We start from the raw sequence: 57671 nt of genomic DNA, 5'->3' as shown, positions 1-57671 counted from the left end.
ACAGGTCACTGTGCTGCGTGGAGAAGGTCTCGCCGTAGACAGCGTTTTCGCCGTCTGCGTCATAAAGGGGGATAAACTCTGTCGTATCCTTGCCCACGGGGATCTCGTCACTGCCCGTGTAGGCAAGGCTGTCCCGAAGATTCACCGTGTGGCCGCCGGGGATCGTATCCTGATTGCTCCAGGCGCTGACCTTACCGTCTACATAGGTCACGGAGAATTCCCGACCGCCCATAGCGGGCTCCACCAGGGCCACGTCTTCGTTCTCCTTGCCGATGGGATGGTTGTTCATATAGAAAGGAATCAGGAGCAGATAGCCGTCCTTCAAGCTCTGGGCCGGGGCGTCCGGCTTGCGCTGAAGCGCGAAGGTATAGGTCGCCAGGGAGGTCTCGCCGCCGGACAATGTGGGCTGTGCCAGCTCAGGATAGGTAACGTAAACCGTGCTAAGTCCGTTGGGAAGTGCGGTGCCACTGTTGCCCACCAAGGTGTAGGCGCTCTGCCACGGCGTTGCGCAGCCCGTAGACAGATTGGCTGTTTCAATGGTTTTGGCCCAATCGGTGTCGCCCTTCAAAAGGCCGGGACGCAAGGCATTTGAGTTGTAGACAAGAGTAAACTCAAAGGCTTCCACCCCAGTACCGGCCGCGGGCAGAGCTCCGGCGTTTTCCAGCTTTACGCCGACCCAGAAGGTGTTCCCGATCTCTACGGGATCCGAGGTGGTTGCCTCTGTAGGCACACCGTCTAGGTTGTTCCCCAAATACTCTATGGAAATGACAGCTCTGTCAGCGGATGTAGACTCAACCACGAGCGGCGTTCTGCCCGGTTTGCCATTGTCGCCAGAATTGAGATAGAAGTAGTCAGTGGAAATATTTTCCACAGTGTGAGAGACATATCCATTTTTCAAAGTGACTACATCATTTCCGTCAACTTGGCCATTTCCGTCTACATCGCACACCCGATATTTGAACAGGCGCTGCACTTGATCATTGTTGTCGTCATCGAGAAGGACATTTCCTTCGGAAATGAATTTTTCCAAAGCGACGGCGTCGGCAAGTGTAACCATGCCATCCATATCGATGTCGCCCGGCTGGGGAAGGACGATGAGGGGACGGGAAAAATGATCCGCCTTTGTCTCGTCCATGTAGACACTTTTGTTCATGCTGTCATAGGTCACGCCGCTGACCGGATCGGTATAGCTGTACTCGATGGAGTAGATGCCGGGGACAACGTTCATCCCCCGCAAGTCGATCACATCCTTTCCGGCAGGATCGACTACAAACTCTTTCCCATCCTCGGCGGAGGTTCCACCATTATAGTAGACCTCGTCGCCAAAGCCATCCTTGATACTCTGTGTGGTCAACGTCGACACCCTACGAAGCTTAATGGAGCGCTGCGTCTTGGTATTGTCCGCGGTTTCCCCCTGGCTGTCGATGAGCGTAAAGCCGGGATCGGTAAAGGTCGTATCCTGATAGACTACAAGCGCTTCCACATTCTTATCGCAGTCCGTATCCTTCCATGCCGCTTCACTGTATTGACCTGTGTAAACGCCACCGCTGTTGTGGCCACCCAGGGCATGCTGTGGAAGGGTGCGGCTGTTGTCAAAATCCTCGCGGGCTTTCTGTCTGTCTGTCGGATCACTGATGTCGCTTTCCAGCATACCGTAAGGCGTGTTGCCGGGATTCAGCGTCATCTCCGGATCGGCCATTCGACGCACCTTTAAGGTGTAGGTCTCTGTCGTCCCGCTGGTCGTCCCATCCTCTGCGATGGTGCCGTCAGGGGCGACCACAGTGATGGTGATGGTGGTGTAGAGCTGATCCGGTGTGGTAAAGTTCAGCGGTATCGCGTAGTCATTGGGTAGGCTCCAGTTCGCCCGGGCAGGATTGTCGTAACTGTTGGTGGGTTCACTTTCCACAGCACCTATTCCGCCTGACGGCCGTTTACCCGGCTGCTCTCTTTCCAGCTTGGAGGCTGTATCCGCATTTCGCTTACTGTATTCCTCTGCAGTTACGGCTCCTCCATCCCAGATATAATCCTCACGGTCATAGCGGTAAAGGATCGGTTCTTCCAAAGTATCCGCCGTGATCTTGATCATCGTTCCGGGCTCGTAGGTGGTAAAGTCCAGAGTCAGCCGGTCTGTGAGCGCGGACACCTGAATGGTGTACTCCTTGTCCACTGTCCCTTCCTGCTTCTCTCCGGTTCCTTCGTCCACCCGTTCGCCATACTGCTCCAGGGTCTCCTTCTGATCGGCGCCGGTATCCTTATCTTCAGACAAGCCGTAAAGCGTCAGCTTTGTCAGCTCGGCCCGGTCACTGGGCACCCATTTGGAAATCACGTTTGTTACATAAAAGCCAGCGCCGTCATTTGACAAGTACGGGTTTGCGTGGGCCTTGATGGCCTCATAGGTAGGCTCGTAGGGCTCTTCACTCTCCCCCGCCCGATACCTGCTGTACCACGCCAGCTCATCCTGGCTGCTGTACCAATTCGGATTCTCGGGTTGCTCCTGTGCAAAGAGCCAGCCCTCAAAGCGCATATCCGGAATACGATCCAACTGCAAACCGGCCAAGTCGGTCAATTCCGGATTTACGATCGGACTTCCGTAAAAATACATTGCGCTATAGTTCGGATTGCTCATACCGCTATTGTCTATAAGCTCTCCTGTCCCTATCGCGGTGTCATTATGGATCTCCGCCGCATAGGGGGCAAAACGGCTCTCTGTGCCGCCGCCTTCTTTGTAATGCACACTGCCGCTTCGGCTGGCCCAGTAACTATACGCATATACGCTCACATATAGAAATTCCATATCCGCCAGCGGCATGGGCTCACCCTGTTCCCGGGCGCTTGCCATGACCTTGGTCTCGGTCTGCTCCGGCTTCACAGCAGGGGGCGGAACCGGCGTCTCCTCCTCAGGGGGGATCACAGGCTCTTCTCCGCCGGGGGCAGGCGTCTCACCGGGCTCCGGGTCGACAACTGTGTCTGTCGTCTCCCCCTCGCCGGGCGTGGAGTCCGTCGTTCCCTCTTCGCCGGGAACGGATCCCTCGGGCTCCGGATCGGTGACGGAGTCTGTTGTCTCCCCTTCATCGGGAGCAGAAACCGCAGGCTCTCCCTCACCGGTGGCCGGTGTCTCCACCGGTGCCGGATCAGCGGCTGTGTCTGTCGTCTCCTTTTCACCGGGCGTCACAGACTCCGCCGCGTCGGGAATTACCGCTTCTGTCTGTGTGTCTTCCACTATCGCATCTTCCGGCCTGGCGACTTCTGTCTCCACCGCCGCAGACGTTTCCGTTTCTGTGGAGGCGACGAGAGCCGTCTCGCTTCTGGAGTTGACGTTTGCCCGGTGCTTGGTCATCACTGGCATACGGTCTTTCTCCAGCAGGAAGGAGGCCCGAGCCGCCAGCCGTCTCTGAGTCTCTGGATATTCTGCCGCTAAAATGGCGCCGCTTCTGCCCTGGCCGTCTACATACGCCGCCATACTGCTCATGGGCAGTACGCTTACGGTCATCTGGGCCGCCAGCAGCACACAGCCGGCACGCTTCCAGCCGTTGTTCTTCATAGCTCTCTCGCCTCCTTCCTTATATATTATAGTAGTATAAATGTGGGTACGCGACCCAAACAGACTTTAGCCGATGTAGTCCACCGGCCGGTAAAAGTCTGTCAGGGTCGCTTCATTTTGGATTCTGTTGGCGTCGATATCGTTGATATTCCGGTCGTCGTTCGCGTCACAAATACGATACCGGTAGACTTCCTTGTCATAATCAGGATAGTTGACCACTTCCTCATTGTCGCCCAGACGATGAGGTTCGATGATACGCATACGGATATCCTCCGAATCCTTCGGATCCGGAGCCGCCTCAGAGTCGGCCGCGCCGCCGCTGGCGTCCACGTCGCCCAGGTGCTTCAAAATCACCAGAGGACGGCTAAAGCTGCGGGTCGTACCGTCAAAATCGGTAAAGGTATAGGTCAGGGCATAAATACCCGGACGAATGAGCTGTTCGGCATTCGTCTCCCAATTTACCAGGGCAGTAACGCCCGTCAAACCGGCCTCGCCGTTGCTGTTCACCGTAAGCGGGCCCAGATCGATGGTCGCCGTCTCCGTTCCATTGAACCGGCCGGCTGTTGTCCCCACGGGATAGCTGTTTGTTGTTCCGTTGGGATCCAACAGCGCTACCTCCACAGTCCGCGTCAAAGTCTGATCCTTCACCGGTGTGCCGGTGCTGTCCAGCAGCTCCCTGATGCCGGGATCCTGGAATATTTCTCCCACATAGGCCACCAGGGCATAGTCGTTGCGGTCCAGATTCCGTTCGCCCCAGTTGGCGGGCCAATCGGAGTACTCGGCCTGCCACGCCTCGGGCCAATAGATATAGTCCGTCAGTGTCGCCGCTTTTGTGGGCGTATAGGCCGTTTCTGTAAAGCGGTTTTCCTTGTCAAAGGATTCCTTGGCTGCAGTCTTATCACCGGGCGCAATGTTGTCCGCATTCATGATCATACCGTAGGGCGTATTGCCGTAGGCAAAGGTGTGAATGGGGATATCCGTCTTGCGGATAAACTTCACCTTATATTTATCTACGCGCTCATAGCGGGTATTGTTCGCCGCGTCATAATAGCTGATGGTAATGGTGGCGGTCTTTGCCTTTCCGGGGTCGGGAGACCGGAAGGTCATCTCATGAGTCGTGGGCTGTACCGGCGTCGCAGCCAAGGTGCTGCCCACAGATCCTCTCACATCCAAAGGCGCGGTGCTGCCCAGGTCATCCAGCTCAATATGGACGTCGGGCGTAATGATCGCATTCGCCAAAGGCCCCTCGGGCGGATTGATGATCTCATAGGGCACAACAATATCATAGAGTGTCAGCTTCAGACCTGACCAATCCGCCTCCGCCGGCACCACCACCAGGTAATCGGTATGATCCGGGTCAAAGCCGGTCGTCCCATAGGTGGGATCCGTCATGTCGTACATGGTCTGTTCCTTGGGATCGGTAATACAGTCGCTCTCCTGCTCGCTGGCATAGGCGTGCAGGTCGGAAAGCCGCAACTTCGAGGGAATGGGCTCATAGAAGTCCACATAGACAACGGTATCCCGAGGCGGCATCCCTCCCGGCAGATAGAAAAGATACTCGCCATCCGCCGGTTTGTCGCTGGTGCCCATGGGCACATACTGGGTCAAATAGATCTTGGTATTGCTCTCGTCGTAATAATAGACTTCATAGTCCCCGTTGACATTTTTCTTGATGTCGTACTCATCCAAAGGCTTTACAGAGATCCAAACGGGATCGTTAGCCTCCAAATTGCTGCCCACCGGAGTATTGTCGTAGACGCCGCTGTCTACGCCGGTCACCGCACCGCCGGTACCCATTGCGCCATCCTCCGGGCGGGGCTGAACGGTGAGCTTATAGAGTTGCCCGTCTGTCACTTTAAAGCGGGCAATAAATGTCTTGGCAGGCTGCGTCCCGCTGTTAGCGGTGCCCACATAGATGTTGTCAATGTACTGTCCCTTCTCCAGGCCCAGAACATAGGTGATGATAAATGTAGTCGAGGCCCCAGGTGCCAGATCTGTGGCCGGAGGCTTGATGATCTCAAAATGCTGTTCGCCATCGGGAACCGGATTCTGGGTGGGCCCCAAGAGCGCGTCAATATAGATACCATGGATATCCGTGGTACCGTCATTGGTCAGGGTCAGCTCAAATTCCTGTTTATAGGCGTAGCCTTCCCGCACCGTATCAAACGCCACTGTCCCCACCTGGCCGTCGGGCAGGTTCAGAATATTGGAGGGAGCCGGAGCGCCTTCATAGGTCAGGCGCAGGCTCTCTTCCGGCGGAGTAACCTCATTCTGCACCTCCACCTTCACCTGGGCCACACGGTTAAACGGGTTTTCCACCAAGCCGAAGCCACTGCCGTAGCTGTGGTTCGAGAATAGATCGGGGCCATAGGTGACTACATCCCCCGCCGCCCAGTAAGGCGACGTGGCGGCAGGTGCAGGCGACGTCTGTAACCAGTTGTTCACAGAGAAGCTGCGCACCTCGCCAGGCTCCGCGCCGGTAACTCCGTCATAACGGGTATGTACAATGTAACCACAGTCCAGCGGCAGCACCACCGTATTGGGCAGCTTGCTGTAACGGTAGAAGGGGTACAGCCCCGCCTTGTGGCCGGTAAAGTCAAACTCCGGCCAATCGGTCGGGGACAGCGTGTCGCCGGGCCCAACATTATAGTTGTAAAGGTAAGCGTTCTGGCGGCGAGGCTGATAGACACGGATGGGGTCGCTGGTGCCATAGAGGCTCTCATGCACCACCACCGTGAAGTAGCCGCCCAGGTTGATGTGGCGGCGTGTGATCTCGCGCTCATCGCCGTTGTGTCCAAGGGCGCTGTCGCCGGGATGGGTGAAAATATTGTAAGCCAAGCCATTTGCCTGCGTTGTATGGGCGCCGCCATTGTTGTTCATTTGAACCGTGTTGCTGCTGAACCAGCTGGGATCGACCCGAACACCGTCGGGCCGGTAAATATCAAATGTACTGGTGCCCATCTGGATCACAGTGACGCCGTCATTGGGATCCACCGCGTTCACCGTGATGGTCTGGATCCCGTACAGGTCATTTACCGTCGCCGTAGCAACATACCTGCGCTCCACCACATTGTCGGCCTTGATGACCCGTTGCGCGTCTACATCAAAGTTGTCCGTCACTGTAGCCCAGGGATGGATCGCCTGGATATACTGCTGGGTGGGATCGGCACAGTTGAAGTTATAGGTACCCACGCCGGTGTTGCTGGCGATCTCAGCCGCCGTCGTGGGCCAATTCACCGGATTTGGCAGGGGGGCATTGTCTTCGCCTACCAAATCACCCATATTTGTGGTGGGCGTTAACACAGTCACCGGTGCCGTTCCGTTTGTCCATGTAGTCAACGGAACCGTGGGGATAGTGCCGCTGAGCACGGTGTCAAAAACCAAACGCCCCTCCTCAGGCAAAGCAAGCTTACCGGTCTCGTCCGGGAGATCGGGGTCGTTGATCTTATAACTCATTTGCAGATCGTTCGCTGTAATGCCTATCACCTTTACAGGCATTACCGTCAAGTGGACGGTGATAGGCGTGGGATATTGCTTGGTCTCGCCCTCTTCCTCGTATATGTAGGGCTGTTTGATCGTGTAGTCGCCATGTGTCGGGTCATAGTCTCCGGAGGCGTCGCCGGGAATCGGGTTCCCAGCGGCGTCCAGTTTCTGGAAGGTGTAGCCACCGGAGCCGTCATACCGGAACACATAGCTGTCACCGGTATTGTTGTCTACAACCGTCATCTCTTCCTTGCCCCAGAACATGGCCTCGTCCCGCTGATCGCCGTCGGGATAGGTCAGCCGGACAGTGGAGCTGTACCGCTGGAGGGTCGCCGCCAGATCCGCAGGAGTGGCGTCCGTATAGGCCTGATAGGCGTTGATCGTGACCTCTTTCTCCGCCGCCTCTGCCCGAATGATCACATCAGATATCTCATATTTGATGTGAAGGTTACTTTTGGGGATATTCGCATCGTTGGAATTATCATAGAGGTCGGCCTTGATATCCGTCTGATCCAGCTCATTGAGGAAGCCGATCGTCCATCCGGTGCGGTCGAAGCCCGTGATCCCGGGAGTCGCCTGCTCCAGCGGATACATCAGATCGTTCCCTGTCTGCCAGTCCTCCGGATGGGCTTTTGTCAGCATAGGATTGGTCTCAAAGGGCATATGGGAGGTCATTTCCTCCAGATGATCCGGATCCACCTGGAAGCTCAGCGTGCCAAGGTGCACCTTGTCCTCTGCCTCAATATAGGTGAATACCGTCTTCGCGCCTGTTCCCTTATCCACCGTCTGGGTCTTCACCTTGTCACCGGGCACGTCCGGCAGATCACCGATCTCCTTCAGGTTAAAGCCCAGCGCCAGCGCGCCGCCCACCGTGTCCACCTGGGTACGCACGCCTTCGTTCTCAAAGAGGAACGGGTCGGCGCTCCCGCCGTAAATGTCGGGATCGGTGGCAAAGAAGGCCGAGATGTCGCTGCCCAGGTCAGTTTCATTGTTGCTGACCCGGGAGGGCTGCCAATAATCGCTGTTGTACTTCAGCAGAAGGGAGCCGCCCATGAACTTAGGGACGTCGGAAACATAGACGTCCACCAGCGCCTGAATACTGCTGGAGCCGTCGCTGTTGAGGACGTTTTGAAGGCGCATGCCCTCTATGTGCAAAGTAGGGCTGGGTGAATCGGCCAGCAGGCTCACGCCGCCCAGCATCATCAAACCGCATGCGGCTGCCACGCCTGCCGCGGTCAAACGGCTGCGTTTCCATGACATACCGGCATCCCCCTCTCTGCCCTTTGGGCGGAAATTTTTATAAAAGGGCGCACTACACCCATGCTACATAATCATACATGATTATATTACCACGAACGGAAGAACTCGTCAATAAAAATGGTTATTTTTTATGTAATCCTATAAAATTATTTTTTCTTCCACATTCCGCCCTTTTCTCTTGGGTTTTTCGCTTAATTGTAGGGAAAACATCCCCTTTATCTTGATTCTCAAGGGAAAATGGCAACCTAAAAGCAAAGAACAGGAGCACAGCCTAAGCTGTGCTCCTGTTCTTTGTAACTCATGTGGATCCTGTCAGGGATAAGCGCCCAGAATCGGTTTCATGGAGGAATACATGGCGTCCATGCAGGTCTGCAGATCTGCGTAGTTGCCCAGATAGGCGGTGATATACAGCAGGTCAGCAGGCGAGATCATGCCGTCCATGTCGTAGTCCACGATCGTCATGGTCGGGGTATCCGGCGCGAAGGGACTTCCGAAGGCAAAGGTCATCAGACTGACTGCGTATGCCTGAATGGCCTCCTTTGCCTGGACGGAATCCAACTCCATACCCTCGAGCTCTTCGTAGAGATCCTTATACAGGAAGTCTGTCTCCACATCCTCCGTCGGGAGCTCGATGGTACCGGGAATTTCGTCCTTCTTGTCGGGCTTATCCTTGCTGCCGGAACCGCTGGAACTACCAGAGCCGCCAGAACTACTGGAGCCACTGGAGCTGCTGGAACCGCCAGAGCTACCAGAACTGCTGGAGCCACTGGAACTACCAGAGCTGCTATCCTTGTCGGAGCTGTCGTCCGTGTCAGAACTGTCGTCTGTATCAGAACTGTCGTCCGTATCAGAACTGTCGTCCGCATCGGAGCTGTCGTCCGCGTCAGAACTGTCGTCCGCGTCGGAACTGTCGTCCGCGTCGGAGTTGTCGTCCGTATCAGAACTGTCGCTCGCATCGGAGCTGTCGTCCGTATCAGAACTGTCGTCCGCATCGGAGCTGTCGTCCGCAGCAGAATAACTGCTCAGCCGGTAGCTGCTGCCCTCGCTGGAACTGGAGGCAGACACCGTGACTGTCTTCTCCTCAGCTTCGATCTCAGGCTCGGCCTCGTCCTCCGTGACCTCCTGGTCAGCGTTATCGCCATCCGTCTTCTCGGAGTCGCTGTCTGCGGGCTTATCGCTCTCAGAGCCCTCAGGCTTCTCCGGTACGATCTCGTCAACCTTGTCATCGGGCGTCTCTGGCGCCTGATCCGGCAGGTCGGGCTCGCCAGTCGCGGAGTCAGATCCATCCTCAACGGGAACATCCGGCTTTTCGATCTCGTCAGGTGCCTCTATCTCGCCCTCGTCGGGCAGGACATCGGGCAGTACGGGCTCCGGCTTCTGCATGCTCTCGTTGTCCACCGGCACGAAGGGCTCCATACTGGTATCCTCACCGAAGGTTATCGGCGGGTTGCCCATCCGGATCATCGCCACCTGGTAGAGCACCGGCACATCGCCCACGAAGGGATGGGTCACTACTGCGTACAGGTAGTAGTAGCCGTCCGAGATCGTATACGGTGTGTTCGCGGTATCGTTGAGCATCAGGTTACTGCCAAGCGAGTGGCCATGCTGCAGCGGGGTCTGCGGCGCGCTGTCGTCGCCGATCAGCTTCTCCCACTCAAAGTCACGCAGGCCGCCCTGCTCACTGAGGTAGTAACCCGCAATAGCGGTAACGGGATCCTCATCGGTATCCATATTGCCGTTCTTGTTCTCGTCGAAGTAGTAGTTCTGGATGTTCGAAACCACCAAGGAGCTGGAGGCCGGGTTCCCATAGTAGTTGACAAGGCTGGTACCCGGAGTCAGGATGTAGCGCATCCGGTCAAGGAGACGGTAGATGGCCATGGTCTGATAGATGCCCTGGAAGGTCTGGGAGGCATTCACAAAGAGGTCGGTATCCTTCAGGTCGATGTCGCCGTCGCCATCAATGTCGCCGGGATAGAGACGGGTGAAGCCGAAGTCGTACTGAGCCTCCAGCGTGGGACTGGCGGTATTGGCGTAGGTCTCCTCCACCAACAGGTTGTTGATGATGTAGTCCAGGTAGCCGTCCCGCTCGATCACCAGCATGTAGACGCCGGGCTCCCAAGGATCGTTGTTCATGTCGGTGCCGTTCGCCTTGATGGGAATGTCATAGGTGTGGACCATTCCATTGCTGTGCCAGACTTCAACCAGCTTGTTCTTGTTGATGGCCTCCACCAGATCGTAGCTGTAGCGGTAGTACAGCTTCTGGTTCTGGGCGTCCACCGGGCTGTTGTCGAAGTCGTCACCGATGACGCCTTCCGTCACCAGGTCGTTCAGGCTCCACCAGTAACCGTAGTCAGCGCTTTCGGCCTTCTTGTACAGGTGGACATGCGCCATGTTGTCTTGCACCGTGCGGATCTCGCCCACCAGGTGAGTCCTCAGCTCGGGCGGCTGACCATCGGTATCGCGGTAAACCGTGATGATGTAGATGCCCTTTCTGCCGGCTCTGTTGACTGTCACCTGGAACTTCTGCGTGCCGTTCTGGGCGGTATCCAGCCGGAAGTTGGCGGACAGCGTAAGCTTGCTGTTGCCGGTCTTGGTGGCAGACGCCGTCACCCAGTAGGGCGAGGTAGTGACCGTATCCGGGTCATTCCAGGTGGTAGCCGCAGACTGATCGTAGCCGCCGGGCAGCTCCGTGATCTCCACATCGACGTTCCGGCCCACGTCCACATTGATCTCCAGATAGCTCTGGAGGGTCTCTACGCGCACCGAGTACTGGAGCACTGTCGTGCTGTAATCCCAGCCCGGGCCGCCCACCGGCAGAGCCGGGTTGTTGGGCGTAGTGCCATGATAGATCCGCTCGTACACATCGGTGGGATCCGTGGTGTCCGTGACCCAGATCTTCATTGCCGAGGCCGTGTTGGCCCGCTCCACACGGATGGCATAGGTGTAGGCCGTGCTGCCATATGCGGGAGTAGAGTCGGCGTAGGTCAGGTCGCCGTCGGTGTGGACTGTGATGAAGATGTAGCTGTATAGCTCACCCGCATCCAGCTGAATGGTGGTGGTATCCTGCAGCGGGGCATTGTTTGTAATGATCTTATCGTTATAGTAGATCGTCACGTTGGTGCCCATCGCATGGCCGTAGGCCGTTGTCAGCTCCACATACTCAGAGGTGGCGGGGATCTTCACCGTGTACCAGTGCCACAGCATGTTCCCATCGAAGTTGTAGTTGGCCGGCGTGAAGTCCGTGTAGTCGTCGTTGGCCCAAGTCAGGGTCACTGCCGCCGCATTCTGGGCGTCGGTGGCTGTGGCGCCATGGCGCAACTCAACATTGAGCGCCTTGGCCTCCAGCTCGGGCACCGGGCCGCGCTGAACCAGGATCTTGTAATCCGAGGTCTTGTTCGTCGCAGGATCGTACATGCTGATGGTGAGGATCGTGCTGAAGTGCTCTGTCTTGTAGTAGTCCTCGCCGAAGCGCAGCGCGATCTCCGTACCACTGGTCAGGTTCTTGGCCATGCCGGGATAATCCGCACAGCTCAACTTGGCAGTATAGTTGGTACCGCTCGTGTTGAAGGTGGGCGTCAGGTACATGGTACTGTTGTAGTAATCCAAGACGACCTTGTAGGACAGGTGGTCAGAGGAGAAGCCCTCCGTATCCTCACTGGTGGGATCGTTGATGTTGGTCAGCTTTACCAGCTTACGGTCCGTATCATCAGGCTGCTCGATCTCCAGATCGTCCAGGGGTACAAAGACGATGGGCTTATCGGAGCGGTGCATCTTGATCTGATACACACCGGTCTGGGTCACGCCGTAGACGTCCGTGAAGGTAAGGGTGACCTCCACCGTGAAGTAGCGCACGATGTCCGCGGGATCGATGCCGTCGCTCTCGTCCTTGAAGTAATCCTGACGGAACAGTCCGATGAAGTGGCGAACTGCATCTGCGCCGGTATTGCCGTTCATCAGCGTCAGATCGGTGCCGGCGGCATTGGCGACGCCGGTATTGGTCAGCTTCGGCGTACCATCGGGGTTCTGCTTACTCAGCTTCTCCACAGGCGTGTAGCTTCCGTCCGGCTCAGTGAAGGGCGTGTGATCCTCCCGCTCGAAGGAGTCGGCCAGCACCTTCATGGAGATCTGTACATCGCTGTACTGGGGATACTCCGCGATGGCATAAACCTCGAAGTCAGGCTGGTACTTGTAGACCTCACCGTTATAGCTGCGCAGCGGCGGGTAGTAGCTCGGGGTCATGGAAGCGTTGTTCACGCCCAGATCCTTCAGGATGGGATCGTCAGTCCGGTAGACCTTCAGGGTGTAGATGTTGACCAGCTCGTAGCCGCTCTCGGCGTACATGGTCACCCGCAGCCGCAGCGTCATCTCATCCTCGTCCGTCGGGAAGGTGAACTTCACCGGCGTGCCCTGAATGACGGTGTACCGGTTGTTGTCCTCGTCCAGGATCTCCACATGGATGTCGGCAGTGCCGTCGCCATCCAAATCCTCCAGCGGCGCGTAGACCCAGAAGTCGGGGCCCTTGGCGGTCGCCACATAGCTGAACTGCGTAGGCTGGAAGGGTCTGGTGAAGGTGCCGGAATCATGGTCGATGGCATTGTCCTCATTCAGAGTGATACCGGTCTGGATCAGCAGGCCCTCTGTATTCCAAACGTTGTGGAGCAGCGGGCTGTAGTAGGTGCTGGTCACATCGTCTTCCGTCACCGTCACGGCCTGATCCAGGTCGTTGACGTAGAGCACGTACTCATCCACCAGCTGATCGGCGCCGTCGTAGACCTCCACGTCGAACCGGTCTCTGTCGGTGGTCATCTTCAGACCGGAGGGATAGTAGGGATCCATGACCGCTTTGTAGGTCGCTCTGTAGATAGAGCCGCTTACCTGGACAGGCGCGTTGCCGTCCCATTCGGCCTTCCAGCCGTTCACCGTCACCCAGGTCTCAGGCTCATTGCTGCCGTTCAGGGAGGTAAGGGCCTCCAGCGTCACAGTGAGGTGCTCCGTCCCGTTCAGGTTCACTTCAGCCGTTCCGACCTCGTCGCCCACGGTAAAGCTGTAGGGCACCGTAGTCGCCTCGGCTACCTCCACATCCAGCAGCCAGTTGGGATTGATCTGCTGGCGCAGGAAGGTGATGGAGTAGCGCTGGCTGGCCGTGCCGTCAGAAATCATGACAAAGGCCGTCACTTCACTCTGACCCGTGATGTCCAGGGCAGTGCTCACTGTGCCATCCGCCGCGGTGGTGGTGCCGTTGATCTGGGTGCTGCCTTTGATCGTCACCGTAGTGGCGTCAGGCCGCAGCGCCTTGGCGTTCACCGTCACCTCCGTGGCATTTGCGGGCACGTAAGCGTAGTAGTTGAGCTCTCTGGGCAGGCCGGCATTATAGCTGTTGGGCAGGAGCGTCAGGGTGCTGGAGCCGCCACCGGTGGTATTCTCCGCCGTCAAGTCGACCAGATCCTGCACCACACCGTTCCGGGCCAGCCGGTCGATCTTCACGCTGTAGTAGTTCACCGGATAGACTCCGTTGACGTCGCGCACCGCGAAGATGTAGGAGTTAATGCCCACTGCCAGCTTCACTTTTTCGCTGACCACGGTGGCGTACGGCGTATTGATGGTGGGATAGGAGCCGCCGCTCAGGTTGGTCTGGCTGCGTCCATCCTCCGCATAGCCCGTCAGCACCAGTTCCTCCACATCGTAGGGCACGGTGACAAAGTACTGGTTCTCGGTCTTGCGGAACACCGGGGAGATGGTACCTTCAGAGGTGGTGATCATGCTCAGGTAAGGCGGATCCTCGTCCTGCTTGAGCCGGACCACGTTGACGATGACACGGGTCTTGGTGTCTGTGGGATAGCCCAGCATATCCATGCCGTTGGCAACGATCTCAATGTAGTTTTCGTTGCCTACGTTGAGCCGGATGTCGCGGCCCACATTGGGCACGGTACCTCTGGTTCCGCTGATGCCATTGTGCGCATCCACCGTATTGGTGGCGGAATCCACCAGGATGCTGTTGATCCACAGCTGGGAAGCATCCGTGGCCCAGGCCGTCGTGTCAATGTGATCCACCTCATAGGGCACCACCAGGAAGTAGTATGCCTGGTCGCCGGTGTACATGGGCACCGGGAAGAGGCTGTCACCCACATTCAGGGAGGTGGAGACGCCGCTGATGAGGTTGCTCACCGTGATGGACATATCGTCAATGGTGGGATCCGGTCTCGGGGTCGTGTGCTCCGGTGTGGCGATCGTCTCCTCATCCTCACGGTTGATGACGACTGTGTAGTAGCGCTTGTCGCCGTCGATCGGATCGGTGACCTCCACCAGGACGGTGTTGTCACCCACCACCAGGTCATCCACCTGGAACATCTTGCCGGATGCGGCAACGTGGTTGTTGATAAGGATGGGATAGGCGCTGTTCGTACCGTAGTCGGTCTCGACCAGGATCTTCACACTCTCCTCCGTGTACGGGATCCGCACGAAGTAGGTGTTGAGGTCGTGGACGAAGTTGGGCATCATGTTGTAGTAGACCATGTTGGCCTCAGTGCTGTTCTCCTTCAACACCCGCAGCGTGGTGTTCGGGGCCACATCAGGCTCGCCGTCATCGTCCACGTTGGCATGGATGGTAAGCAGATACTCCTTGGTAGCCGTCACCACAGCGTTGGCCGGGACAGTGGGCACGCCGCCGTTCCAAGTGACCTGCTGGTCATAAACCGTTACGGTAAAGAGCACGCGGGTCTCCTCGTTCCGGTTGCAGAACTGGTTATAGGTGTCCTCGCTCCGGATATAGGTGGACACGCTGTAGTTGCCCGGTCTTGCGCCGGTGGCGCTCTTGACCTCGATCACAGCCCGGTCTGCCTCGTTCGCGCGAAGCACCGGCGTCAGATGGACGGTGTTTCCGTAAATGTTGTTGGTGATGTCTGTGATCGGCAGGCGCAGGAAGTAATCCACCCGCTCGCTGTTCCAGATGGTGGTCATGGCAGCGCCCACAGGCGTGTTGTCCATCTCGATGATGTCCGCCGTGTCGCCCCGGAGGGTATCGTCTATACCGCCGCGGTTGATCTCCACCTCGTAAGCGCGCTTGGTGGTGATCACGCCCGTTCCGGCCTGGTACTCCTGGGCCGTGACCGTAATGGTGACACGGTTGACGCCCTTGAGCAGAGCCACATTGGTCTTGACCCAGCCGCCGTCTCCCTCGTAGAGGGTTCGACCGCCTACCGTGCGCACCCGGATGTTCTTGATGCCGGCGGTCTGGTTGTATGCCGCCGCCCGGGCGATCAACAGGGTAGACTGCTCCTCCTCGGGAATGGCCGCGAAGTAGTCGAAGATAGTCGTGCCTTCGAACAGGGCCACCGCGGGCTCGCTGAGCGCCAGGTTATAGAGATAGCTGTTGGCCTGCTTGGTGATGTCGTTGTAGATGGTCACCGAGTGGTAACGACGGTGTCCGTTGCTGGGATCGCGCACCTCAATGACATAGAAGTTACTGCCGCTCTGGAGATTCAGGTTCACGGGGTTGGACAGGTTCATCCACTCGCCGTTGACCAGGCCGGTGTCAGCCACAGGCACCTGGCTTCCGCTGGTCACATCGTACAGGAACACCTTGTAGTTATTCAGGATACCCGCCATAGCCAGCTGGAGCTTGGCTACGTTCCCTGTGACATTATAGTAGAAGTTCAGGTCGTCAGGATGGACTGCCGCGTCTCTGGTCAGGGCGTTGTTGTCCACGGTGATGCTGGTCAGAGCAGACTGGTTCTGTGCCATCATCGCCGGGAAGCTGCTGTCGTTCTTCCAGAGGTGGATCTTGTAGGTGTTGGTGATGTAACCGGCGTCGGTGGGCATCAGCGTCACCTTGATCTCGATCAGGTACTCGTGTCCCCTCAGCATATCAAAGATGATGGGCTGAGGCGTCGCCATTGCGCCGGTCGCCGTGATCCAGCCGCTGTTGCAAGTCCAGTTCTGGTACAAAACGCCGTTGTGGGACACATAGCTGCCGGTGTTCAGGTCGGTCACATTGTAGACCAGGGAGTAGAAATCCTGGCTTCCGGGCGTCACATCATACACCACGGGCTGGAAGGTGATGCGGTCTGCCGCTGTGGCGTCCACGGCGTAGTCGTAATAGTTCTGCTCGGGGTCAAAGACCGGCGAGAAGTCGTAGTACGTGTCGCCATAGATCATCTGGATGTCCTTCAGCAGGGTCAGGCTGTCCTGATCGATGCAGCTGATAATGACATCGTAGGTTCTGACCACCGTCCGGTCTTCCGAGGTGACCTCGATCTTCATCACGTTCTCGCCCCTGTGGAGCGCCACACCATTGAGCGGGTCGCCATTGGGGTGATCGATCACCATGCCGTCGGGTCTTGTGATGCGGATGGTGGCATTCTCCACCGCCGAGATCTTCGGGAAGTCGATGGTGGTATGCTCCGTGGATACGAAGATCTCATACTCACTGGGCATATTGGGCCCTGTGTCCTCTTTCGCCGGGAATACCGGCTTGGTGGGCAGGAGCAGCGGCTGAGAGGGATCCTCGGGATCATTCTCCACAGAGGCCTCGAGCTCCGTCAGCCAGGCGTCATCGCTGAGCATGTAGATGTGCAGCGGATACATGAACTCAGGCTGGAGCGACGCCCGGTCATACTTCACGCCGATGAAAACCTCGTGGTACCACTTGCTGGTGCCGGTACCCAGATGCTCGGTGATATTGACCATGATCGGGAACTTCTGATCCATGGTGAAGCGCTGCGGCATGAGATGGTCGTGATCCTTCCAGTTCTCAGTCGGGAAGCTCACCTGCTGGTTCTCTTCGTCGAAGTTGACGTTGGAGATCAGAGTGTACACACGCAGCCAGGCCTTCAGCGTGCTGGCGGGCACGCCCACCTTGTAGGCGCCCATGAGGGCGGGATCCGGGTTGGTCTGCCAGTCATAGGCGTCCCAAGCCTCATTGGGATCCCATTCGGCCATAATGGGTATGCGGTTGTCCTCGCCGCTGATGAAGTCGGCATTTCTGGTGTCCACATAGATGGTCATGGCCTCCCGGGACACCGCAACGAGGTGCAGCGGATACTCGGTGATGTACACATCCTGAACCTTTCTCGTGTAGGTTCCGTCGCCGTTATCAATAATGGTCTCCTGGCGTGTATGGCTCACCGTGTTTCCGCCAATGTTCTCATCGGGCAGCGTCTGCACCGGGCCCGTGCCCAGGGTCTCGCCGGGCGCCAGTTCAGAGACGATGGTCTCGCCGTTATACTCGGCCCACACTCTAATGACGCCTTCGGTAACGGCTTCCTGATCGCCACTCGGGATCTCGTTCAGACCGTACTGGCCAACGTCGTGGGTCACGCCACTGGGCAGATTCGTCTCATAGTTCCACTCGTGGCCATAGTTGAACACGGCGATGGGATCGCTCTTGTTGCTCTGGGTGCCTCCCTGGCCGTTCGCGGGCGCGCCCGGCTTGTTGCTCATCATAAAGAACTGCGCCCGGCTGTTGTCCTGATCCTTGACCTTGGCCGTCAATCTGGGAATGGCGCCGGCCATGACATAAGCCGTGTAGGAACCATCCGCATTCCTCAGCACGTTCTCGCCGCTGGCGTTGCTCTCCTTGCTGGAGTTGGCGTTGGCGATACGCACCCACTGCAGACCCAGGTCGGCCTGCTTCCGCTTGATGGTGATCTCATACTCCTTATGGGCATAGCCGTCCTCGGCCGTCACGATGATCTGATACCGGTTCAGGCCGTCCTTCAGCGTCACCTGATGGTGGATCTCGCCCACATTGGTGGTCAGGGTCTCATAGGCGCCGGTCGCCTCGTTGTAGGCCTTCAGCGTGACCAGAGTGGTATTCAACTCGTGGTTGTGGTTGGCGATGGCGTAGATCTCCGCCACATTCACCGCGTGGTCAACTTCATAGATCCGCTGATCCACAATGTTCGGATCGTTCAGGCAGTTCTCCTCGTTGGGATTGCGGCCCAGCACGCCCCACTCGTCGGGCTTCAGCGTGGCGTCGTCAGAGAGCCTGTGGTAGCTGATGGTATAGGTCTTGCTGTAGCCGCTCTTGACCACCTCCATGACCACGGGGATGGTGATAATATCCCGGTCGGTCATGTCGATCTGGCGCTCCCAGATCACGTAGGCCGGCGTGGCAGTCCCCTGCGGCAGCACCGCGCCGCTGATCTCAGGATAATCCTGGGGTTGGTTGACGGGTATGCTGGGAACCGGCTGGCTGGCCGAGGCATCCAGACCCAGCGTGTTCTCGGGATCCACCTTCAGAATGATCTCCTCGCCATACATGCTGGCGGCAAGGAAGTCATCCAGGCTCATTCCGCTGGCGGGGTCATACTGGGCCGTGTAGATCTCCCGCATGGCCTCCTGATAGTGCAGGTTGGACTCCTGGGCGTCGGCGACCAGCGTGATCAGCGTCTTCTCCTCTTCACAGCCCACCGTGTAATCGAAGATGTTGGTTCCCGCCACGAAGGTCGGCGAGAGCGGCAGCGCGTCCGCGCTGTTGCCGAAGGTCGTGTCCTCCACATACTTCTGTCCCTTGGGCGTGGTGATGTACTGGTAGTGCACATCCTTGAGGGTCGTGCCGCCGGTCTGAAGCTCATTATCATACACGATCAACCGATCCAGCTGGATGGGCTGGTTGACGTAGTTGATGATGATGCGGTAGTGGTAGGTCTTATTGTCGCTGGTCTTCAGCTCCACCATGAAGACGTTGTGCTCCGTACCGTCATTGATGCTGTCGGCGTCCAGTGCCAGATAGCCTCTGTCGTTGACCGGATTGAAGCTGACCATCTGTGTGGGCGTCAGCTGACCGTTCTGCATCTCGTACTTCAGATAGTTGACACGGCTCAGCTGCAGCGCACTGGTGCTCGCGCTGGCCTTCACCTCGATCTTGGCGTACCGGCTCTCATTATAAACTGTGGCATGGCCGGTGAGGATCATCTCGCCATTATCGTCGGCCTCCAGGTTGAGGGTCAGATCCTTGCCATCCACGCGGATGTAATCCAGCCGCTCGTCCAGGGCGTTCTTGCGCACCATGGCGTAGAAGGTCTTGGTGGTGCCGTTGAAGTCCACCTGGATAGGCACCCGGGTGTCGGCGCCGGTCAACATGACGTTCCGGTTTTCCGCCCACTGGTTGTTGGCGGTAAGCGTGCTGGTCACCCAGTTGCCGCTGGCGTCGGTGCCCACGCTGATCCGCAGCGGGCCGCTGGCGTTGTGCAGCTTCTGCTCCACATCGGCGTAGGTGGCCGCCAGCTGTACCTGAGAGGTACCCACGGGGAAGATGACCTCGTAGTACACCTTGGGTATGCTCGTGTTCACATAGTGGTCGAACTTCTCCCGGAAGTTGGGCGTTGTGGGCGCAAGGAGGTAAGCGATGCCCACAGGCTCTCCCATGAAGCCGTCGCTGACGTAGTAGACCATATTCTTGCCGGACAGGTAGTCCGCCGTCACATCGCTCACCGGCTTGCTCATGGCCGTACTGCCGTACTGAACCAGATACCGGTAAGTGTCGGCGCTGTCCTTCACCATGCGGAACCCATTGTCGGTGCCGTTGATGTTCACCAGCAGGTCGCTGAAGTCGTCAAAGGCCTGGTAGACCCGCAGGGTGTACTCCTGATACACGCCCTCCTGCGCGGTGACCGTCACCTTCAGCGGGATGTTGTCAAATTCCTTCTTCAGTACCAGCTGTACCTGGAGGATGTTGCTGTCCACGCTGTTGATGGGGATGGAGACGCCCGTATAATCGGGTGTGCCGTCCGCTCTCTTCTGGATGCTCTTGGGCGTATCGCTCAGGTTGTACCTGTAAGCCAGGTAGTCGTTGCCGGCGAAGTCGCTGAGCTCCACTCTGGCGGAGATGTTGCTCGCCCGCAGGAAGATGTCCACGATCTTGAAGTCCTCGTTAGAGTCCTTCACCGTGTGCACCGTAGCGGCATAGGACAGCTGGCTGGTGACAGCCGCGTCTGTCTTATCCACCTTGACCTCGATCAGCTCCGTACCCACGGGGATGTTCTGAAGCCAGATGACGTACTTCTGGCTGGTGCCGTCGGGGGCGGTTACCTTGACATACTCAGGCCACAGCAGCTTGTTGTAGACATTGATGCCATCCTTGTCCTCCAAGGGGTTGGCGGTGGGATCGCGCCAGGTGTCGTAGACGTAGGCCGGCGTACCATTGGCCAGGCTCTCATCCCGCTCCCAGTCGGCGGCGTAATCCAAACCGATCCAATTGCCGCCCACAAAGCTTACGGCACTGCCGTCGAAGGTCGTGTTGCCGGGACGCCAGGAGGAGGGATCGGTGCTGGTATCCTCAATGGCACGGGGACGCCAGACCTCAACTGTGGCGGCGGGATCCTCCGCCTCCAGGTGGAGATACGTCTTCGCAGTACCGGCAGGCAGCTTGATCACATAGGTGTAAGCCTCCGCAAGCTGACCGTTCACGGTCTCGCCCACAGGATAGTTGCCGCCGTTCTTGTGATCCTTGGCCTGAACGATACGCAGGCCGGTGTTGCCGGAGCTGCGGACGATCTTGACCCGATCCAGCTTGGAGTGGCCGTCAGCGGTCTCCAGCCAAGCGTAGACATAGGTCTCCGCCCGGTCGGAGTTGATGGGCACAGCGCCGGTGACCATAAAGTAGTCCGGCTCGCACAGGCGGTTGCCTTCCTCATCATACAGGGTGATCAGGGTGCTGGGCGAATTGGCGGTCACTGTCACATAGCCGTAAGCGGCGCTGATGGAGATGCGGGACTTGTAAACGTCGTAGCCCTCCGTGGGCGCGCTGGGCATGTGGGCGGTGATCCAGTCATCCACCGAGGTATCGGTGCTGGGCAGAGGATCGTCCAGAACAGCCTTCTCGCCATTGGTCACGGGATCGTCCCGGACGTTGCTGACATAGATATCGGCGTCCAGATCGCTCAGGTGCTCCCGTCTGGAGATGACCAGCAGCAGTACGTTCACCTGTCCGGGCAGCTCGTCGCCTGTGTTCATGGATATTGTGCTGCTGCTGCCGATGAACAGCGGGTAGATAAAGCTGGCATTGGGATCGCCGTTGGCCTGGGCGACCGACATCAGCGGCAGGTTGCCCAGATCCAGGTACTGATCCACAGTAGCGTCGTGGATGTGCTCATCCTGTCCGGCCGCAAAGGTCTTCAGGTCGTTGTGGACGGTGGTCAGCTCCTCCTGGTCGCGCAGCTGTACCCGTACCCGGCCGACGGTGTCGATATCGGTGATATCCACACGGTACACCTGGGCTCTCGCAGACATCACTTCACTGACGGCGCCGCTGTCAGCCACGTCGTTGAGAAGGATCTTTCCGTCGCTCGTCCGCGTTCCGGCCACAATGCTCTGGCCCACAGGCACCGGGACAGTGCTGACCAGTGCGTCCTTGACCTCCTGCACGCCGGCGTTGCCGAGGGTGCTGGTCAGGATGTGTCCGTTGGGTGTAAGGTCGTTGCCGGCCAGGATGCTGAGCAGCGCGGGATCGTTCTTGTCCACGATCAGCTCGTTGTCATCGTTCACCAGCAGGTTCAAGGTCACAGCCATACCCTGGCTGCTGGCAGGCAGGATCATCCGCTCGTTGAAGAAGATGGCGTCAGCCAGCAGATTATCGTCCTTCCGCACCAGATTCAGCTGGTACTCCTTGTAGATGCTGTCGCCCTCGGTACTGTAGACCCGCACCAGATAAGTGGTCGTGACGGTGTTGGCATCCAGCGGCAGCCGCAGCACGCCTTCGTGCATGATGATCTGAACCGGCGTGCCGGTAAAGGTGTTGTTGCTGGTCTGGTAATCGTCCACCGCGTAGATGTCCTGAACGGTGCCGGCAAAGCCGCCGGCGTTCATCTTGAAGACCTTGAACAGCGCGGTGTCCGTCTGGGTGGTGAGCTTCAGGTCAGCCTCCACCGTGGTGCTGGCCAGGTTCACATCGATGGTGGTGTCATCGACCACATAGAGCTTGTAGTCATTCAGACCCGCCTGGTCGGAGAACAGCTCCACCTTTTCCAGATTCCGGTTGGTGGGCATGGCCTCCAGATAGAGGTCAAATCTACGCTGACCGGCGATTGTGCCCATGATCATCTCACTCTGCTTCCGCACGCCGCCGAACAGATGGATATTCTGACCCGGTGTGAAATCGCTGTAGAGCGAGGAGATGGTCGCCGTGGTGTAGTTGGAGATGTTGGACGTTCCGCTGTATCCGATGCCGGAGAAGGGATTCTCCGTCTGCATCTTGATCTGAAGGGTCAGCGCATCGCCGGGCACCCTGGCCGAGAAGGCCAGCGGGTAAGGTCTGCCGAAGTAATCCGTCGTACCATAATCTGCAATCGTCTTCTTCTGATCCGCAGTCATGGTGCTCTGGTCATCGTCACTCCACACGGTAACCGTAGCGTTGGGATCCAGCAGGCTGATGTCCGTGTCTCTGGGGTAGACCCAGATGGCGTAATTGTCCTTATAGGCCGCCTTGTAATCCGCATCGCTCATGGCCGCCGCCGCCGGGTTCCCCTCTTCGACCAGCTTGCCGCTGTTGTCCAGACGGCCCACGTTGTTGTTGTAATCCTTGGCGTTCCGGATGACCAGCACATAGTAGCTCATGGAGCCGTCTTCCGCTTCCACGTCGATATAGACTCTCTGCTGGGCGGTATAGCGGTCAGGCGTGTTCAGCGCCGCACCCATGTCGTCCATACCGTCGCGGACGCCGCCGAAGATCGTGTTCGTGGGCTTCGTCATCATGTAGCCGGCCTGGACATTGCTCAGCTCGGTCGTCGGCCTCCACGCCTTATCGGTGGGATTCGTCCATCCGATCTGGGCTGCATTGCCATAGATGGTGACCTTGCTGGTCTCTTCCGTCGCAATGGCACGGATCATGGTCGGAACTATGGTGGTCTGGGCCAGTTTCTTGCTGATATAGCCCTCGTAGACCGTACGCGTCAGGTCGCTGCCGTCAGCGGCCTTGAACATCTGCTCTTCGTTCGCCGTAGGCGCAATGCCGGTATTGGGCGTCAGGCTCTGCACGTCGCTCCAGCTCAGCACCTTATCCGTCCGGAAGACGAACTGGCTCTGGGCGTTGATCTGGATCTCCTTCAGCTCGCCGTTATTGGACAGGATGTGAAGCTCGAAGGAGTAATCATTGGACGCAATCTCATCCTCAGAGATGATCTTAAAGTCCAGATACCCCACGCCGTTGGCGTCAAACTCCACGGGCACCTTGATGGGATTGCCCTGGTTGTCCTCCGTCACACCGGTATAGCGCTGCGTCAGACCGTTGATGTTCAGCTCAATGGTAGCCATCCGCAGCTGCGCCAGGTTCTCCTTGGCGAAGATGTGCGCCAGGTCGACCCAGGTCTGGTTATTCGCCCTGCTGACATACTTCTGGCTGACATAGAAGCCGTAGTAGTTCTCCGCCGGAATATTGCTGTCGTGGGTCACATCCGGCGTAATGCTGGGATCATAGTGGTTGGTAGCGATGGTGGTTACCTTCTCATCCAACTCAGCGATACTGTTGATCCAGTAGAGGTTGATGACATAGCGCACCACTCGGCCGGATTCCGCCACGGCGTCTACCGTCACAGTCGTCACATCGCTGAGGTTGCTGCTGCTCACGGGAATGGCCCAATAGAGCTGGTCGTTGGCCATCTGCGTCAGCGTGCTGGCGTTGACGGTGGGCGAAGTGGAGCTGTACAGGGTGGTCGCCAAACCGCCGGAGGTGTAAGAGGCATACAGCTCGTTCACCGTGCCGATATTGATCTGCGACAGCTTCAGATAGAAGGTGGTGTAGGTGCCCATCTTCGAAGGCGCCAGGCCATAGCCGTACGTCCTCGTCTCGACACCGTTGACGACCTTCGTGCTCAGCAGGCCGGAGATGTTCTGCACCAGCTTGTTGCTCTCCCGGATCTGCTTGGCTGTCTTCAGGTCATTGTAGTTCGGTATGTTGGTGGACGTGTTCATCTCCACACTGCCAAGCGGATCCAGCTCAGCCGCGTTATCGTTTTTCCGGGTGATCACCAGGTTGTGGGTACGCCAGCCCTCCGGCGTCTTGTCGCCGTTGCTGTCATAGCCTACCTGGATCTTCACCATGGTCTTGGCGTCCGCGGCGTCGTTGATCTCCACCTGCTCATAGACATGGTTCACCCCGTCAAAGACCGTCCACTGGCCGTTGACGTCTGTCCAGACCAGGCCGGCATAGGTGCCCTTCGCCTTGCTGGGATCGGTGAGATAGAGCTGATAGTCCGCCTGCGTCACGTTGGGATCCGTAAAGTCAGCCCAGGTGGCGCCCTTGTAATCGGAGGGGAAGTTGCTGGACATCCTGATGTACTCGGCCAGCAGCATGTCGTACAGCGGCTGCTGCGCTGCGTTCATCGGCGCGTCGGGCTGCTTGAGATAGCCATAGCGCAGCACGATCTGGCCAGGCGCCGCAGCTGTGTTGCTGGGCTTCCCGCCGGCCTCTTCCGGCAGATCCTTCATGGGCTGAATGGAGACCGTCCAGGGCAGGAGCGCATTGGTGGGCGCGGTAGCCTGATAGGTCGTGGGCATCGTGCTGCCGGTCTTCACCGTCACATCGTCCAGGCCCAGATCCACCGGGATGATATCCAGGTCGTACTGCGTGGGCGCGGTACCGTTGACGTAGGCCATGGTGCTCTTGACATAGATGGGCACCGTTGTCGTACCGCCCACAGTGAGGGCCACATCGGTCTCGGTATCCACGTGAGTGCTGTAGTCGGCGTCAGCCGTGCTGTTCACGCTCACCTGGGCATGAGGCGCCAGGACGCTGTCCGTCACTGCGGTGATATCGGTCTTCGCGTTCTGGATGTTGGCCACCAGGCTCTGATCCACATAGACGATATACTTGCCGTTGGTTGCATCCCAAGTGGCGTCCACCTCATGGACTTCGCCATTGAGGGTATACTTCAGCGTGACGCGCTCCAGCTCGTCATGGGTGTCATATCCGATCAGCTGAATGTACTCACGGTTCACCAACCGGTCGCTGGTGCTGGACTCGATGCCGCGGATCAGCGCCTTGGTGTAGTCATGACCCGTCAGAGTCCCGGTCACAGTCAGGGCGTCGGAAACATTGCCGGGCAGCGGCACGTTCGTACCGTCCGCCAAGGTCGTCAGATCGGCATACAGCTTCACCTTGGTCTGCGGCTTGCCGTCGTATACGATCCTCCAGCCCGTAGTCAGCGTGGGATCCACAAAGGCCAGGTAGACCTTGACCTCCTTGCCGGAGGGCGTGACGCCATTGGTCAGGATCTCGCCCTCATCCTGCATCTCGAAGGTGTTGACCAGAATACCGTTCACTTCCACCTTCTCGCTGGTCTTCAGCACCCGGCGCACCGGGATATAACTGCTTCTGACCAGGCCGTTGACGCACACGCCCACTTCCACAATGACCTCTTCCGCGACACTCTGGCCGTCGTTGAAGCTCAGCTGGGTGGTGGCAGTATTGGTCATGGTGCTGCTAAAGTTGCTGGGGGACAGCGGCGTGCTGGAATCGTAGATCCGGATGAGGACTTTGGCATTGGCCTCTTCCGCCGTGGCCTTGATGGTGAAGTCCACCACATCCTCCGGCACATAGTTAGGTACGGCGGCGGGCTGGGCAGGCACCTGCGCCTCCGGCGTCACCGGCTTTTCATTGTGCGCGATGAGCGTGCCGTCAGACATGGTCTCATCGTAGATGAGCTGGGCCTCTTTAAGCTTGGTGTTGCCGTTGCTGCGGAAGATATCCAGGTAGGAGATCTTCTGGAGCACACTGCTGCCGGGCAGGGTGTTCTCGTTGCCCTTGACCACGATCTTCACCCGGGTCGCGCCATTGCCGGAGAGCAGCGCGGTCTTCCACACATCCGCGCCGTCGGCGGCGGACTTGCTGATCGGGGTCTCCGTGCTGCCGTTGACCAGATACATCTCCACTTCCGTGTTGACTGCATCCTCGGCCACCGCGTGGATCAGTGCGTTGAGCAGATCCTGCAGGTTCTCGTCCGGATCGGGCACGTATGCCTTGTAGTAATCGAACTGCTTGTCATCCAGGGTCAGCACGCCCTTCGTGGGCAGCACGTTCACGTATTCGCCGCCGGCGTCGCCCTTGACCTCCAGGGTCTTCAGGTTCACATCCACCTTCGTGATCCGGGCGCCGTAGAGCCTGCGCTGGGTACCGTTGGAGGACTGCACCAGGATGGCATACTTGTAAATGCCCTGGGTATCCAGAACAGTGTGGTCATGCAGCGTACGGGCGCCGCGCTCCATGGTCAGCGTCTGGAATGTGGACTCGTCGTCGGGATCGATGGGATGGGCCGCAGAATCCTCGCTCACCCAAACCTTGGCGCCGTCAGACACCGCCTTGAACACCAGGTCGCCTGTATCCACATCCAGAGGCACGTACAGCGTGAAGTGCTCACCGTCGCTCTCCGCGTAAGCGTCCTGGCTGTGGCCCGCGTAGTTCAGGGTCACCCGCTCCAGAGCCGCCTCCGCATCGTTGCGGTACAGGTAGAGGAAGTACTCCGCACTGAAGAAGATGGGATCGGCACCGGTGAAGGGCGTAGTGCTCTGGCTGGCCACGATACGGATCTTCTGCGGATCGCCGGCGCTGGCGGGATACATGCCCACCGACCACAGGTCTGCCGGGCTCACGGGCACAGGCGTGCCGTTGACCCAAACCTGCAGGGAGCCATTGTTGTCGTTCATCTGCACCTGGGCCTGGAACTGCATGGCGGGATCATAGGTGGTGCCGCCGATGGTATTGTTTCCGCTGCTGTCCACGTAGTACCGAACCTTCTGGCCGTCGATGGTATTATAGGACAGGTTGAAGGTCTTGGCCTGGATAGTCTTCTCTTCGGCCCGCACATACTTCAGCGACAGATCCACATTCTCCACATTGGCTGTGTAGGGCTGGGTCGTGCTGCCGTCCGTAGAGGTGACGCTGATCGCGAAGCTCATGGGGCTGCCGCCGGGCGTCTGGAGTGCGGTCACATTCACCGGCGCGGTAGCGGAACCTGTACCGGTCACGCCGTTCACAGTCACCGTGGCCATGGGATGCTCGGACCAGGCGGTGATCTCCGCGCTGAGCGCCGTGGAGGGCAGCGCGCCGTAGTACATGCCGTCAGCGCTGTTGTACTGCAGCTGCGTCGTCAGCTCCTCATCCAGGTCGGTCGTGTACTTCAGCTCCACCTTCAGCAGGTTGGCGTTGGCGTCCTGCTGATAGATCCGCAGGTAGGCCGTATTCTCGGTAGCGCCGGGATAAGAGGCGTAGACGATCTGGATCTCGGAATAGGTCACCGGCGTGGTGGCCGTGTAGGGCTGCAGTGCGTAGGCGGGATCAGTCCACAGGCTGTTGGCGCCCTCGGTCAGGGTTCCACCGGTGGGGCCGGCCTTCAGTTCAGCCTGGGTGCTGACAGTCTTGATGTACACATCCGCCACGGTGGGATGCAGGGTGCTGGCCATGGCCTCATAGAGATCCACGGTCTGGCCATAGATCTCGGCCTGGCGGACAGTGGCCTCCTGGCCGTCCACCTTTACGGTCTCCAGGCCGTCGCTGACCTGGTAAATGGTGACCGTATACTTGCCCACGGTCTTATCCACCGCCCACACGGTCATGTCAAAGTCGGTCTGGCTGCCGTTGAGCGGGGCGTTCTCCACCGTGTACTCTTTGCGGACAGCCTGGGTCATACCGGTCATGCTCTCCGGGCCAAGGAGCAGGTAGGACAGATCGCTGGGGCCGATCATCTCCACATCCGCCTTGGTAGCGTAGATGGGCAGGTATGCCTCATATCGGGTCCCGTTGAGCACCGCGGGTACAGACTGATAGACGCCCTGGTCATCGTAGTAGTGGATGATGACCTCCTGGGGCCTGGTCTCGCTGCTGGTACGGTAGACGCGCACATAGTGGTTCTTATAGACCCGCGTGCCGGGCGCCGCATCGGAGCCTACCCGCACCTGGAACTGCGTGCGCTCACCCTCAGCCAGCTTCTGGCTGAGCTTATAGAATTGGTTGCCGTCGGCAGGCGTGGGATCCACTGCTGTGCCGTTGATGTCGCTCACTGTCAGGAAGGCGTCGGGAATCACGGTACCGCCGCTGGCAGTGGTGTTCTGGTTGTGGGTCTCCAGCTCCAGAGACACGTTCTCCTTCGTGGCCGGGCTGACCACAGCGTAGTAGACTACGCTGTTCACTCCGTCGATGGTCTCGGTGTAGAAGTTGGGCATGATATCCACATTATCCACCTTCACCACACCCAGCTCCAGGTCAATGAAGTGGACGGTCAAGGTATAGGTCTTCGCCGCCGCGCTGGCCTTGGAGGGCTGCACCGTGATGGTATACATGATACCGTCGGTTAGCGCCGTCTCCGTGTAGGTCACACTGCCCTTGTCGGGGCCGGCTGCGCCGTTGGGCCCGGTCAGGCTTACCTGCGCCAACATCTTCTGCGCCACGGCGGTCACGTCCACATTCGTCAGCGTGGCGCTGACATTATCGGTGGACAGATAGGCCACGTAATTGTTGGAGCCCGGCGCAACCTGGTGGGCGTCCGTGCGCAGCTTCTCGCCGTTGGCCAGGGTCTGGGTCAGATAGAGCTCCTTCAGCTCGGCATTGCTGCTCTCCTGATAGATCTCCAGCCAGGAGGTGGTGAAGTCATTGGCCTCAGCCTCCTCGCCCCGGATCTTGATCTGGATCCGCACGACCTCATCCGTCATGCTGATGTTATCCATCTGCCAGGCAGCGCTGTTCGCCACCGTGGGATTGGCCGCGGTGTTGATGCCGGCGGAGAGCATCGCATAGGTATCCGTGGCCTCCAGACGCACCACCTTCAGGGCGGTGTCGCTCTCATCCACCGTGACCGTGTAGACCATCTCACCCTTATCATTGGCATAGGGCGCCGGGATCATGTCGGCCAGCTGCTGGCCGAGAATATTGTTGTCCCAGGTCTGGTTGGCCGAGTTGGTATTCACCGTGATCATCCGCAGCGTGGCATCGTTGTTGGAGCGGATGAGCTTCAGGGTGTATTCCATGGTGTAGGCGTTGCCGGTGGCGTCCAGCACATTGTCCCCATTGCTGTCATACTCGTACTGGGTGCGTACGAACACGGGCACATAGATCTCCTTGAAGGGATACATGGTACCGTTGGCGGTGTTGAGCACCTGATCCAGCGCGTTCAGATCCAGGCGGAACTCGCCCATGCCGGCGCCGGTGCTCAGCGCCACAATGCTGTTGGCTCCGGGCACGGCGAGGTTGGCAAACATGGGCCAGCCCTCTTCCACCTTATTGCTGTAGTCCTTGGCTGTCACCTTGAAGTCCACATACCGGTCGGCGGGATCCAAAACCACCTCGTACACCCGGTCGTCGGTATCCTTGGGCGTCACAGCGACGTAGGGCAGTGCGCTCAGCGCGGTGTTGGTGGAATCCTTCCGAACCTCAAAGCTCTCCACACCCACGGCGAAGTTATCAGCCCGGAGGGTAAGTCCATACTTCTTTGTGGTCGAACCGTTGGCCGCGGTCACTTCGATCACGTACCGGTTGACCTTGCCCGCCGTCACGGGGATCTGGTTGTTCCACAGGGTCGCGCCGCCGGTGGCGATCTCGTTGACGCCGTTCTCATCGTAGACCCGGACAGTCGCGCCGTCCCTGGCCCGGATGATGAGCTGCGCAGAGCCGTTGGTCACATCCATCGTCGCGTTGTAGATGCCGTTGACTGCCGTCAGCTCTCTGTCGCCAAGGTACACAGACCCAAGCTCAGTCGCGCTCAGCGCCTGAACCAGTGCAAGTGTATAGTTGCGTACCGTGCCATCCAGCGCCGTCACCGTGAAGGATACGTTCGCGCCGGCGCCGTTCAGGGCCACATTCAGATCCAGGCCGCCCTGGCCGGTGGCGGTGCCGCTGGTCAGTGTCGCCAGCGGATCGGCCGCTGTGATGGTCACATGCGCAGTGGTCATATCCTGCGGCACGGTAACCGTGTAATCATCCCAGCCGGGATTGATGGTCAACTCGTTGCGCGTGCTCAGGCCCTCGTTCACCACGATCTTGGACAGACCGGTGATGTTGTTCTCCTTGGCCGTGATCAGGTCATACTCCATCGCCTTTCCAGCGTGGATCACAACCAGCTTGTAGTTGTCTCTGTCGGCCGTCGGCACGTTCAGGTTCCAGAGATACCACTTCTGGGTGGCGCTGCTCTGCGGGTAGCCCAACTCAGGCTGCACCTGCACGCTGCCGGTCGCGCCCTGCTTCACCAGCACCAGCTCATCAGCGGGATCGGCTGTATAGGCATGCAGCTCCATTCCACTGATTGTGGCGGGCATGGTCAGCACATAGCGGCCATGGCTGTCCTTGGGCACCTGAGTGGTGTTCGCGCTGGTGTCGCCCATCTCTCTGCTGCCCAGATAGTTGAGGTTGTACGCCGGGCCCATCCGGGTGATGACCAGGCTGGTATTGATGGCGTCTTCCTCTCTGTAGGGATAGGTGTAGATCTTCAGCGGCACCACGCAGTTGGGCTGGAGCACCGTTACTTCCACCGTAGCGGTGTGGAAGGTCGGGGTGCTGCCGTTGACGCTCACCTTGGCAAACTGGCTGTTGGCCGTGGCGGTGACCGTTACCTTTTCCGCGTCGTTCGGCGCCACGTAGCTGTAGCCTGTCGTGGTCTGCGTGGGCTCCGTGCCGTCCACCATCAGCGTCTTGAGCGGCTGGGTCACACGGATGATGTACAGGATGCCGTTGGCAGGTACGCCGCCGCCGGCAGCCGTCACCGTATAGTTCACCTGGTTCACATCCAGGGTCAGAGGCACCTGGACTGTCAGCTCACCGGTGCCGGTACCCAGCGCGGTCAGCTCGGGCACCTGGGTGGGCACGCCGTTGATTATGTCGGTGACCATGACCTGTTTTTCAGCCGTGATGACCTGCTGGGCATTGACGCCGTTGAAGGTCACGCTGACCGCAGTGGTCTTGTCGGGCACACGGGCCATGTACACCGTGCTGCCGTCGGGCAGCGTCACCTCGCCGGCCGCCACCTGGAAGGTATTGGTGCTGCTCTGCAGGGCGTTCTCCATGGTGATGGCGGACAGCTCCGTGCTGTTCTGTTCCACGTAATCCAGCACGATGCTGTAGGTCTGCTTGGCCGAGCCGTCTGCGGACTCCACCGTGGCCTCGTAAGTGGTCACACCGGTGGTCTTGATGGGCAGGCCCTCAAACACACCGCCGCCGGTCTTGACGCCCACGACCTTACCGCTGTCATCCTTCAGGGTCACCTTGGCCAGGCCGTTGTAAGGCACCACGGTCAGGCTGGCGTTCTCCTTGGTGTCCACCACGCCGTAATAGCTGCCGTTGCCCTGGGTCTCCAGCCGCTGGCCGTTCAGGAACACGCCGTTGACGCTGAGCGGGTTGATGTAGTTGCCGCCCAACTCCACGCCATAGGCCGTATCGCCCAGCGCCGCGCTGGTCTCATCCTTATAGATCCGCACGCTGTAAGCCTGCTGCCGCTCTCCAGAGGAGGCAACCGCCGCGAAATGGCTCACGATGGGCCGATCCGTGTCGTTCATGATCATGTTGTACGGATCCACCCGGTACCGCAGCTGCTCGCCAACCACAGGGCTCACACCGTTCAGGTTGCTGCTCGGCACCAAGTTGGTGCTGTCCAGGTGATAGAGCTCGGTATAGGGATTGATCGCCGTGACGCCCACCTTGACATTGCGCGCGTTCTCAGGCACAGAGACCTCATAGACCGTCGGATTCTCCGGACGCGGCGTGGCCTCTCTGATGACGTCCTTCTCACCGTCCAGATCATAGATGGCAATGATCCGGCCGATCCCCACATCGTGGGTAGCACGGTAGAATACCGCGCTGTACTGGTGCTTGGCGTTGGGCGTGTGGTCGTCGTCCTTGTAGAAGGCCACATCCTTGACCAGGAAGCTCGCCGTCTCATTGGCGCCGGCGCTGACCGACAGGGCATAGGGGGCGACTTGGTGATGCTGCACCGGGCTGCTCAGCTTGATGCCCTTGAACTCCTCGATATAGGCCTGACCGGGCGCGTTCACCGTCTCGATATCCAGCGTAAAGCTGTTCTCGCGGGCAATGAAGTTGGCCGTGTCGTTGTCTCTGGTCAGGCTGCTCACCCGGTCGGTCTGGGTGCTGTCGGTGACCTCCACGTAGTTCACGTCCACGCTGGCATCTCTGCGGTACACCGTCAGCAGGTGGGTCTCGGTGGCGCCGTTCTTCTGGCTCTGAGGCTCGATCTCCACCAGGTAATACTTCGGCGTGCTGCCGGCCGGAATGCCGCCCAGTACCATGGCGTCGCCATAGGTATAGGCGCTTCCGTCGGGCGCAGTCCAGCCGCTGAGGACGGTACCGCTGCCCTTACCGCCGGTGATGCTGTTCAGCTCCTCCACATAGATCACCTTGGCGTACGGATCGGTGGGCTTGATGCGGAAGGTGGCGTTGCTGGTCTCCGGCGCCCAGCCCAGGTAAGAGCCGGTGGCGCTGTCGAAGAATACGCCGGTGGTGTCTTCCTTATCGCTGGCGAGCACATTGTAATGGTTGGTGGTGTCCTCCGCGATGGTAAAGCCCGCGGTGGCGTCGTCGGACTTATCCATGATCTTCAGCGTGTACTGCCGCGTCACCAGACCGCTCTGCGAGCGGACTTCGATGACGTACTCGCCCCGGGCCAGACCAGGCGCCGGCGTGGTCAGATCCATGCCGCCGGTGGTGGTCCAGGCGCTCCAGGCGGGATCGTCCGCCACAGTGGGATCGCCCGCGGTCTTGTCCATGTACCGCAGATAGGCGCCGGTACAAGGTGTGATGATCGCCTGGGCATACTGGTCGCCAATGGGGGCTCTGTACTCGTCGATGTAGAGCACGAAGATATCCTGGTTCTCGCCCTCCACCTTAGCCTGGTACCAGTCGTCTGTGGGCTGCTTGCTGTTGTTTACCACCTTGATGACCGTGGCCTCATCGCTCTGACGTTCAAAGTTGATGGTATAGCCGTTGCCCATGGGCGTGCTGTAAATGGTGCCGTCCTGCGCTCTCACATGCGCATACACCGTACCCGCGGGATTGACCACCGGATCCACCACCGGGACGTTCGCCGTATCCGAAGAGCCATAGCTCTTGGTATCCCAGAAGGCAGTCGGGTAGCCGGGTGTCAGGGGATAGTAGGTGCCGTCCACATCCACGTAGGACTTGGCGTAAATGTTGGTGGGCTTTACTTCCACCTTCACCTGCTGTGTATCCATGGCGATGGGCACCACCAGCGGATCGCTGGTGCTGTTCACCGTGTAGGTGGCGGTGCGCACCTCTTCCGTACCGCTGAGCCAGGTGCTGTAGGTCACCGTGACCTCCGCGGAGGTGTCCGCGCTCATAGGCTCGATGTGCAGCAGATAATCCCGGTGCAGGTCGGTCATACCCGGCTGGCTGGAGTTGACACGGATGACGAAGTAGTCGCTGACGGCGGTCAGGCCATTGTTCAGAACAATGTCCATGTTGTTCACCGTCAGGGAGCTGATCGTGCTCTGGGCCACAAGGCTGCCGATCGTTCCATTGACGTCGCTCTCGTAGATCGTAATGTAGCTCTGGGTAGACTTGGACTTGAAGTAGACCTGCTTGGCCACGGTATTGCTCTGATAGTCGAAGACATGGAAGGTGCTGCCCTCCAGAGTCACATCCCTGGCCCACAGGTTCTCGCCGTTTCTCATATAGAGGAAGGTGTCGGCGCCCAGGTTGGTGTCAGCAGGCGTGAGCCACAGCTTATAGTCCTTTGTGTAGGTCGCGTACTCTGCGGCCAAATCCGCAGCATACTGCGCAGGCGTCATATTGTTCTCTGCTGTGCCCACCTTATTCCGGCGCATCTCCATCTCCTTGACCCGGCGCTCGCCGAAGGGCGAGTTCACGCTCAGATCCATGGTGTAGCTGGTCGGGCCGTTGGTGGGATAGTTTTGGCTCTGCTGTACCATCTTGTCATTGAAGCGCACATTGCCCGCGCTGTCGCTGACCCGGTACTCATACGTCGCCGGCTGATCCACCTGGATCGCACCGCCGGGGGCGGTGATCTGGATGTTCACGTCGGGGATGTAGTAAGCCGCGCCTGTGTCAGGAATGAATACATGGTAAGCGTCTGTCAATGTCGTTCCATTGGAAACGTCGGTAGCAAAGGTAGTGGTGCTGTTCTCGTCGGGGCTGTTCGGGTTGGCCGTCACCTTCTGAATGGTGTTGTCCACCGACAGATAGATCAGCTTCAGATTGATCTGCTCATAGTCAGTCTCGCTGGTGAACAGCCGGATGGAAACCACCGAGTACTCGGTGCCGTCGGTATCCGTAAGCCTCTTCACATTGACCGCATACCGCTCCCGCTCGCCGGTGCTGGCATCGATCTGATACCGGGCGGGATTGCTCTCCGGCGTGCCCGGAGCGCTGGTGAAGGGATCGTCGTCGATCAGGATGTGCGCCACGGCGGGGGTCTTGGGCCGGGCCGTAATGCTGCTCAGGTACGGCATGATATCGCTGCCTATCGTATTGACGGTGATATCGCTGGGCAGGTAGGCCTCGTACCAGTAGATGTTGTCCTCCGTCTTGGTATAGAACGCCTCGCTGGTCAGCGGCACCTGGGTCGCGCCATGGGTATAATTCACCGTGATGGTGTCGATGGAGGCGTTGTCCGTGCTCCAGCACACCTGAACGATATAGAGGGTGCTCTTCTGGCCGTCCTCAGAGCGCACATAGACAGGATAGTACAGACCATCGCCATACAGCGCCGCTTTCAGGGTCTCGTCGATGTTATACGTCCGATCCTGCTTATGGACTGCCCAGTCGCTGGCGTTGACGCTGCTGATCGAGCCATGGAGCTGGGTCACGATCGTCGCGCTGGGAACATAGCCCACCGGGCCCACGTAGACCTGGGCATACTCGTCCGAGGTAACGCCGCGGATGGTGAACTGGGTGGTGCCCTGCGCCAGCTCCTTCAGATAGTATTTCACTGTGGTGTCGGTGCAGCCGTTGCTGCTTACCGTGTTGGTGCTCTTCACACCCAACGCCGCCGCGGTATCCACGTTGGGATCGGCGTAGATCTCCACATCCGTGCTTCCGCCCGGACGGACGAAGTGCACCTTGTAGACCTTCACGTTGCCGCTTTCATCCTGCGTCTGGATATAGGCCTCCAGCAGGTAATCATTGCCGGGTGCGGGTGCGGCAGGCAGCTGGATCTGGGGATAGGTATAATCGTTGGTACCGCTGCCCAGATAGCTGATGCCGGTCAGGCTGATGGACACCTTCGTGCTGGTCATCTCCGCCACAGCGTGGAGATCCACAGTATTGACGCCATTTTTCACCGCGATCCGGTAGTAATCAAAGACCTCCTGGCCGTTCTCCATCTTGTTCACGATGTTGGAGGGGTAAATATCTGTGGCCTGCAGGCTGTTGATGCCTTCCACCAGCTTCAGCGCGCCGTTCCGGTCAGCATAGGTGTAGACCAGATCGTACTGCTTGCTGATGGAGAAGCCGCCTATATCCTCCGCCCAAGTGGTCAGCGTCAGCCTGGTATAGCCGGCCTCCTCTGCCGTCAGGGTCACATTGGGAATCGTGACCTTGTAGCGGGTCTCGGACTGTCCGGTGACGAGATCGGTCTCGACCACGGCCACCGGCGAGTAGTAATCCACACCGTTCAGGGTGACCTTGGTGAAGGGATCGTTTACATACACCACGGCATCCAGTTTCCCGTCCGTGGGCCGATTGATGCGCACGGTGTAGGTGTCCCGCGCGGCGGTCTCCACATTGCCGCCCAGATCCAGCGGGCTGCCGGCGGTAGTGAACAGGTAATCCAGGTTGGCGGTGGTTTGGTGCACCTTGACGCCGGAGCCGGCGCTTGCCGCAATGATATCGGCGTTCAGCACCACGATCACCAGCGGGTTCACTTCCCAGTTGGCCAGGTTGGCAGAGCCGTTGACGATGTAATACCATGCCTTGTTGCCGTCGGTGTTCAGAGGCACATCCAACGTTCCGCTGGTGCCGGGCCAGCTCAGGCTTCCGGGTACGCCGCCTGTTCCGGGCAGAGCCGCGTTGGCGTCCGCCTCGGAGAAGTAGATGCCCTGGATCAGGCCGTTGGCCTGGTTCATCGTGACAATGATCTCATCGGCCGCGGCGCCCGTCTGGCTCAGCGCGGTGGCAGTGGCGGTCACATAATAGTAGCCGTTGGTCTCGTCGTACCGGGCTGTCGCCTTGGTGGCGGTGTTGCCAGGCTCTGCGGAGTCGCTGTAGACCTGGCCAAACTCCACTTCCACCGTCTTCAGGCTGGGATCGGCCTCCGCCTTGTAGATGCGGATGGTCTTGTTCTCAATGAGGCCGGCGCTGTTGCGAACCTGGAAGGGCACATCCACATAGTCCGCACCGTTAAAGTAGTAGTTCGCCGGGGTAGCGCTGGTATCCGCGCTCTGGTTGCCATCCCGGATGGTCAGTACCTGCTCCACCTTAGCGGCCCAGCTGCTCCAGGTTCCGTAGGTACCGTTGCTCAGCCGCACGCTGCTGCCCGGCTCAGAGGTGAACAGGGTGACCTTGATCTCCTCATTACCGGCGGGCACATCCTTCAGGCTGCCCTCGTAGCGCTTGCCGTCCGGCCGGGTCAACTCGGGCAGGCCGGTCGCCGGCTCGTCATCCAGCGCCACAAAGAGGCTGGTGGGCACGATGTGGATGAGATAGAGCTGATCCACATACTTGGTCTTATCCGGCGTGACATAGATCCGCACGTTGAGCTGGGCAGTCCAGTCGTCCGCCAGGATCAGGCTGTAGTTGACCTGGCTGGCGGTGCTCACCGTCTCCAGCGTAGTGCTGGTGTTGGAGCCGCCGGGCAGGAACTGGAGGTTGGTGATGTCCTTGATCCGGGCATCGGCCTTCAGCAGGCTGATGATGTTGCCCGCCCGGGTCAGCTCATCTGCCGGGATGGGCAGGGCGTACTCATAGTTCCCCAGGCTGGTGGCTCCATAGGTCTTGCCGTTGACCTGGGCACTGACCGCGCTCAGGGACAGCGCATAGTCTCTGCGCAGCAGTTTCACCTGTCCGCTGGTCGAGGTGTTGTGGATCGGCTCCGTGATGGTATAGCTCACGTTCTGCTCCTGCGTGTTGGCGGGTACATCCACGGTCTGCACCTCGTGCTCCGCCGGATGCAGCTCCATGAGCAGATCATTCACCGTAGCCTGCGCCGCCATCATCGCGGCCTGCGCGTTGTCCATGTTGGTCTTCAGCGTTCCGGTGGCCGGCGATCCGGCGCCATACCAGAGGTTATAGGCCAGATCGTAATCGCGCTTGGCGCTTTCGTAGACAAGCTCAGCCGCATCCACTCGGGCACGGTGCAGGGCATTGGCCTGCTGACCGCCGATGGTCATGGTCGCAACGCCGGAGTTCGCCTGCAGGTACACGTTGACCTCGGTGACCATCTCGCTGCCGTCCTGCGCCTGAGACCGGTCGGTCATGGCGTCGTTCTCAATGATGGCGTAGTAGTAGCTGGGCTGGGTGCTGGCGCTGGCAGTGGGCCCGGGCATCAGGATGCTCACATCCTTAACGTTGTAGACCGTGTCAGCAATGTTCTGTCCCAGACCGGGGGTCTGATAGGTCTGCGGCATGTTGTGATCCGGGCCGGTTCCCTCGTTGCCGGCGTAGCCGCTGCCCAGGGTCGTATCCCTGGACTCCCGGGCCAGCACCAGCTTGGCCCACGCTTCGTAAGCGTAGTCCGCCAGGTTCTGGGTGTTGGTAAAGCGGATATACAGGTTCTCCAGCTGATTGACCGGCACATTATAGAAGGCATAGTAGTCGGTGTTCACCAGCGGCGTCGGGACAAAGTTGCCCGCGGAGTCCATAATGGTCACCATAGCCCCTGCCGGCGGATTGAGCTCGTACTGCGGCGCCGTACCGCGCAGCGGGCCATAGACCGTGGCGCTTACGCCGGTGGTGCCCGCGTTGGCCACCAGGTCGATGTAGTTTCCGCTGGCATCCGTACCCCAGAGGCTTACATCGTCGGTGTTAACGGCCATAACGATACGCACCGTCACCCGGTCAGGTGTGCCGGGGATGGGCTCTACGAAGACCACATAGCCGTTGGCCAGCTTAGCGGAGGACTGTCCCGCCGGCATCGGCGCGGCGGCGTTGGCAGCCGTGGCCAGAGCCGCGGGCACGTTGCCCAACTCGAACTGGCCGTTACGGAACTGAACCTCGCCCGCGCCCAGGAAGCCGCGATCCAACAGGGCGTCCATGCCGTGGGGGAAGACCGCCAGGTTGGGGCTGACAGTGGGATCCTTGGCCCGATCCACGTTATCCTCCACCAGCACGCCGGCACGGACGGTATCACGGCTGGTGACCACTACGCCGGTGTCGATGGTGTAGCCGGAGGCCACGTCGATCAACTGCAGCCGGCCGGAACCGATCTTGTTGGCCTGCAGCGTGTACATATTGGGATTACTGCTGGTCGAGGAGTGGCCGATGATCTTCGCGATGACGTCGGGGGTGGCGTCGGGGATCTCCACCTCGTTCTCATCCCGCTGTTTCACCACGATCCACTTCACCTCGTCATTGGAGACGGGATGATATTCGTCGTTGGCGATATAGAACTTGTCGATCCGGCCCTCCACATCCATCTTGGCCGTAACGGGCATGACGATGTTGCCGGGCTTGATGTAGGCGTCCTTGCCCCGAACCCACTGCGGCAGGTATGTGCTCTCAGGCTTGGCGCCCTCGGCGTTCACGTTGCTGCCGTTGCCTACCTGGCCGATGCCGTTGTTGCCGAAGGCATAGAGCGGGCCATAGTAGATGGTCTTGGGCGGGTTCGCGTTGGTGTCCACATAGGAGCGCGCCAGGCCCATAACGGTATGGCTGCCGCCCGCCGCCACCAGAGTGCCCAGATAAGGCTCATCGGTGTCGTCGTCAGGATCGTCTGTTCCCTTGGTGTCGTGATAGGTCAGCAGCTTCGGCTCGCGCACATAGACGCCCACGTCGATGCTCTCGCCGTCCTTCTGCAGACCCAGGCGGCCCTGCTGGCTCTCGCCCCAGACATACATAGTCTGGTCGGCGGTCAGAACGATGTTGTGCACGGAGCCGGCGGACACTGCCACCACATATTCACCCATGCCGTCATCGCCGGGATCGCCCACGACCACGGGCCATGCGCCCTCCTGCTGCTGGCTGACGGAGCCATTGCCCAGCTGGCCGTACATATTACCGCCCCAGGAGATGATGTGGCCGTCATTGAGCAGCGCCAGGCTGTGGTTCATGCCGTCGTAGACCTTCAGGATCTGCTTTCCGGCCAGAACGTTGTCGGTGTGATCCAGATCCGCATCCTGGTCGATACTGCCGCCGCAGCTGGGACAAACCGCCTCTATGGTGCCCATAGCGGAATTGCCCTGGAAGGTCAGATCGATCTCCCGGTGGATGTCACCGCAGCTGGGACACTTATAGTAGTTGCAGTCGGTGTTGATCTTGGCCAGGATGGGCTTGTAGTAATACTGCTGGCCGCTGGTGCTGTGGATCTGGCCATACTGGTTGTCGCCCCAGGCCCACAGGGTGCCGTCATACCGCACCGCGTGCACCGTATCGCTTCTGGAGCCCTCAGACAGGTCGATGACCTTGCTCATGCCCTTGACCCGCTCCGGCGTCATGTGCCTGTTGACGTCCTGGACGCCCAGACCCAGCTGACCGTAATGGTTGTGACCGAAGGTGTAGACCTGGCCGTCCTCAGTCAGGACAGCAGTGTGCTGGTTGCCCGCGACTACCTTAGCCGGCTTCGCCACCTTCTCGGTGCTGAGGATGACCTCAGTGGGCACATCCACCCATTCGCCGGCCAGCTCGCCCTGGCCCAGCTGGCCCCATTCGTTGCGGCCCCAGGTAAACAGACGGTTCTCACTGCTCAGCGCGGCGCTGTGATCCTCGCCCACGCTGACCTGGATGATATACTCCCCATCCATCATATCCGGGAACTCCACCTTCACGGGCACATCGCTGTAATAGTAGGAGTTCTGGTTCATGCCGATCTGCTCGGTGGAGCTGCGGGACACACCCAGCTGTCCGTAGCTGTTGTCGCCCCAGGCCCACACGGTGCCGTCATCCTTCAGCGCCACGGTGTGGCTGCCGCCGGCGGCCACCATATGCGCCACCTTGGGCAGAGGATGATTCTCGTTTTCGGGCAGAACCGTGACATAGAAGACGATGTGCTGCTTGCCGCTGGGCGAATGCACCACCACGTGGGTAAAGCCGTAAGACATACCTGTGACGTGATAGGTGCTGTCGACCACATTCACGCTGTCCACTTCCGCAATGCCGCTGTTCTTGCTCTCCACCGTGGGGATACCGTTCTCCTGGAAGTCGGTATAGAGGTTGAACCGCTCGCTGAGGATGTAGGGCACATCGGCCGACTCGCCGACCCGCAGCACCACGATGTGCTTGCTGGAGGGCTGGCCCTTCTCTCCCACCAGCACCGGGCTGTCGCCCATGGTGTCGTTCTGGAAGAGGGCCTTCTCACCGTGGGTATAATCGCCCATACCGTAGACCTGGCCGATCATATCGGAAACAGAGCCGTAGGTATTGCCCGCGCTGATGGACTTGATGCTGACCTCGGCGTCCACCAGATAGGTGATGTTGTAGGTGGGCGTGCTCAGGAACATCTCGTCCTCCATGCCCAGACCCAGCTGGCCGTTCCGGTTGCCGCCCCAAGACCACAACTGGCCGGTGCTCTCCAGGGCCATGGAGTGATCCCTGCCCGCGGAGATCTCCACGATCTTCGGGCTCTCCAGCAGCTCGATCGGGCCCTTCACGCCGTCAGGCTCCACGCCCAGGCGGCCGCTTTCGCTGTTGCCCCAAGCAAGCACGCTGTTCATGTAGGTCAGCGCCAGGTTGTGGCTATCGCCGGCGGATACCGCCACGATCTCGCCCACAGCGCCAAGGTTGGACACGTACGTCGGCTTGCTCACAGTGGCCTTTTCGCCAATATCCAGACCCAATTTTCCGTAAGCGGTGCCGCCGGCATCCAGATCGATGACGTTGTTGCCATAAGCATATGCGTTGCCGCTGTAATTGCGTACCAGCGCGTGATCCTTGCCGGCCGAGATCTGAGCGGCGTGGAGCAAGGGCAGCTCTGTGGGCTGGTAGATGTAAGAAGCCGTGCTGTCCAGACCCAGCTGCGCCTTGTCGTTGCGGCCCCAGACATAGACCGTGCCGTCCTCGGCCAGGGCCATGCTGTACCCGTCGCCGGCGGAGACCTCCACGATCTTCACTCCGATAAGGCCAGGCACCTTCAGGAACACATCCACCTCGTCCTGAGGCACCACCACAGGCGTGATCAGCGGCACGTTCATGCCGTCGGTCGTGGCCATAATGGTCGCCTGGGGATCGAAGCCCAGTTGGCCGTACTCGTTGGAGCCGGCGGCCCAAACGTTGCCGTCGCTGTCCACCAGCAGGCTGTGATCCTCGCCTGCGGCGATGTCGATGAACTTGGGCTTGCTGGCCGTAGCGCCCAGGATCTTGATGCCGTTGCTGTCCTGCGTCCACTGATAGGTCTTGATCTCCACAGGATCATCGGCGCCCTTCACTCCGGGGATGATCCCATTGGGATCGTCGTTCATATAGGGGCCGGAGCGAGAGGGATCCTTGCTGATACCCAGTTCACCATGCTCGTTGAGACCGTAAGCCCAGACCGTATTGTCCGCCCGCAGGGCCAGCGTGTGGCTGCCGCCGGTGGAAGTCTTCGCCTGCACCATGGTCTCCATGGGCTTATGGATGGGCGTTGTTCCGCTGTTGTTCAGAACATTCTCCCAGTTGCTGTAGACCTCGTACTCATCCAGCACCACTACCTTCAGCAGGCGGTTCCGAATGGTCAGCGCGGTCTTCACCATAATGGCGGCGCTGCCGGAGCCGGTGGTCTCCACCTCACCCAGCTGGTTATAGGCCGCAGCGGTCTCCTGCACGGTGTTCACCGCCATGAAGTCCACCTCATCAGGGTTCTTGCCCGCGTTGGTGGCATAGGTGTAGGTGTTGCCGTAATTGCCCGAACTGTTGAGCAGCCGGAACGTCGTGATGTTGGAATCCATGAGGTAGGTCTTATTGGGCTCCAGGTACAGGGTACCGGCGCCGATCTCCCGGGCAGCGCGGACGTAAGTTCCGCTGGTGTTGTCCAGCTGTCCCAGCTGATCGTAGTGATCGATGCCCGCGGTGCCGCCCGCGGTCAGCGGCGTGTATTCGCCGTTGATGGTGTCAAAGTAGTAGTAGTTGGGCGTGCCGTCCAGCACCAGGTCGTACACATAGTCGGTGTTCCTGTTGTTGACGCCAACGATGACGTTATCGTAGCTCTCACCGATGAATACCTGGATGTCGTTGTCGCCCACCAGGGTGTAGGTGACGGCGTCCACCGTGGTGCCGTTGGCCATCTGGCCGTTGGCGTTCTCGCCCAGGCCCCACAGGGTGCCGAAGCTGTCCATGGCGTAGAAATCCTTGTACCCGGCGAAGATCTCCAGGAAGGGATTCTCACGGTGGGCATTGGTGTTGGGCACAGGCGTGGGACGAACCACATTCTTATCATCGTCCACGATATCCTTATAGAGCTCATTGTCCTTCAGGTTGCCCAGACCCAACTGGCTCTGGTCGGAGGCGCCCCAACTGAACACATCCCGGAGGAAGTTGCCCTCATCGTCCTCGGTCTCCACCATAGCGTAGGAGCTGTTGGCGCCGACGGCGATGGCGATCACGTCCTCCAGCACCTGCCCATTGGTGATGGCGTTGCCTCTCACCAGCTTGGGCTGTGCAAGGCTGGGCGTACGGTCGTTGACGCTGATATCGACGCCCAACTGGCCGTAGGTGTTGTCGCCCAGAGCCCAGACGTGGCCTTCCACATCCAGGGCCAACAGGTGATCCTCACCCGCGGCGATCTTGGCGATGGGCATATCCTCATCGCTTCCCGGCGTCACGTAGCCCTTGATCTGGGTGACGGAGATACCGGGCACATTGATCCTCCAAACTGTACCGGAGCTGGTGCGCACGTAAGGCCCGCTGATCTCCACGATGTTGCCGATGCCGGTGACCTCGATCTGCGGCGTCTGGACATAGTTGATGCCGGAGATACTCACCTTGGTCTCGCCGCTGGTGGGATCCTTGCGCAGCACGAAGGTGTTGCCCTTCCAAGTGGACACCATAATGGCGTCTTGGATGACCGCCCCGGCGGAGTCCACCATAGCAGTGGCGGTTGTGACCGGCGCGCCGATGCTGCCCTGGCCCAACTGGCCGGAGTCGTTCTTGCCGAAGGAGTAGACCATGCCGCTGTGGGTGACGATATAGGTGGTGTCGTCGCCCGCCGCCACATACACGGCGTAATCCGTTCCATCATTGGGATAGTGTACCTGTCCGATGGTCTTGTAATCGGTGCGGCCCAGCTGGCCGTTGGTGTTGTCGCCCCACGTCCAGACCGTGCCGTCCTCCTTCAGACCCACGGTGTGGGTCGGGCCGACGGCCACCATAGGATCGGTCACGCCAGCGTTGGCGTCACGGACGATGATCGTCACGTAAGCCTTGCCCGGCGCCGAGGGAGAGCTGATCTCCATCTGAGCCTGGCCCCGCTTCACGCCGGTGACGAACCAAGGCGTGGTGCCGGCGTTGTTGGTCACGGTAAAGATATTCTCGTTCAGGCTCTTGGCCGTCCAGTCATTCACGTGCACCTTGCTGCCGGAGGCGTAGAGCAGGTTCACACCGGACTGGTAGAACACCTTCAGCTGATCCGGGTTGGGCACAGCCGGCGAACCAATGGTGGGACTGCTGATATCCTTGGCGTTTGCAGCACCCATGGATACGGTGATGGTCATGGGCTGGACGCTGAGCTCATTGCTACCCACCATCACCAGCTGGCTGGAATCCACCTGGCTGACGTTGCCCAGCTGGCCGCTGACGTTGCCGCCGGCGCTCCACATATAACCGTCCCTGTGGGAGTTGACCAGGTGGTCGGCGCCCGCGGAGACCGTCAGTACGTCGCTGTCCTCGTCCTGGGTCACCGCGTAGCCCGTCCGGGTGGGCTGGCTGAACATATTGCCCTCCAGGCCCTGACCCAGCTGACCGTTGACATTCTTGCCCCAGGTGTACATGTTGTAGGCATAGGTCGGCGTCGCTGCCGGCGTTCCACCGGCCGCAATGATGTCATTGGTCATATCCTCTTTCAGGATAGCCGCGCTGAAGTTGTCGCCTGTGGCCACGGCCTTGACCCCGCTGAGCTGGACTTCGACAGGCTTGTCATTTTCGTCCACCCCAGGCACCGTAATGGGGATCAGGAACCCGGAACCTCTGCCGCTGGCGTTGCCCAACTGGCCCAGGCCGTTGGAGCCGAAGCCCCAGAGCTTGCCGGCGGCATCGATCGCCAGTACGTGACCGCCGGTGGGGATCGGATCGCCGCTGGAGGTATCCGTATTGACATGAGAGCCGGAATGGGCAGACATGGCCACGATCTGGCGCTCCACATTGGGATAGCTCACATTCTCGATGCGGGCCTTAACGATATCGGGGCTCTCCTTGCTGTCAGGCAGCTTCCAAATGCTGCCGCTGTTCTTCAGCACGTAACCCTGGCTCACCTCAAGGGTGTGGTTGAGCATCTTCATCGCGGTGGGCACCGTGTCGTAGCCCAGATCCACCATGAAATCCTCATCCTTGCCGAAGGCGTATACATCGCCCTGAGCCGTCACCAGGAAGCTGCTGTTGTCCGTGGTGTACACAGTGACGAACCGCGGCACAGCCTCGCCCGCCGCGACAGGTATGGTCACCTGCTCCGGCACGTTTCTGCTTACGGTGTCGCCCTGGCCCAGACCCAGCTGGCCGTACTCGTTGTTGCCCCATGCCCAGACCTGGCCATAGTTGTCGACAGCGATGACATGGGCCGCGCCCACCGCGATCTTGGTGATGTAGCTGTCGGGGAAGTTGGTCAGATCGAAGGGAATGGTCACCTCAGTCGGCGTGATGTTGTTCTCCGCCAGGGAGCCCTGGCCCAGACGGCCAGAGGTGTTGTCGCCCCAGCTCAGAACGGTGCCGTCCATCCGCAGCGCCACAGTGAAGCCGTTGCCGGCCTTCACATCGGGCAGTGTCCGGAAGGGATGGATGATACTGGGATCCACCGAGTCCACCACGTCGGCGCCCAGCACGTCCACCAGGGCCGTACCGACCCGGGCGATCCTGCCGGTCTCACCGACCTCCGGCTCATACTCTACCATGAGACGGGTCTGACCATAGCTCTTGGGTGTGGTGTTGTCCGCGGCGATCACCACATCCTCGTAGGTGGTGATGATGCTGTGGACGTCGTCCATACTGAAGGAGATATGCTCCTGCCGTCTGTCGGTGCCCTCCATGCTCAGTCCGGAGACCTCCACATTGGCGTCGTCCAGCAGCCGATAGGTCAGCTTCTCCGTCCGCTTCTCATCGACCTCCTGATCCACGCTGAAGGAGTAGAGATACTTCGCCACCAGCTTCTCCGAAATGGGATCCATCCCGGAGGTGGGATCGTTGTACGGCAGGGTGAAGTTGTAATTCTCAGTCTCTGTCCGCTCCACCTCTTCGACGAAGACGCCCAGCTGCTCCTCCTTCACGGAGTAAATGGCGATACGCGCCTCATCCACCAGGCCGGGCTCGCTGTGGCTTTCACTGTCATGGGTAAAGTTGCCCAGCTGGCCAAACTCGTTGTTGCCCCAGGTGTATACGATACCCTTGGTATCGAAGGCCGCGGAGTGCTGGCCACCGGCCGCCAGCGCCTTGATCTGGGCGCCGTCCTCCAGCAGCTCGATGGGCTGCTTATTGCTGTCCATAAAGATATCCGTGGGCGAGGCGTAGGCTCTGGTCTCATCGCCCACACTCAGGTTCAGGCCGGCCTTGGAGCTCTGGTTGCTGCCCCAGCCGTAAGTGTAGTAGGTACGGTTGGTCACCTTCAGAACGTTATTGATGTTGGTGTACTCCACATCCATACCCACTGCCAGCATCTGCACGGGATCCTCATCGCTGCCGCCGATGGACACGTCGATGATCTTCTTTACGGGCGTGCTGTCGCCCAGGCGCACTTTTACAGGCTGAATGGCGTAGTCGTGCGTCTGATAGGTATCACTGGTCTCGCTGGCGTTTCTCGTCTGGTACCAGGCGGGTGTACCGACCTGGTTGGAGGTGTTGTCGCCCCAAGTGTAGACTTCCTTGCCCTCGGTGATCATGGCAAAGTTGTGTCCGCGGCCGATCAGGCGGTTGATGCCGTAGATCTCGTCGCCCTCCACAATGGTGCCCATGGCCTCGTTGATGATGCTCGCGGCCTTGGTGACCCGCACCAGGGTGGGACTTTGCGCCAGCTCTTCGGGATGCACGCCAATGCCAAGCTCGCCTCTGCTGTTGCTGCCCACGGTCCAAACGGTGCCGTTGGTCAGCAGTACCGCAGTGGTGCCGGCCGTACCGGCCATATCCATGGCGTTGCTCAGCTCGCCGCCGCTGGAGAAGCCGCTCATGGGCGCAGGTGTATAGGTGGGAACCTCGGAGACGTTACGGCCCAACTGTCCGTAGGTGTTATCGCCCCAAGTCCAGACCCGTCCGTCGCTGGTCAGCGCCATGGCGTGGTTGCTGCCCGCAGCGATGGAGATGATCTTGGTGCTGCCGATGTCAAGCTCGATCCGCACCGGGCGGTCAGTGCTGCTCAGCTCTCTGGGATTGTAGCCCAGCTGGCCGTAAGTGTTGTCGCCCCAAGCGTACAGATACTCGCCCTGGGCGTCCAGCGCCAGCGTAAACTCGTCGCCGGCCACCACGCGAATGATATCCTTAAACTCGTAGAGCGTGTTGTCCCCGGGCGACATTCTGTAGTGGGTCAGCTGAACGGGAGCCGTTATCATGGTCTGATCCAGGAGCCCGGCGCCCAGTTTGCCCTTCACAGTGCCCTTTGTATTGTTGCCCCAGGCCCACACGGTGCCGTCCTTCTTCAGGGCGGTGCTGGTGTCCTTGCCCAGAACCAGCTGCGGGTAGGTCGTACCGTCAGTGACGATGACCCGGGTATAGACGATCTGGCCGGTGATCCGATCCTGCGCCAGCACCTTGGTCTCGCCCTCGCGGACAGCGGCCAGGCCAATGCTCTGGGTCGTGGGATCGCCGTTGTCACGCAGCATGACGATAGAGTCGTCCAGGGACTTCCAGGCAAAGTTGTTCAGAATGCCATTGTTGGAGCCGTAGACCATCATCATGTTGTTCATGGGAGTTACTCTGGTGGAGGAGTTGCTGTTGTCGCTCAGATCCAGGTGGATCAGAGGATCGATACGCAGCTCGGCTCCGCCGGCCACCACGGGCGCACTGCTGTCCACATCGGTGTGGTCGCCCAACTGGCCGTATACGTTGTTACCCCAGTCATAGACCACGCCGTTGTTGCCGTGAACCACCGTGTGGGTGGAGTTAGAGGTCGTGCCCAGGCGTACGATACCGCTGAGATCGTTGTCGCCGGTCTCACCACCGAAGACGAGGGTCGGATCATAGTAATTCTCCGCATCGCCCCGGTTGCCCAGCAGACAGGCATCCTCCAGGTTCTCGCCCCACATGTACACACCGCCGGACTCTGTGATGGCGGCGCTGTAGTAGGTACCCGCGTACACCGAGACGATGTTCCCACTGAACCCGCTGACAGAATAGGTCTCCTCCGCCGTGAGGCTGGTGATCTCCTTGGCGATATCGATCAACTGCTCCGTCAGCGCCCGCAGGCTGTCCTTCTTCTTGGCCTCGGGATCAGAGCTGTTCTTCAAGCTCTGAATATGGCCGGTGTAGATCGTGGCGGCGGTGGCGGCGGCCGCGCTGATGGTGCCTGCGTTCACCGCATTGTCCAGTGCGGTCTTCCGCGCGATGGCCTTGTTGTTGGCGAGCACCGCGTCATTGTACGCCGTCTCTGTGCGGGCCTTATCGTAGCTCAGATTTTGCATGGTCTCTTCCGCATCCTGCCAGGCCCGGATGGTCGCAATGTTGGGCATCAGAACCGCGTTGTAGGCAGCCTCAGCCGCCTTGGTCGCCGCCAGATCGTTGTCATACTGCTGCTTCTTCGGCAGGTAGGTATTGTAAGCAGTGCTTGCCGCGTTCTGCGCCGCAATGTAATTCGGATCGGTCACCGGCGGCACACCGCCGTTTTGATCCACCATATCCTGCACGACTTTTTCCGCATCCTGCCAGGCGTTATAGGCCGCGGTCACATCCTGAGTGGAGGTCACCAGCTGTCCCTGGGCCGCGATATAAGCGCTTTCCGCCGAGCTCACAGCCGGGCTGGCCATCAGCGCGTCATAGGCGTTCTTCGCGCTGGTATAGGTTCCCTGGTAGCTGGTATACGCAGCCGCGGCGGCAACCTTGGCGGTATTGGCGTTGTTCACCGCCGCCCCTGTGTTGTTCACCGCCTGGGTGTACTCCTGCTGTACCTGGCTGATCTTGGTGGCGTTGCTGTTCTCCTGGATCGTATTATAGGCGTCCTCCGCCAGCGCCATCAGGCGGACATACTCCTGCTTGTCAAAGCCGTTGTACTCCACCGGCAGGGATACGCGGCTCTTTCCGCTGATCGCCGCATCCATGTCGGGATCGCCCGTGGGCAGCTTTGTCTTCTCGCCGGTCAGGCCCAGCATGTAAATGTGCTGGCTCAGGCCCTCGATGGTGCCGCCCGGGTTGGAGGGATCCATGAGCTGAGGATCATACTCCATGGTCATGATGATGCTCTGGCTGGCGCCCACGCCGGCGTCTACCGCGCCCGCCAGATAATCGGTGGCGTCGCTGTTGAACATGGGCTGGACGTAGCTCGCCATGCCGCTGGCATTGTCGCCCTCGCCCTGGCCGATCAGGCCGGCGCTCCGGTTGCCCAGGCTCCAGATCTGGCCGTCCCGGGTCAGGATGGAGATGTTGTCCTCGCTCATGTAGAGCTCCACCGCGTTGTCTATTCCGGGTACCTTCTGGGGCCGGCTCATGACGTTGTCGGTGTTGGTGGGCATGATCTGCTTATTCAGGTTGTGGCCCCAGACATACACCGCGCCGTCCTCGCTGATCGCGGCAGAGGTGTGTCCGAAGGCATAGACCTTCACGATCTTGCCGGTAGTCTCGTCGCCCAGGTAACCCAGGCCGTTTACGTTCAGTACGAACTGCGGCGTGTAATAGACCGTCTCATTGAACGCGTCAGCGGCGTTGCGGCCCAGGGAACTGTATCTATCCTGACCCCAGGCATACACTTTGCCGTCCTGGGTGGCCGCCAGCATGTAATCGTCGCCCGCGGCAATGGACACCGCATTGCTCAGTTCGGTGGTGGCGTTGATCTTCACCTTGGTCACGCCGTGATCCGGCAGCATCTCGACGCCCTGCTGCTGGATACCCAGCTGGCCAACCTTGTTGCTGCCCCAAGTCCAGACTGTACCCTCGCTGGTCAGGGCGGCGGAGAAGTCCTTGCCGGAGACCACCTGCGGCGCCGTCAGGTACATCGGATTGGCGTCATACTTGGTGGTGAAGGGCAGTACCTCTACCTCCATGAAGGTATACAGTCCGGTGACCGCCTCGTAGACGGAGATCTCCGCCTTACCCACGCCGCAGTAGCTCAGGTTGCCCGCCGCATCCACCGTTACCACACTGGGATCAGAGGACGCGTAGAGGAGTCTGGGCTGGATATTGGGCGCCTCGGAATAGACGTTGAACCACTTGATGGACGCCTTTACGCCGATGCCTGCCACGGGGCCCTTCTCCTGGAGCACCAGAGTACCGGTGACAGCGCCGGTGCAGCCGGTATGGGCGTTGCCCACACTGCCGCTGGTGGCCACGGCGCCACAGCTGTTGCAGACCAGCTGCGTGCTCTCCGGATCGTGCTTCAGCACGACCACCAGACGGTTGTTCTCCACCTCCGCATTGTCGATGGACAGATACATGTTATAGGTGTAGCCCGGCATATCCCGGTAGTCCTTGCCGCCCTTGAAGGCAGGATAGACGCCGATGATGCCTGTGCCGTTCTGGCCGTACGCGTTGGCGCCCCACGTATACACGTTACCGGTGCTGATGATGCCTGCGGAGGTGCCGTTGTCGGTACCGTTGCCGGTATCTGTGTCCACAGACACCACGGTATTAAGGGGATCGCTGGGATTGTTCATGCCCAGGTTGTGCAGGTCGGAGGCTTCGCCGGCCAACAGCTTGTTGAAGCTGGTGCTGTCCGTGCCCTTGCCGAGCACAGTGTCGCTGACGCCCTGCTCGCCGGAGTTGTTGGCGCCCACGACCCAGACCTGGTTACCGATCGCGGTCTTGTCGATGACCATGGTGGTATCGCCCGCGGCAATATCCACAATGTCCATGCCGCTGTAGTTCGGCAGAAGGACAAAGGTGGATTCATCATTGGTGCTGCCGGTGCCCAGCTGGCCGTTGGCGTTGGTACCCATGCCATAGACCTGCTTGGCGTCGGTGACCAGGAACACGTCACCGTAGCCGCCGGCAATGTTCACGATCCGCTCCGAGGGCTGGAGCAGGGTGTTCAAATTGGTGCGCACGGTACCGCCCAGAGTGCCGCTGTTGGCATTCCAGGTAAGCAGATCGCCCCGCTGATTCAGCGCGTAGCTGTTGGCTTCTCTGGTATTCACCGCCAGATCCACCACATCCGCCAGCTGCAGATAGTTGGGTGTGGACACGGTGTCCCGGTTGGCCGCCAGATACTTACGCACCTGGTTATTCTCGCCGGTACCCCAGACAAAGATGTCGCCCCGGGCAGAGCGGACAGCCGCAAAGCTCTGCTCCCTGTTCCGATCCACCGTACTGTTGTAATAGGCGCCTGCGTAAACGTCCACGATTTTGAAATCAGGATCGATCAGGTCGCTGCCCAGCTGGGACAGTGCCGTCACTACGGTGGGCTTGGTGTAGAAGACCTCTCTGCTGGCTATTGTGCCGGGCGAGGAGATCAGGCCGTTGCCGATCTGGCCGAAAATGTTCCGGCCCCAAGTGTACACGGTGCCTTCTGTATCAACCGCCAAGGCAAAGTCCACACCGGCGGCCACCCGGGTGATCTTGGCCTCTTCATAGTGCGTGGTCACGCGGTCGGCCCGGATATCCAGGTACTGACCCGGAGTCTCAGGATCGGCATCCAGCTTAGCGCCGCTGGAATCCACAGCGTAGAACTTGCCGTCCACATCCAGGATCACGTCCCGGCCCAGGTTATCACTGTAGCCGGTGACCCGGTCACTGGTGAAGGTGATCTTCTGGGGCTTGCTCTCCAGACCGCCGCTCTGGCTGCCGTCGCCGAGGCCCAGCTGGCCGTAGTCGTTGCGGCCCCAGCTGTAGACGTCGCCGTTGGCCTTCAGCGCCAGCACGAACTCTTCGCCCACTGCCGTCTGGGCATAGGCCACGGTCTCCTGAACGCTGGTGGCGTAAGTGTAAGGCTTCAGCACGTAGACGTTGAACTGGTAGGTCTGCGTACCGATGGTAGTCAGGATGGTGGTCTGACCATAGCCGACAGCCGTCATGATACCGGCGGCGTTTACCGTGGCCACACTGGTATCCATGGACTGGTAGGTCGCGCCCGCCTGCGCGGCGGTGAGCACCGTCTGTCCGGCGTTGTTGAGGTTGAATCCATTATAGATGGTGTAATTATTGCCCAGATCGAAGGTATCGCTCAGGGTCGTGACCGCCGCGCTGTCAGCGCTCAGCTTCAGGGAGACCTGGGTCTGCTTGGCCTCCACTGTGACCTCGAGACCCACCTTCTCCGCGGTGCTCAGATGCGCCACGTTCTGGCGGCCGATCTGCTCCACGCTGTTGTAGCCCATGGCGTATACGTCGCCCTGCGCCGTCACAAAGGCGGAGTGCTGACCGCCGATGGAGGAAGTGGCGCTGAGAACGCCGCCCACATTGGTCAGGCCGTAGAGCGCGTTGCCGCCCACTACCATGATGCCAGTGCTGGCGCCAGTGCCCAGACCCAGCTGTCCCTTGGCGCCCGCGCCGCTGTAGATCAGGGCGCTCTCCAGGTCTTGCGTGTTGGGATTCTTCAGGGCCTCCAGCATGTAGATGCTGTTGCCGCCGCCCATACGCATTACCTCATTGATGCCAAAGTTTTTCAGGCTCACAGGCTGCTGGATGGTTCCGGTGGGCACACCGGTGGGGAATACCGGCGCGCCGGCGGGGTTGTAGCCCCAGGCGAAGGTCTCGCCGGTGGCGTCGCCGTTCAGCGCCACTGCCGTGCCGGACTGGGCCGCCTCCACCAGGAAGGTGGTGGCCATGCCGCTCTGGGCGCCCGCGCCGACGGCCATGGCGCGGTAAGCCAGCAGCGCAGAGCCCTCGTTGTTGCCATTGGTGCCCGCTCCGGTGCCCATCTCATAGGCCGTATTGCTGCCCTGTGCCATTACCGTACCGTTGGCCAGCAGGAAGTAGGCCGTCGCACTCAGGCCGGCAGCCGCCTGGGACACCATCTCGCCGGTCACGGTCACAGGCTCGTAGTAGCGCTTGACCCGTGCGTCGTTGTAGAGCTGGGTGCGCTCATTGTCGCCGGTGCCAAAGAGGTTGGCGCCCACATTCAGCGTCTTCTTCTCATAGGTGCCGGTGTTGCTATTGAGCACCCACGCCTTATAGTAGACGCTCTGTACCAGCAGGGTGAAGCCGTGGGCCTCATCGCTGCCGCCGGCGGCGATGTCGACGATCTCCTGGATATACTCCTGGTTGCCGCCATTGCTGTAGGTGGTGGTGACCTGCTGGCCCTTCTTCATCTGCGTGGCCCGGGTCACCCGAATGGGCGCGCTATCGCCAAGTCCCAGCTGGCCGGCGTCGTTGCGGCCCCAACCCCAGACTGTGCCGTCATTCTTCAGCGCGATGGCAAAGTTTCCTGCCGCCGCGATCTTGCGTACATTGTTCAGATAGGTCTCATTGCCGGCCTTGTCGACCTGCTTGACCTGCACGGGCCCGGCGTAAGTGCCGTAGAGCTCGCCCACGCCCAGCTGGCCGTAATCGTTGGCGCCCCAAGTCCAGACCGTGCCGTCTGCCGCCAGAGCCATTGTGAAGTTGGCGCCAGAGGCCACCTGCGGGTAGGCCACACTGTGAGCCGTGGCCTGCTGCAGGCTGGAGATCACACCGTCGGAGGAGCTGGTCTGGCCGGCCGGCCGGTCGCCGGTGGCCACATTGTCCGTGTCATGGGCGCCCGTGGCGGAGGTTCTCTGATCGAAAGCGTCATAGATGTCCTGATAGTAGCCGCCGCCCTGGCCCACGATGCCGGTGTTGTACGGACGCACCTCTACCCGAATGGAGGTGGAGATCATGGGATCGTTCTCCACACCCACGATGACGTAAGTGGTGCCCGGATTCACGCCGGTGAACTTGGCCTTGTGGAATTTGCCGTTGTATTGGAGCACATTGCGGTAGGCTGTGGCGTCCACATCCACGATGTTGTTCCAGCTGTGACCATCGACCTGCACGGAGTCCCGGGTCTCGTCCCAGACCATCCAGGTCATATTCAGCTCAGCGCCGCTGCCATCCTCAACATTGTTGAACACATTGAAGGCGGAGATGACGGGCTCAGCGTCGTACACAAACTCCTGTCCCACCTCAATGGAGATGGTGTAATCCTCCAGTACGAAGTAGGCCGCACCCACACGCACCGGTACGTCGGTGGCGGCAGAGGTGCCGTCGCCCAGGCGGCCATTTGTATTGGCGCCGTAGCTCCACAGGGAGCCGTTCTTCTTCATGATCAAGGAGTGTCCATCCCGGGCGGAGATGGAGTTGCGTACGCCGATCACACCGGTGATGCCCGCTCCGGGCGTACCGGACGCGCCGGCGGAAACAGGCGCGGGAACACCGGTGGCCACAGGCGTCAAGTTATCACCCTGTCCCAACGCCGGGCTCTGGAGGCTGTTGTTCAGGATCTGTCCCGGCTCCGCATTACCCACCGACCACAGCGTGGTGTCGATGTAGGCCACATGCAGGTACTCGGAGATGTCCACATCAATGGGGAAATCCAGCGCCAAACCGTTGGCGGCATCGTACACATAGCCGTTGGACAGTTCCGTGAAGGTGGTGGGCAGCATATAGTGCCTGGCCAGACCGGATGCATCCTTGCCGTTGGCCCAGTTGGTCTCCGCGCTGCCGCCCCAGGTCTTCACCTCGCCGTCGGTGGTGATGGCAGCGCCGTTGTATACGCCGCCGGCCACCGTCAGGGCGCGGCCATCCAGCACCACGCGATCCGGAAGCTCTCTGCCTACCGCCGCATAGCTGCCATAGGCGTCATCCTTGTTCTCGCCCCATGTGACGATCTGGCCGTCCCGCTTCAGCGCTCTGGCGTTGGCGGCGATCTTGTCGCCGAAGAGAGCCGTGGCGTTCTGGAGCAGCGGGTTGGCGTCGCTGATATTGGTGGGCAGGTTGAAGATGCGGTTCCTGCCGTCGGTGTTGATGGGATCGAGCAGGCCGTGGTAATCATTGCCCCAGCCATAGATCTTGCCGCCGGCGGACAGGGCGAAGCTGTAGCCCCGGATTTCAACGCCGGCGCTGCTCACTGCGCCGCTGGTGATGATGTCCACAATGGGATCGACGTCGCCATTTATATCCATCTCATTACCCAGTTCAGTGCCGGCTCCGGCGGAGCCCAGCACCTTGGTGGCCACAAAGACCGCCGGGCTGGCAGCGCCCTGACCGATGGTTCCTCTGGAGTTGTCGCCCCAGCCGTACACAGTGCCGTCAGCGGCCAGCGCCAGCGTATGGTTGCCGCCTGCGGCCACCTTGATGATCCCGGTCAGCGGGATATTGTTGCCGCTGGAATCCCGGGTGTACACCTGCACCGGCACCGTAGACTGCCGGATCTGCTTGGTGGTGCCCAGCTGGTAGGCGGAGTTGGAGCCCCAAGTCCACACAGTGCCGTCGCTCTTCAGCGCCACCGAGTGGTTGGCGCCCACGGAGATCATGGGGAAGTTCCGGTCAGGCGCGCCCATGCTGGCGGGCATGGGCAGCACATTGAGCTTGAAGTAGCCCATGTTGCCCTGGTCATCCTCCACCAGGATATAGGTCGTGCCCACATCCAAAGCCGTGATCAGGCCCTGGTTGTCAATGGTAGCCACATTGGGATTCACAGAGCGGAACACCAGGCCAGTGGGAACGTACGTGTTCTTGCCGTAGGCGTTGAAGCCCAGATAGGCCAGGATATCCGCCAGGGTGATCTGGAGGGTGTCGCCGGTAATGATAGCGGTGCCTCTGGTACCGTCGCTGTGGAGGATCGTGTCATACTCCATGGTGGTCTTCCAGCCCGCGTAGCCATAGTGGCTGGACGTCCACTCCACATGGGAGATATCCAGGTAGGAGCCGCCGCCGTTCTCCAGCACCTTGGTGGGCTGCTGGCGGCTCATATACGTACCGTCGCCGCCCTGGCCGTGCTCGTTGTTGCCCCAGGCATACACAGTGCCGTGCCGGTTGTCGTAGGCCAGCATGGTATTGTTAAAGCTGTTGGAGGCGATATTCATGACCCGGATGAGCATGTTGTCCGCGCTCACGGGATCGGACTCACCGGCCAGGACGTAATCCGCCACATGCCGCATGGGCAGCACGCCGGGATCCACGTTGGCGCCCAAGGCGCCCTTGGTGTTGGAGCCGGCGGATCTGACGGTGTGATCGGCATAGAGCACCATACCGGTGCTGCCGGCCGCCACCTCAATGGCAACGGGCAGATATCCACCGTTGTTATTCAGCTCATTCATGTAGGACGCGGTATACTGGAAGGTGGCGCCGTTGTCCGGAGTCTCGTAAATTCTGGACTGGGCGATGTCCAGCGCTCCCGTCGCGTCATAGGCGGCAGGATTGTTGAAGGTGGTGCTCGCCCTGGTCGCCACGATCTGGTTATTGAACGTACCCACACCCAGCTGGCCATAGTCATTCCGGCCCCAGACCCAGACCTGGCCGTCGGTGTCAATGGCCATCATGCTGCTGTTGCCGGAGGACATGGCGATCATTGTCCCCTCAGTGCTGGCATAGGCCGGGCCTCTGGTGGAGGCGTACTCCGTACCAAACTGGCCCTGATCGTAGGTGGGCTCGGGCTGAGAGGCGTCCACATACTTACCGAAGCTCAGCACGGAGCCGTCCCGGGTCAGGATATGGGTGCTGCGAATATCCGCGGAAATGTTGTAGGCCTTGGCCGAGGAGGGCAGGATCAGCCGCTCCGGCCCGGTGGTCATTCCGCTGGTCTTGCGGATATCCAGCTTGCCGTCGGCATAAGAGCCCATGCCATAGACATTGCCCTTGTTATCCAGCAGCAGGGCGTGATCCTGGCCGGCGGCGATCTCCGTGATCATGATCTTATCGCCGTTGGCGTCCACAAGGTTGAGCATCTCCGGCAGATAGATGTTCCGGCTGTTGCTCAGCCCCAGCTGGCCATAGCGGTTGCTGCCCCAGACGTACACGGAGCCGTCAGCCATCAGGGCCAGGGCGAAGTTGGAGCCTGCGGCCACACGCACCGCCCGGTCGGCGGGCTGAGTGCTGGCGGGATTACCCAGGATCCACTTGGGCGAGGTCAGATTCTCCACATTCTGGCCCGCGCCCAGCCGGCCGTCGCCGTTGGCGCCGAAGGTCCAGACCGTACCGTCGTCCCGCAGAACGACAGAGAAGCCGTCGCCGGTGGCCACCTTGGGATAGGTGACGCTGGGCGTGGGATCGCTGGCGTCGGGCAGCGGCATCACGTGGAGCTTAAAGAAGCCGTTGTAAACATCGCCGTTATCCTGATAGGTCACGATGATATAGGTCGTACCGAACTGCTCCGGCGTCACCTGCAGCAGGTCGATATTGTCGGGATAGTCCACCACAGCCGCCACGGTCGCCACCGTGCTGTCAAGAGACTTGAAGCTGAGATTGGAGCTCAGCCCCGCGGCCATGTTGGCGATCTCTGCGGCGGGGATCGTCTTGGTCTCCACCGCCTGGATCAGATTGAAGCCCTCCCGCTTGGTCAGTACGATCTGCGCGGGATCCAGATAGATGTTCTCTGTCATCAGCGTGCCGGGGCAGCCCGCGGTGGCGCAGGGCGCACCCAGCGCGCCCATGGCGGCGGAGTAAGACGCGCCGCAGACCGGGCAGTAGAAGGCGCTGGCATGCCGCTCGAAGAGGTACGGCGTCAGGTCATACTCTCTGGGCATGTTGTTGTAATTGGTGATGTAACGCAGATCCATGCCCAACTGAGCCTTGCTCTCGCCCACGGGCACCGCCGCATCGGTAAAGCCGCTTCTGGGCACCGAGACATTGCCCAGCTGAGAGTTGTCGTTCTTGCCCCAGGCCCACACAGTGCCGTCTTCCTTCACAGCCAGAGTATGGTTGCTGCCCGCGGCCACAGTGAACACGTCGGTGAGGATGCTGCCATCCTCGGCCACCTTCACCTGAACCGGCGTCAGGCTGCTGCCCACCTGGGCGCCAAGCTGGCCTTCCGTGCTGCCGCCCCAGCTGTAGACCGTGCCGCTGAAGGTCACGGCGGACATACCGGTATCGGTGATCGCCACATCCCGGATCAGGTCGGTCAGACCGAAT

The 57671-nt window shown here is 59.9% G+C and carries 3 protein-coding genes (2 of these 3 cut by a window edge); all 3 read right to left on the bottom strand.

The genetic code is table 11. The features are described from left to right. On the bottom strand, positions 1-3541 hold the 5' end (the start) of the coding sequence (locus NFR87_RS02000; RefSeq protein WP_251445606.1) for an S-layer homology domain-containing protein. The gene continues 5966 nt to the left of window position 1, outside the view; only the first 3541 of its 9507 coding nucleotides appear in the window; the start codon lies at positions 3539-3541; the stop codon falls past the left edge of the window. A gap of 66 nt (positions 3542-3607) precedes the next feature. After that, positions 3608-8284: a hypothetical protein gene (locus NFR87_RS01995; RefSeq protein WP_251445603.1), complete on the bottom strand. Its 4677-nt coding sequence runs from the start codon at positions 8282-8284 to the stop codon at positions 3608-3610. Positions 8285-8596: 312 nt separating this feature from the next. Then, positions 8597-57671, bottom strand: the 3' portion of a protein-coding gene (locus NFR87_RS01990; protein WP_251445600.1) for an RCC1 domain-containing protein. It continues 21500 nt past the right edge of the window; the window shows 49075 of its 70575 coding nt (coding positions 21501-70575); the start codon falls outside the window, past its right edge; it ends in the stop codon at positions 8597-8599.

Source organism: Vermiculatibacterium agrestimuris, assembly GCF_943193085.1.
GTDB classification, from domain to species: Bacteria; Bacillota; Clostridia; order Oscillospirales; family Oscillospiraceae; genus Vermiculatibacterium; species Vermiculatibacterium agrestimuris.
The sequence above is the reverse complement of the archived record's forward strand: the minus strand, read 5'-3'. Positions and strand labels throughout refer to the sequence as shown.

Coding starts and splice junctions, on each gene's coding strand:
- NFR87_RS01995 (WP_251445603.1), bottom strand. CDS start 8,284: ATGTCATGGAAACGCAGCCGTTTGACCGCGGCAGGCGTGGCAGCCGCA.